Origin of the sequence: Streptomyces sp. NRRL WC-3742, from assembly GCF_000720635.1 — a bacterium.
In the GTDB taxonomy this organism is placed as follows: domain Bacteria; phylum Actinomycetota; class Actinomycetes; order Streptomycetales; family Streptomycetaceae; genus Kitasatospora.
Genome location: NZ_JOCF01000006.1, coordinates 114,099 through 156,303, shown reverse-complemented (window position 1 = coordinate 156,303; position 42,205 = coordinate 114,099). Strand labels below are relative to the sequence as shown.

Genomic DNA, 42,205 nt, shown 5'->3' with positions numbered 1-42,205 from the left:
ACCCCCACCCCGCCCGACACCCCCTCCCCAGGCCCGGGACCCCACCACGGACAGCACGACCACCCGTGATCCCACGTAACTCACACGCCACTGTCGGATCTTCCTACTATCCTCCCGGCATGGCCCTTGCTGATCCGACACAGGAAGACGTACCGCCGACCATCTGGAAGCACGGCCTCTCCGCCCCGGACGCCGAGGAGAACGACCAGGTTGGCGAGCGGCCGCAGCTGATCCTCCAGCCCCGAGGCACCAGGGACGGGGGACCGCAGCACTTCGCCAAGTCCATGCGACAGGGCGTCCGGATCTCCGACCTTCAGAACGCGATCGGCTCCGAAGCTGACGCACTCGTCGGCCTGTACCCGGACGGGGTCGCCCGGCTGTGGGGCTCGACCCCGACGTCACAGGCCAACAACGAGAAGGTGCGGGCCTTGCGCGGCCGCAGGGTCGGCGACGATGTCCTCTTCTACACGGGGAACTGCTTCATCGCCCGCGCGACGGTCGTTCGGCTCTTCACCAGTCCGGTCGTGGCCGAAGCGGTCTGGGGTCGCGACGAGAACGGCAGCACCTGGTCGCACGTCATGGCCCTCGACGACTTCGAGGAGTTCCCCCAGCCGCTCCCCGCGCTGGACATCCTGGCCGAACTCGAGGTGCCGCGTCCCCTTCGCATGCTCACGCTCCGGTCGGCCAACGACTACGCGCGCATCGCGCACCGGCTTCCGGCCACCCGCCGCCCGACGTCGCCCGACGGGTCCGGGCGGCCTCAGGCGGCCGCCACCCCTCGGATGACCAGGCCCGAGTTGCTCACCCGGCTCGAGACGCTCCGGACCCACCGCGGCTCCGCCGGCGGGGAGCCGAGCCGCCACCAGCCCCTCGCGCTGCTCTGGGCGCTCGCTCGCGTCGCGGCGGGCGGGCCCCGGCTCGCGCCCTGGTCGGACTTCCGTTCCGGCGTCGGACCGCTGCTCTCCGAGTACGGCCTGCCCGGCTCCAAGGTCACGCCGGAGTACCCGTTCTGGCACCTCCGGGGAAGCGGCCTGTGGGAGGTACACGGAGTGGGCGCGGACGCGGACTCCATGCCCTCGCTGGGAACCCTCAACGCCACCCAGCCGGAGGCCGGCCTGCGCGAGGACGCCGCCAGGCTGCTGCAGGATCCGGCCACCCGCCTGGAAGCGCTGCTCCTCCTGCGAAGCCGCTATCTCCACGACGTCGACCCTCAGGCCCTGCTCGACCGCCTGGGACTGACCGGGTACACGACGGCGGAGGGCATCGACGAGGACCCGGACGACGCCTCGGAGGACGAACCCATGCCGACCGGCGCCGCCCCCGCCCCTGAGCGCGCGGCCGGGGCCACCCGGCGGCGGGATGTCCAGTCCTCCCGCCCCGTCCGGAACTCCGCCATCGTGAACCGGGTGAAGGAGATCCACGGCTCCAGGTGCCAGGTCTGCCGGACCCGGCTTCGCTACAACCGGAAGCCCTACAGCGAAGCGGCCCACATCCGTGGCCTGGGAAAGCCCCACCACGGTCCCGACGAACTGCACAACCTGCTGTGCCTGTGCGCGAACCACCACGTGCTCTTCGACGGCCTGGAGATCTACATCGACACCGAGGGCGTCGTCCGGGAGACCCACGGGGACCAGGTCGTGGGCCCGCTGCAGCAGCACCCCGACCACCCGGTCGACGAGACGTACGTGGAGTACCACCGCACCCTGTGCATGCTGAACCGCCTGCCGGCGAGCGGCTGAACCGGGTCCCGGTACGACGGTGGGGCGGCGGTCCGCAGAAGCGGGCCGCCGCCCCACCGTGGGGGGCCGGGCGGGTCAGACCGCCGGGACCGGGTAGGTCGGGTATTCGACGCCCGAGATGTAGCGGACGACGCGGACGACCTGGCAGGAGTAGCCGAACTCGTTGTCGTACCAGAGGTAGAGGATGGCGTTGTCGCCCTCGACCTTGGTGGCGCCGGCGTCGACGATGGACGCGTGGCGGGAGCCGATGAAGTCGCTGGAGACGGCGTCCGGCGAGTCGGTGAAGTCGATCTGGCGCTTCAGCGGGGAGGTCAGGGAGACCTCGCGCAGGTACTCCAGGACCTCGTCGCGGTTGGTCTCGCGCTTGAGCTGGAGGTTGAGGATGGCGATCGAGACGTCCGGGACGGGCACGCGGATCGAGCTGCCGGTGATCTTCGCCTGGAGGTCCGGGAGGGCCTTGGCGACGGCGGAGGCGGCGCCGGTCTCGGTGATCACCATGTTGAGCGGTGCCGAGCGGCCGCGGCGGTCGGCCTTGTGGTAGTTGTCCAGCAGGTTCTGGTCGTTGGTGAACGAGTGGACGGTCTCGACGTGGCCGCGCACGACGCCGTACTCGTCCTCCATCGCCTTGAGCGGCGGGACGATGGCGTTGGTGGTGCAGGAGGCGCAGGAGATGATCTGCTCGTCCGGCTTGATGGTGTCGTGGTTGACGCCGTGGACGATGTTCGGCACGTCGCCCTTGCCGGGGGCGGTGAGGACGACCTTGGCGATGCCGGGGCGCAGGTGCTTGGACAGGCCCTCGCGGTCGCGCCAGCGGCCGGTGTTGTCGATGAGGATGGCGTCCTTGATGCCGTACTCCGTGTAGTCGACCTCGCTGGGGTCGTTGGAGTAGATCACCGTGATCTCGTTGCCGTTGGCGATGATCTTGTTGTTCGCCTCGTCGACGACGATGGTGCCCTGGAACTGGCCGTGGATGGAGTCGCGGCGCAGCAGGGAGGCGCGCTTGACCAGGTCGTCGCCGCCGCTGTTGCGGACGACGATCGCCTTGAGGCGCAGGCCGTTGCCGGACGCCTTCTCGATCAGCAGGCGGGCGACGAGGCGGCCGATGCGGCCGAACCCGTAGAGGACGACGTCCTGTCCGCAGTCCCGGCGCTCCAGCTTGTCCGCGCCCGTGGCGCCGGCGACGGCGCGGGCGGTGAACTCCTCGACGCTCAGGCCGTGGTCGTCGGCCTTGTAGGTCGCGGCCAGCATGCCGATGTCGATCTGGGAGGGGCCGAGGTCCAGGGTGGTGAGCGCGCTCAGGAACGGCATGGTCTCGGTGACCGAGAGCTCCTCGCCGGCTATCTGCCGGGCGAAGCGGTGCGTCTTGAGGATGCTGACCACCGACTTGTTCACCAGGGACCGGCTGTGCAGGAGGACGGTGACGTCCTTCTCGCGGTGCAGGCGCCCGATGATCGGGATCATCGACTCCGCGATCTCCTCGCGGTTCTTCCAGTCCGTGAACACGTCGTCGTTGACAGTCACAAGTCCATCTTTCGAGCTGAGGGTGTTGCGCACATGGTAGCTTCGCCCGCCCGCCGCCCTTCGGCCGGTCCCCGTCCCGCCGCCTCCGGACCCCGCCGCCCGCACGTCTCCGACCTGCGCATTCGCCCCGGAGTGGGCACGCGGGCAGCGGGGGGAAGGTGATCACCGCCACCCCGTCAGCCCCGACCGGCGACGGGTTCGGCCCCACGGACCGCGCCCGGGCACGACGTCACAACCGTGTCCGGACGCGGCCCGGCGGCCTCGGGTCGCGGATCAGCCGGCCTGCTCCGAGAGCACAGCCATGACCGCTTCCTTCTCATGAGCGGGCGCCTTCTTGTCGCGAAGGTTGTTGGCGATGATCGTGGGGATCAGCGAGGTGTCGAGTTCGAGCGACCTCAAGGTGTAGACGTCGCTCCCGCCCTCACGGCTGGTGGCGATGTCGAGACCCAGTTCCCGCAGCTCGCGGGTACGGCGCTCAGTGTGGACGGAGTCCCTGGTGACCACGCGCAGGAGGGCCGCGCTCAACGGCTCCCCGAGCCTCTGCAGGAGCATCGAGAACAGCTCCTCGTGGGTACGGCTGCCGTAGGGCACGGTCAGATAGCGCTCCGGGATGCGCTCCCCGTACTCGTCCGCCATCCGGGCGGCAAGCTGCGCGCGGAGGTCCCTGAAGGTGTCGCACTCTGCGGGCAGGCCAGTCCGCACAGCGGCCTGCATGGACTCCGCCAGCAGGCGCTTCGCGTAGAGGTAGGCGTCGAGGAGGTTCTGGGTGTCCGTCCCAGTGTCGCCGTTCTTCAGCAGGTCGAGGACACCCTCGACCGCGATGGCGGCATCCGGCTTGAGCCGGTGCCAGTCGGCGGTGGGGTCGGAGTACTGGTCGGTCATGTTCAGAGAGTCCTATCGTTTCGCCGCAGCCGTGATCGAGCTGTCGGGCGGGTAGCGGAGGATATGCACGTCCTCCCCGGCGTCCTCGACCGCTTCGAGGTCGTCTAGCCATTCGCGGAGGAACTGCTCGCCCTCCTGATCCATGCGGTTGGCCCGCATGAACCTGACCTCGCTGCCGATCTTCACTCTGGGGTCGCGGGCAGCGCCGCCCCGCGCGCCGAGCGACTCCTGCAGGCTCAGTCCTGCGGCGAACCGGCGGATGTCGGAGACGAAGTCGAGGACGACCACCTTCTCCTTGCCCGGAGCCAGACGGAGCCCGCGACCGAGTTGCTGGACGAAGATCCGGCGACTGTGGGTGACCCGCTGGAAGACCACGATGTTGACGTCCGGGACGTCCACGCCCTCGTTGAGGACGTCTACAGCGCACAGGATTCCGGTGCGGCCGTCCGCGAAGTCCCACAGGATGCGGTTCCTGGTGGCAGCGTCCACCGCTTTGCCCTGCGCGGTACGCGAGGCGATCACCTCGGCACCGGTGAATCCGAGCGCGTTGATCCGCCCCGCCATCCGCTCGGCGTGGTCGATGGTCCCGCAGAACACGATGCCCCGCGGATTCCTCTGCTCGGCCCACGCCTCAGCGAGGCGGTCGACGACCGCATCGTCCCACTCGTCGATGAAGACGGTGCGATTGATCCCCCGCGGGGTGAGCGCTGGTGCCGTCTCGGCGAGCCCGGCCGCCAGCGCGTCCCAGTCGATGTTGTCGGTGAACATCCGGTAGTCGACATTGGCGAGGTAGCCCTCTCGGAGGCCGCGCACCATGTCGATGTCGACGACTGGGAAGTCGAACCAGGTCTGCAGGGACTTCCCGTCGGGCCGCCAGGGCGTCGCCGTCATCCCGAGGAGGAACGCACCGCCGTCGGCAGCGGACAGTTCGCCGAGCACGGCATCGTAGGCCGTGGTTCCGAGGTGGTGGCACTCATCGACCACAACCAGCCCGAACTCCGGCAGCTCGCGCCCGGCCTTGACGGCGGTGGCGACGCTGTCCACGCAGGCGAACACGACGTCCAGGTCGTTGAGCGCCTCCGTGTCGGGCCGCTCGTAGCCGTTCCACACCCCGGTCGCCGCAGAAGCCGGCAGCAGCGGCCAGAACGCACGCTCAAGCTGGTACACGAGCTCGTTCCGGTGCGCGAGGACCAGGGTTTTCGTCCCGGACCGTAGGGAGCGGGCCCGGCGGTGGAACTCTGCGGCCACGAAGGTCTTGCCGAGTCCGGTCGCGAGAACGATGAGCGCGCTCCGGGCGCCGTTCACGAGCTCGTTCATCAGACCGTCTACGGCCCGCTCCTGGTAGGAGCGCAGCTGGAAGCGGTCCGGGTCCCGCAGCGCAGGCGGCGCGTCCGCAACACGCTCCGCCTGCTTCTGGAGCGTGCGCCGGTCCCACAGCTGCAGGGGGATCCCCTTCGCCGCGAGCTGCTCCTGCTGGGCGCGGACCGATGCCTCGAACCCGTTCAGGCTGACGACGACCGGGATCTCCGCGTCGTAGCGCCGACAGGCATCGACGGTCTGCGCGATGACTTCAGGCCCCACCGGAGACCGCCACCGCTTCATCTGGAACAGCCAGCGGCGCCCGTTGAGGCTGCCGATGACGTCTGCTCCACCGTCGCCGCTGGCCCCTGCGAGCTGCACACCGGAGTACCCGAGGGCCATGATGAGGCGCTGCACGGTCCGCTCGAAGGACTGCCAGCCCGTCCCGGCCAGGTTGAGGTCGGTAACGATGCGCTGGGTCATGCGAGCTTTCCGACCAGGAAGTCGACGGCAGCCCGCGCACGGACGACGATGAGCCGCTCGGGCTGGTCGTAGCGGAGGTACGACGCGCAGTCCTCAAGGCAGCGCAGGTACTTGACCCGGAGGTCCTCTTGCAGCTTCCGCGCGATCACGGGACTCGCCTCGTTCTCGCTGGGCCACGGGTCCTCCCAGACCAAGCCGTTGAACCAGCCCTCGGCATGGCGGCCGAAGAAGGCACTGACCGTGTCGCGGTCGCAGTACCGGAGGTAGCCTCCAGTGGCCTTGAGCCGCCCGAGCTCCGCGAGATCCGCACCGGACTTGATCATCGACTCCGCGAGAGCGAGCTGCTGCTGCTCGTCGAGCTCGTCGTAGAAGAGGTCCGCGTGGGGCGCCCTGAGGATCCGTTCCGTGATCTGGTCGAACAGGGACTTGATGTCGCTCCGGACACTGTCGGCACTGTCCGTCACCACGTCTCCCCAGCCCTTCTTGAGGACCTCCGCAGTCAGCACGGCAGCAGTGTGCCCGGGCCGGCTCTGGAGGTTGCGGTGCAGGGAGTGGAGGAAGTGGGCGACCTCGGTCGCGATCAGGAACTCCGGCCGCAGCCCCATCGCGGTGAACACCGCGTGGGTCGGGTCGATGTAGACGGTGATCTGCCGAGTATCCGCACTGGTAACGAGTGGGACCGCCTCCTGCCCGAAAGCCGGAAGGATCGGCCGGTGCGTGGTACGCACCCGAATGTCCAGCGGGCTGCTCGTCTTCCCGTCCGCCAGCACTACAGCGAGCTGCTTCGCACTGAGCTCCTCGACGTCTGCGGATGCAGAGCTCAGCGCCTCGGAGCTGGCCGGGTGGGGCGCGTCCTTGACGTGCCCGCACCTCTCGCAGCGCTCTGCTCCGGCCTTGTTCTCCTGGATGCAGAAGGTGCACTTCCAAGGCAGCTGGACCTTGACCACCTGGGACGTGCCGCAGTTCGGGCACGCTGTCGCGGAGCGCAGGATCTGCCTGCCGCATTCGGCGTTCAGGCACGGCTTCCCGTCGAGCACCTCACCACAGCCCCCGCACTCCTCGGCCGTCGGCGTGTTCTGGAAAGCGCACCCGGGGCACTCGGGGAGCACCTGGATCGGCGGCTCCGCAGCCGTCTCGACGAGCTCCCACCACTTCGCATCGTCGTAGAAGCCGGGCTCGCGGTTGAGGAAGCGCTGGTAGTACTCCTCCTCGACGCTCCGGGGGATTCGGTCGGCCTTGCCCTTGGCAGGGTTGTACTTTCCCATGTACAGGTCGCCACGGCCGAAGTTGCGGACCTTCCGGTACCCCTGGAAGAGCAGGGACACAGGTGTGTCGTTCACCTCGCCGTCGGTCCAGTTGTTCGGCAGCAACGAGCCCCCGCGCAGGAATCCGATGGCCTCCTGCCACTCGTCGGAGGCCAGCTGGAAATGCTGCTTCTGGAAGTCGACCGGCACCTGGTCGAGGTGGACCTCCCCGACGATCCGGCCGTACTGCTGGTCCACCGGGTACTCGCGCTCGGCACGCCCGGTGCTCTCGTCGGAGAACTCGAAGAACACCGCCTTCTCGGCCTGGCGGATGGCCCGTCCGTTGCGGATCAGGTCGATCCCGAAGTCGTTCTGGTCGTCGAAGCGCTGGATGCCCACCCAGCCGTGCACGCGGTGGCTTATCTCACGGCTCTCCGTCGCGCCGCATCGGGGGCAGGCGTCGTACTCGCCGAAGTCGGTGCCGTCGTGGAGGCAGCGCCGCGCGCTGCTGATCACCTGGTCGAAGCTGATCCGGGCAGGGATCTTGCCATGGGCCTTCCGCTCCACGAAGCGCTCCTGCGACCACACGCAGTGCTCGAATGCCTGGCAGCGCTCGTTGTTGACAGTGATGACCACCGGATTGGCTGCCCCCGGGCGCAGCAGGGTCGCGTACCGCCTCCCCAGACGGCTGCGCAGAGTCTTCTTCGGCATCCTCGCGAGCTCGCGGATGAAGCCGCTGTTCGCGTCGCCGTCAGGCCACCAGTCCCGGATCTCCACGACTGTTCCGTGGCGCAGGCCCGGCGGCTTCTCGATCTGCTCAGCCCGCGCGGTGAAGGTCTGGGACTGCATGAGCTCAGGTAGGTCAAGCGTGACCTGGACCGCGTGGTCGTCCTCTTCTCGGGCGGAGACCACCCGGGTGATGCGCCCCAGCTTTCCGGTAGCGATGTTGAACCCCATGCCGAAGAGGCCCAGGGTGTCGAAGTGGTTCTTGGAGGTGTAGCCGGCCCGCATCGAATCGCCGATCTGCTCCTCTGTGAGGCCCGGCCCGGTGTCGCGAACGCGGATCATCCCCTCGCCGCGCGCGACCTCGGCAGGCCCCGGAACGTCGATGATCACCTGGCGGACCGCTGAGGGGGCCCCCGAGGTCGCAGCGGTCCGGAAGGAGTCGACCGCGTTGTCGATGAGCTCGCTCAGCGCGTCGATCGGCAGGATCGGGGTGCGGGTGAGAGCGACGAGCACCTTCGGGTCGGGGGTGATGTCGATCGGCCTGTGCGCCATGTTCTGGTCGGCTCCATGTCTGAATTCGAATAGTGGGTCCGCAACGCGGGCGCATCCACCCCGTGATGAACCGTCCGCACGAGCACGGGCGGCTATGCCCTCGGTTGCATCTGGCGCGCAGCGAGCCTCTGCAGCGGTCGGCGATCCGTCTCACCGGCTTCTCGCACCAGCTGGACGAACCAGGGCGCTACCCAGCTATCGCTGCGGTACGGCCACTCGCCCTGGGCGAGCACGGTTCCGGGATACCACTCCGGAGCGGGCCTGACCTCCGACCGAACTGCTGCAAAAAGTTCCACGAGGGGCTCGTCGTCGGCGGGCACCCGGTGCCCGAGTTCGGCCGTCACCCCGATCAGCCACCACTGGAAGTGCCGGTGGCGCTCCGACTGCGCGAACTGCCTCACGGTACGGGTCGTAAGGTCGGCCGCACGGTACGCCTCCAGGGCCAGGCCGTCCGGCGGCGTGACCACGTGGGCGTTGTCGTCCGTCACTGCGGGCGCCGTCCCCACGCTGCGCTGCGCCACAGCCTCGAACGCGCGGTCGATCTCGTCGTAGGTGGCGGTGGTGAGCTCCATGGACGGTGCGAGGAACTCCTCGATCCCCTGGAAGAACTGCCCCGGTTGTTCGATCCGGAGTTCGGCTCCCGTCCGCTGACGCATCTCTTCGAAGAGCTGCGGCCACGGGCGCTTCCCGCCCCTGCCGTCGAGATCCTCGTACCAGTCCTTCTTCGAATCAGCGGATACGAGCAGAACCCGCTTCACTCCGGGGTCAGCCGCCTTGTCCAGGATTTCAGCCCAGACGAGATAGTCGCCGACCTGGTCCAGGGGTTTCCCCTTCTTCCCCGCATCCGCGAATCCCGGGGGAATCTCGTTCGGGAACCGGAAGGTCAGCGCTTCCTCCAGCCTGCGGTGCACCACCGGATAGTCCGTCGGCGGGGCAAGGCGGTCCTCGAATAGCGCCGCCACCTCCGGCAGCACGGGATCGTCCGACTCCACAGCAGCGGGAAGGAGGTCATGGCCCGACTTCAGCTGCTTGGCGTGCTTCTTCAGGACTTCTTGCCACTCAGCCAGCAGTTCCTTGACCGTCGCCTGATTGATCGCCTCGTCCAGGCTGCTCTGCGCAGCGTCGTCATTGGCGTACTTCCCCAGAAGCCGCTTGACGTGCGCGCTGGCATCCAGCACTGCCTTGGACGCCTGTTGCAGATGGCGGTCAATGATGACCGGCGCGTCTCCGAGCTCCTTGCTCCGCTCGATGATCACCCGTCGGCGGCCCCTCACGAATTCCTGCCCGACCTGGTACGGCAGCCAGAGGCGCTTGGAAATCTGCGCCAGGGCCGACAGGACTTGGTTCCGCACAGCCGGGTTGTACTCGTACAGACTGAGGAGCACGTTGGTGTCGAGCACGACAAGCGCGTCCTCGAAGAACGCCCTCCGGTCGTCCGCCCCCGCACCGCCGCCGGGGAGGATCCAGGATCGGAACTGCTCCACCAGCGGAAGATCTGCCTGGCCCACGCTTCCGTGCTCCCTCCCTGCCTGCTGGCCCACCATCCTGTCGACGCGGGCGGGACCCGTCAAGGCGCGATTACGGAGCGGAGTCACCCTGGTAGTTCCGGCACGTCCAACCCCCTGCCCTGCGGGTGCTTCGTCGCCGTGGCGGGAGTCGCCCCGGGGCCACCGGGCTGAATCGCGCGGCGCCCCGACGGTCGGCAGACAGGAATCCGGGCCGCTGAGTGCGGCGTTTTGGGCTGTGTCAGTGGTGTCGCCTAGGCTTCTGGTTCTGCTGGTGGCACCTGTTGCCAGGCAGCCCGCAAGCGCCTCCGCCCGGAATGCCGGACAAGTGCTGACGGGACTGGCACCAGCAGCGGCAGCGAGCAGAGGGCTGTCACTGGCAGTGGAACACGTCGGCGTCCGCCCGCAGTGCGGCGCCACCGAGAGGAGGTCTCATGGCACCTGAGCGCCTTGAGGTGGTCGAGATCTGCGCCGGCGCGGGCGGGCAGTCCCTTGGCCTGCACAACGCCGGGTTCACGCACGTGCTCGCCCTGGAGCTCGACCAGAACGCCGCAACGACCCTCCGCCACAACCTCGCCCGTCTCATGAAGGCCGAAGGCATCGCCCCCGAGGACGCCGAGCGCAAGGCAGCGGCCACCGTCAAGGTGGGGGACGTCGCCGACCCTTCGCTCTGGGATCCCACCGCGTACAAGGACGTCGACCTCCTCGCGGGAGGAGTGCCCTGCCCGCCGTTCAGCATCGCCGGGAACCAGCTCGGCGCGACGGACGAGCGGGACCTGTTCGCCTGGGCCGTACACCTGTGCAGGGAGATCCAGCCGAAGGCGCTGCTCCTGGAGAACGTCAAGGGCCTTAGCGGCAACCGGTTCTCCGCATACCGCCAGCACATTCTCGAACTCCTCCACGAGGCCGGGTACGTCGGCGAGTGGCGCCTGCTGGAGGCCCACCAGTTCGGTGTCTCCCAGCTCCGGCCGCGGTTCGTCCTGGTCGCCTTGCAGAAGGAGTTCGCCGAGTACTTCCACTGGCCTGAGCCCGCCGACAACTCGGCCCCGACCGTGGGCGAGCTGCTCAAGGACCTCATGGGAGCCAACGGCTGGGCTGCCGAGCACGTGGCTGCCTGGGTCGAGAAGGCATCGGCCATCGCGCCCACCATCGTCGGCGGCTCCAAGAAGCACGGCGGCGCCGACCTCGGCCCGACCCGGGCCAAGGCCGCCTGGCGGGAGCTGGGGGTCGACGCTATGGGCGTCGCCAACGAGGCTCCCGGACCCGGCGAGGACGGCGATCACCTTCCGAAGCTGACCACCGCCATGGTCGCCCGGATCCAGGGCTGGTACGGCGATGACTACTACTGGGAGTTCCAGGGCCGTAAGACCACCGTCTACCGCCAGATCGGCAACGCCTTCCCGCCGCCTGTCGCGGAAGCACTCGGCAAGGCGATCGCCAGCGCGCTCCGCAAGGAGAGGAAGCGCGAAGACTCCGTGGAGTGGGTCCGGCCGGAGCTCGACCCTGTCTATGTGCTGCTCCGCCACCACCCGGACAAGGCCCTCACTGCCCAGAAGATGGCCGACCTCATCGCCAGGTCCGGCGGGAAGAAGCTCCCCCCGCCGGAGATCGAGCGACGCATCGCCCACATCGAGCGCGACTTCCACGTGGAGAAGACGCCTCGAAGCAACGGCGAGCTGGCGTACCAGCTCGGCGAGTTCAAGGCATTCATCGGCCAGCAAGACCACGCCCGCCACGACTACTTCGCCCAGCACCGGGGGAAGGTCAGCTGACGTCCCCGCCTGCGCGCCGCTGCCGGACGCTGTCCACCACTGTCGGCGCGCAGGCTTCCGCCGAATCGTGCTCCCAGAACCGCAGGACGAGCCAGCCCTCGGCCGCGAGCCGGGCATCAGTGTCCCGGTCCCGCTGGACGTTGCGGCCGATCTTCTCCCGCCAGTAGTCCGGGTTCGTTTTGGGCGGGACGAAGTGGTCCGGGCATCCGTGCCAGAAGCAGCCGTCGACAAAGACAGCCACCCTTGCCGGGCGGAAGACGAGGTCGGCGCTGCGCCGCATGCCCTGCAGCGGCTTCGCCGCCACCCGGTACCGCAGCCCCGCCGCATGCACAAGCCTCCGAAGCGCGAGCTCCGGCTGGGTGTCCCTGCTGCGGTTGCCCACCATGCTCCGGCGGTTGGCCGCCGACGACGCCCATGACCCCGGAGGCGGGGCCCAGGTCTCCGAGGCGTTGTCCGGTGTGCTCCTGGCCACGGCATCTACTCCTGTCACTCGGGAGGGACCGGGCGTCCGGCAGTCGATACGCGCTGCCCAAGGCACACGGCTCCGGCCCGCTCACGGCGCAGTAGCCAGCCTAGTGCTGCTTGGCAGCTCGGTCAGACGCCTTCACGCTCGGGCCCCGCCACCCCGTCAGGGCTTGGAGGCCCGGCCCCGCAGCAGCACCAGGACGGTCGCGAGCAGCGCCAGGCAGATCGCGCCGAGCACTCCGGTGACGGTGTGGAAGGCCCCGTCGTACGCGTCGACGAGCAGTGTGCTCAGGCCGTCGCGGCGCTCCGCCGGGACGGAGGCGAGCGGGCCGGCGAGGTCTCCGGCTGCGACGGTGCCGGCCACCGATGCCGGATCGACGGGGTACCCCGCGAGCGAGTCGTGCGTACGGGCGGTGACGACGGTGGCCAGCAGCGCCCCGTACACCGCGACGGCGATGGCCTCGCTGCCGAGCCGCATGGTGTTGAGGAATCCGGCGGCCATGCCCGCCCGCTCGGGGGCGACGAGGGCGAGCGCCTGGCCGTCGACGAGTCCGGCGGCGAGGGCGTACCCGGCGCCGGTGATCAGCATGGGGAGGGCGACGAGGGCGAGGTTCACGTCGGGCGAGAACAGTTCCAGGCCGAGGACGCCGACCACCAGTAGCACCAGGCTGAGCCGGATGACGCCCAGCGCGGAGGCCCCCCTCGCGACGAGCTTCGCGGCGGCCATCGGCAGGACCAGCATCGGCACGGTGAGCAGCAGCATCACGGCCCCGGCGGCGCCGCTGGAGTACCCGCCGGCGCCGGTGAGGTACCCGGGCAGGTAGGTGAGCATGGTGACGAACCCGAAGGAGCCGGCCACCGGCACCAGGCACAGCGCGAGGAAGCGGCGGTCGGCGACCACGCCGAGGTCCAGCATCGGGTGGGCCGCCCGTCGTTCCACCCACACGAAGCCGAACAGCGCGAGGACCGTCCCGGCGAACAGGCCGAGCACCCCCGCACTGCTCCAACCCCACTGGGAGCCCTGGGCGATGGCGGTGGTGAGCAGCAGCATCGCGAGCACGAACAGCGCCGAGCCGGACAGGTCGACGCGGGCCTCGGGGTTGCGGGTGTGGCCGACGGCGCGGCTCATGGCGGGCACCGCCGGGAGCACCAGCGCCAGCACGGCCACGTGGACGGCGAACACCCAGCGCCAGCCGGCGCCGTCGATCAGCAGGCCGGACAGGGACGGCCCGAAGGAGACGCCGATCCCGGCGACGGTGCCGAACAGCGCGAACGCCCGTCCCCTCGCCGGGCCTTCGAAGACGGTGGACAGCAGTGCGGCCCCGCCCGAGAAGATCGCCGCGCCGCCGACCCCGGCCAGGGCGCGGGCGGCGTCGAGCAGCAGGACGTCCGTGGCGAGGACGCTGACCAGCGAGGCGGCGGCGTAGATCACGGCGCCGAGGGCGAAGGCGCGGACCCGCCCGATGATGTCCGCGATCGAGCCCCAGACGAGGGTGAAGCAGGCGAACGCCACGTTGAAGGCGTTGACGACCCACTGCAGCGGCACCAGGTCGGCGTGCAGGTCGGCGCCGATGTACGGCAGGGCGACGCCCGTCCCGGAGATGGAGGTGGGCACGACGAACACGGCGACCAGCACCGCGCCCAGGACCAGGGCACCGCTGCGCCCCAACTCCCCTTCCGTCACCTGTTCTTGAGCTTTCACGGGCACGGGCATGGCGAAGCGACCCCCTGGACCTAAGGATGCGGCGGCGGAGACCTCACATCGAGGTTCGCCTGATGTCGAACCTGAGACTGGCACGCCCGGAAGGTACGATGCAAGTGAAACCTTGAGGAAGGGACACGCCGCCATGGTCGACACCGAGGGCCACCCCACCCCGGAGGAGATGGACCTCCGAACGATCCTCACCGCCCTCTCCGACCCCCTGCGCTACCAGATCGTGCAGGAACTCCTCGACCTCCCCGAGGCCACCGAACGCACCTGCCTCTCCTTCGGCTTCGCCATCTCCAAATCCACCCTCAGCCACCACTTCCGCACCCTGCGCGAAGCCGGCCTCGTCCAACAGGTCAACCGCGGCAACAGCCGCAAGGCCCACCTCCGCCGCGCCGACCTCGACGCCCGCTTCCCCGGCCTCCTCGACCTCATCCGCCACAACCCGGCCCCCTTCGCCCCGGGCTCCACCGCCGCCCTCACCCAGGAGCAGTAAGGGCCACTGCCAGATCGGGCGGAACCCGGTCTTCGCGGCGGTCGACGCGACCGGGCGGCTGATGGGCTTCTACGCCCTGCTGGTGGACGAGGCCGAACTGGACCTGGCCTTCGTGGCGGACGAGGCGCAGGGCACGGGCATCGGCCGCCTCCTCATGGAGCACATGCTCGACCAGGCCGCGGTAGCGGGCCTGACCCGGGTACGCGTGGTGTCCAACCCGCCCGCCGAACGGTTCTACCGGCGGCTGGGGGCCGAGCGGGTGGGGACGGTTCTCCCCTCCTCGGCGAACGTGACCTGGGAACGCCCGGAGTTGATGTTCACCGTCGCCCGCGCCGCCGGGCCGAGCCGGTGACACGGCTCGGCCCGGCGGTCGATCAGGCCCCCGCCACCGGCTGGTCGAGGAACGGGAGCACCGCGGCCGTGAGCGTCGGCGCCGTCAGGATGTCGTAGTGCGTCGCCCCGGGCAGGACGGCCAGCCGGGCCGCCGGGAGCCCCGAGCCGTCCCAGCCCGGGTCCCGCAGACCGCCGCCCAGCAGACCGAAGAACTCCACCACGTGCGCGGGGCGCACCGCGTCGGCGTCGCCGAAGACCAGCATGGTGGGAGCGGTGACGGCGGCCACCTCGGCCGTCCAGTCGTAGTCCAGCTTCAGCAGATCGGCGGTCTTGCCGACCAGCACCGGCCAGTCCTGCGGCCTCGGCGCCGACCTGGCGTAGGACTCGTAGGCCGGGGACTGCTTCATCATCTCGGCAGCCTCCGCCCCCATCCGGCCCATCGCCGCCACGACCTCCGGGTACCACCCCTCGCGCTTGGCGGGCGTGGACACCACCACGAGCCGCCGCACCGCCCCGGGGTGCTGGATCGCGGTGCGCAGGGCGACCGCCGCCCCGAACGAGTAGCCCATCAGGTCCGCCTGCGGCAGATCCAGGTGCTCGATCAGGGCGGCGACGTCGTCGGCCAGCAGTTCGGTACGCAGCGGCCGGTCGATGTCCTCCGTCCGGCCGTGCCCCTGGAGGTCCACGAGCACCACCCTGCGCCCCTCGGCCAGCGCCGGCAGGAGCGGCGCGAACATCTCACCGGAACCGAGGCCGCCGTGCAGCAGGAGGAGCGGCTCACCCGAGCCGTGCTCCTCGTAGTACAGGGACAGTCCGTTGATCTTCGCGTAGCCCATGCCGGTCGCCCTTCTCATCGGGTCATCTTCGAGGCCGTACCGGCCGCACCGTAGTGCCGGTCACTGACAACCACGAGCGCGCCACTCAGAGAAGCTGGAAGGACCACTCCTGCTTCCAGCCGTCCTTGCAGGTCCAGACGCCCAGCTGCTTGAAGTCGCTGTCGTGGGCGAGGCAGTTGTCGTCGTCGATCTGGATGCGGTACTTGCCGTTGCCGAGGCTGACGAACTGCCACTTCTGGTTGTCGGTGCCGCCCCACGCCTGCTGTTCGGCGAGGTAGGTGTCGGGATTCTCGGTGAGGTTGTACCCGAGGTCGTTGACGATCCGGTAGCGGTCGCCGCCCAGGGGCTTGATCGTCCACCTGGAGCCCTTGTAGCCCAGGACTCCGCCCACGATCGGCGAACCCCAGCTCGCGGTCTCGGTCGGTGCCGACGCGCCCAGGCCGTTGTCGAGCTTCAGGAACAGCGGCCGCTCGGTCGGGACTGCGGCGGAGCCACCCCCGTTCGGGTCAGGCTTCGGCTTCGGGTTCGGGTCCGGCTTCGACGGGTTGGTCGGGTTGGTCGGGTCGGTCGGCGTGATCACGCCGCCGGAGGTGGACTCGAGGACCCACCCCTGGTGCCAGTCCTGCTTGCAGGTCCAGACGCCGAGCTGCTTGAAGTCGGAGTCGTGCGCGAGGCAGTCGTCGCCGGAGATCCGGATCTGGTAGTGACCGTTGCCGATCGAGGCGAGCTCCCACTTCTGCTTCGAGGAGTTGCTCCACGGCTGGAGTTCGGCCATGTAGCCGCCGCTCTCGGTGAGTTCCAGCCCGTACGAGCTGGTGATGCGGTAGCGGCCGCCGCCCACCGAGGTGAGCTTCCACTTGGACTCGTTGCCGCCCCGGATCCCGGCGACGACCGACGCGCCGGCGGAGCCGTTGAGCGGGACGGCGCCCAGGCCGTCGTCGAGCTTGAGGTAGACGTCGGCGCCGTTGCCGCCGGGCGTGGGCGGGTTGGTGGTCGGCGGGGTGCCGCCCCAGGCCCAGTTCTGGTTGGGGGCGTCCCGACGGTCCTCGGAGCCGCAGGCCCAGGCCGCGACCGTACTGCCGTTGGTGGTCTGGCCGTTGAAGTCGTCGATGCAGACGTCCTTGGACCGGTCGTCCAGGTCCGTCATGTGCCGGAAGCCGCCGCTGGCCGACATGCTCCAGCGCTGGCCGGGGATCTCGAGGCAGTCCCAGACCTGGAGTTTGGCCCCGTTCGCGGTGTTGTTGTCCGCCAGGTCGAGGCACTTGCCGTTGGCCGCCTGGAGCTTGTAGCCGTTGTACGTCCACCGCTGGGCGTCGCCGCCGTTGCACTCCCACATCTGCACGGGGGTGCCGTTGGCGCTGCCGTTGCCGCTGACGTCCAGGCAGGCGTGGTTGCCGGGGCTGGAGTCGGGGGTCAGGCTGCCGGTCCTGGTGCCGTAGCCGGAGCGCCCGGGGAAGTGGATGGTGCGCACGTCACCGTCGCACTTGTACGGCCGCGCGGTGCCCGAGCGGCAGGTCCACGAGTCCTTCTTGACGCTGTCGCCGTCGTTGCCGACGAACGCCCAGTTCATGAAGCCGCCGTCGGTGCGGTTGCGGAAGGTCGAGTCCCCCTGGAAGACCCAGATCCGGAACACGTCGTAGCCGGAAGGGTCCTTCTTCTCCTTGTCCAGGAAATGGTTGAGCTTGTAGGTGGTGTCGATCACCACCCCCTTCATGTCGGACTTGTACTCGCCCTTGAACCATTCGGTTTCATAAAGGTCCGTGCCCACGGTCTTGTACACCATGACGTTGAACCCGGGGAACTTCGCACTCAGCTTGGAGGCGGTGCTCTGGGTGAACTCCGCGTTGTCCACCTTGTTGACATTGGCGGCGTTGCGCATCGCCCTCATCATGTCGAAGGCGGAGCCGATCAACGCGGTCATGCAGTTGCCGCCACCCACCGAGGCCGGGGTACCGCAGGTCTTGTCCACGGGGGCAGCAGCGGGAGCGGCGTGGGCCTGCGCGGTGAGACCGGAGACCATGGCGACTGCGGCGAGCCCGCAGGCCAGTGCGCGTTTCAGGCGGGACAGGGATTTCAACTCGGAACCATCTTTCTACGAGGCGAACGAAGATGGATCGTAGGCCCCGGATTCCTTCATTCTGCCGCTCCATACGAAACCCATATGGCACGGCCGGAAACCTTTGCACATTTCACTGAATTCTCGATTGAACCCGACCGCCGATTTATCCGTTGCCCTCCGTCCACAGGGGCCCGCTCCTCGCGGTCCCCAGAAACCACACCGCTTGCAAGCAACGCGTCCGTAGCGCGTGCGCCCGGTTCGACGGGAGGAACCCGGTCGATACTCATCCGTGAATTGGTGCAGGCAGGATCACCCCTCACCGTCCATCACCCAGCTGTCCAGCCCAGGAAGCAGCAGGTCACCGGTTCGGAGACCATGCGCCGACAACGCATGACGACCCCTCGGGGATGGAACCGACCTCTCGGGCCTCCAAGGGGCTCTTGGGAGCGCTTTCCGGCGGTCACGCCCACATACCTTGCCGCCGAGCCGAGTTGGGGGACTCGGCCCGGCTGTGGCGGTGTGGTTTCAGCTGGACGGGTGGTCGGGTTCGGGCTGGTCTTCGGGGTGGGGCATGCGGAGGGCGGTGATGACGCCGAGGGCGACAGTGGCGAAGGCGAGCACGATGAGGACGGTGAAGGCTGCGCCGATGAGGAAGTTCATCAGTCCCGCTACTCGTTCCGGTCCAGGTCGCGGGGGAGGTGGAGGAGGTTGATCAGGGTGCTCACGGGCGCGGGGCCGAAGTCGACCAGGAGGCGACCGTCGACGACGGCCTTCGAGGCGCCGGCGGATCCCCAGAGGAGTCCGAACTGGAGCCCCCGGCGGTGCAGTTCGCCAAGGAGGGCGGTGATCTGGGGCCGGGTGCAGTCGCCCGTGCGGGGGTCGTCCGGGGCGACCGGTTCGCAGGTCACGCGGCGGAGTCCAACTCGAACCACACGAGTTTGCCCTTCTGCTGCGGGTCGACGCCCCAGCGGTGGGTGAGACCCTCGACGAGCTGGAGGCCACGGCCGGACTCGGCGAACTCGCCCGGCGTGCGCTGCTCAGGGAGGACGTCGCTCTCGTCCGAGACGGTGACCCGGAGGGTGGAGCCGAGGAGGGAGAAGAAGACCACGGGACAGGCGGTGCCGCCGTGCCGCCACGCGTTGACGATCAGTTCCATGAGGGCGAGTTCGGCGTTGAAGACGGTCTCGGGGTCCCAGCCGCAGCGGAGCATCGAGTGCCGGAGGGACTGCCGCGAGAGGGCGAGGGAGGGGGTGTTACGGGTGCACACGGGAGCCTCCGTGAGAGGTGGTGGTGTTGGAGAGGAGCCGGCGGATACGTCGCCGTGAGCCAGGCCAGAGTGGGGCTGGGTGCTCTGCGGTGCGAGGGCAGGAGGCGCCTACCGCCCTTGAAGACAGCCATTACTGACGATCCGTCTGATCGGCTTTACCGACCGTATCGCAGAGGCATGAAAAATTTTCCATGGATCTGGAACATTCCCTCTAACGTGGTACTGCCAGCCCCGAGATGGACCGCCGCTCCGGCAGCGCGGCACACTGGGATCAACCCTCTCCCGGAAGGAACCAATGGCTCGCGCGAACCCAACACTCCGTCAGCGTCGGCTCGGTGCAGAGCTGCGCAGGATGCGGGAACAGGCCGGCTTCGGCGGCAGCGAACTCGGCCGCCTCGTCGGCATGAACCCGGCGCAGGTGACGCAGATGGAGGCCGGGAAGATCGGCATCAGCGTGGAGCGTCTGCGCACGGTCGCCGCCACGTGCATGTGCGTCAACGAGCCGTTGATCGATGCCCTCTCCGAGATCATCACGGAGCGCGAGAGGCCGGGCTGGTGGGAGGAGTATCGCGGAGTCCTGTCCGATGACTTCGTTGACGTCGCTGAGTTCGAAAGCCAGGCTCGACATCTCACCGCATACACAATGGCGTTCGTTCCTGGCCAGCTCCAGACCGGGCCGTACGCGAGTGCTGTCTTCGCCCAGACCTTCCCTCCCCTGCCGCGCCATGAGGTTGACCTGAGGACTGCCTTTCGCATGCAGCGGCAGCGCCCCATCCGCTCCGGCGCGACGCCATACGCTGCATTCATCCATGAAGCAGCGTTGCGCATGCGGTTCAGTGGACCGGCCGTCCTTGCAGAGCAACTCGGCGCCCTCATCGAGGACTCCAGGCAGCCGAACATCTCGATCCGAGTCGTTCCGTTCGACATCGGCGCCATGCCGAGCTCCAACGAGAACTTCACCTATGCCGAAGGACCCACCCCCGAGCTCGACGCGGCTCAGATGGATACGAGTCTGGGTTGCCGAATCTTCGATGCCCCGGCCCACATGGCAAGGTTCCGTTCTCTGCTCGCGCGACTCGACTCTGGTGCACTCTCCGACGAGCAGTCCCGGGACTTCATCGGAACCATCAAGAAGGAATTGGAAAGCAATGAATAGCTCTGTGTGGCAGAAGTCCAGCTACTCCAGCTCGAACGACGAGTGCGTGGAGGTGCGGACGCTTGGTGGGGCGATCGAACTCCGCGAGTCCGACGACGGCGACATAGTCGTCCGCACCACCCCCACCAGGTTCGCCAACCTCCTCCGAGCCACCAAGACCGGCGAGTTCGACCACCACGCCAACTAACCAAGTTCCCCTGGCCCGGCCCGACCCTCACGGGACGGGCCGGGCCTTCCGCTCGGCCGGCGGTGGACCGAGAGTGACCTAGGTTCGGCGTCAGGCCACGTCGCTGGGCAGGACGTAGGCCCGTGCGAACCAGTGGCCGATCTGTGCGCGGTGGAGGTGTCCGGCCACGCCCTTGTCGCCTTCCACCGCCATAGTGGCGTGGAGATGGAGGACTCCGCCCACGATGTCACCGACAACGCCAACGATCTCGGCGGGCTGATCGTAGTCGGTCACGATATCCGCCGACGGGTCGTCGGCAGGCATCGTGCTGAGCGTGAACGAGTCCGCCGCGCCGATCAGGGAGACGATCACGCCATCCGTGACCCCGGCAGCCTTGGCCTGTTCGGTGATGCTTTCGACCAGCTCAGCGTTCTTCACTTCGAACACGTGCACGTTCAGTTCTCCCAACTGAGAAGCGGCGTGAGGTCACGGAGCATAGCGGCGGCGCACCAACGCGCCCCGGCATCCCGGGGGTTCAAGGCTTCCGCTGCGAGCCGTGCGGCAACGAACCCAGCTCGGGGCCCGGCGGTGGTGAGATCGACCGCCAAAGACCCCGCTACGTCCCAGTCCAACTTCCCGGCGCGTGCCAGCACCGCCGTTGAGTAGAGGTGCCTCACCTCCGAGTCATGAGCGAGCACACTGGCCACTGCGGCGGCCGAGCCACGCCCCGGCCGCTTGGCGAGGATTCCCGCAGCATTCACCCGGAGAAGGGGGCTCCCACCGTCGCTCATCCACTTGTGCAGGCGTGCGGTGGTAGGGATATCCGCCAGCGAGGCAATGACCAAGTCCGTGGCGTGCGTGGTCTGGACCGTCGTCAACGGGCCGCAGTCGCCCCCGGCCATGCTTGCCGTGAGTTCTCCCGCGATCTTCCCGTGAGTGGCGACCAGCGTGGACAAGCTGAGGAACGCACGTCTGTTCACCCTTGAGAGGCTAGCCTCGCCCGTCAGTGCCGTCAGCTCGCAGCCCAGTACGTGAGACAGGGCGGACAACCAACGAGGGCCTGGGATGCCCTTGTTGGTCTCCCAGCGCTTCAACTGGCCGAGGACCGTGTCATGGTCCTCCGGCGGTTTTCCTTCGTGCCGGCAGAGCGCCGCTGCCATCTGGGGGCGAGTCATGGGCTTTGCCTCGCGCAGGTCCCGGAGTAGATCACCGAATGCCACCCCTTCAGTTTGCCCCCAGTTCTGCCCCTTTCGTGGCCAATTCCTGTGAGCGCACTCTGGTCCTCCCGGGTCTTCACCTGCCCAACCCCAACGGAGGCGAATAGCGCCATGACCATGAGCGGACCGAGCCCGAAGGGCGCGGAGAAGGTCGCTCAGTCCCCCGGACGATCCGGGCGGCTGATCGGCGTTCCCCCTACCGCGCCGACGAAGCCCCTCACCCCGCCTGGGCCCCAGCCGGCGGCCGAGACTACCCCCGGCCTCCGGACTGCCAGTGCCCGGACCCCCGCTGCCGGGCCGAGCGTGCCCGCCTGGTGCGGGGCGCCGAGGCGGACGATGAAGCCGCCTGACTCCAAGGTCGCCCCCGGGACCAGCCGCGAGCCTACCCATCGTCAGGACTGCTCTGAGTGTCGCGACTTGGATGCAAGGGAGTGCGGTGCGTTGCGGGTGCGCGACCCCCACACCGGGCAGTGCTTTCGGGACTATTCGGAGCTGACGGACGTGGCCGTTCTTCGCGAGCGTCACGCGTCGTACTGCAAGTTCCCCCGGGCGGTGAGAGTGAGTGAACTCATTCCGGCATCGCCGGAGGCAGAGGCGGAGGCAGAGGCGGAGGGCGCCAACCGGGCCGAACCCCTGCCCGGCCCTAGAACCCGCTGAATCGGAATCCATGCGACCCCTCCGGGCCCGTACCCGGGAGCTGCAGCAACACGGCGCGCCGGAGTGGCGCGCGTTCTTCGAATAGGGACCCATGGTCAACCACAACCGCCCCCAGTCCGGCATGTTCGACTCCAGAGGCACTGGCCACCCGCCGCGTGAGGTGTTCTTGCCCGCGCACCGGGAGTGCGCCCCGACGATGAACCAGGCCGAGGTCGGCAACGCTCCGGACGTGCCGGTGCGGCAAGCCACCGACGATCTCCCCACCCCGATTGAGAGGGTGAGCGAGTAGTGGCCCGTGGCAGCATCGAAACGGTCATCCGGCTCTGCGACTTCACCGTGAACTCCAACCCGGCCGAGGACGTCATCGGTTGGGCCGAGTGCCGGGGTGACAACGGCACGTGCACATGGAAGAGCGGTAAGCCGGTGGCCGTCAAGGTGCTCGGGATCGACATGGCCAAGCACAACCGCGACATCGGCCACACGGCGTTTGTCCGACACCTCACGGACCACGTGACCGTCACCCCGGAGAGCCCGTCCCGCAGCTAGGCGCGGCACGCCTCGGGAAGCCGCACAGACACCCGCAGAGGGCCACGGACATGGGTCTCCGGCCGTCTGCGGGCCCGGCCCTACCCCCCCGTCATCCCTCCATGGGACGGGCAGGGCCCTCCCACAGACCCCCGTCCTTCTGGGCGGGTCATGCAAGGCAGTGCGCCACCGAGAAGAGAGGAACGAACCATGACCGTTGCGCTGGAAGCGCCTACGGAGACCGGGTTCCGTGACCCCCGCGCGCTCCTCAACGCGGTCCGACCGCACGTCAAGGAGCTGACGTACAACGTGTTCGAGGGGCCCGGCAACTCCGGCGACCTGTACGACCGGGAGATCGCGCTCCTGCTCCGCGACAACACCATGGTCCGCAACATGGCTGAGCGGATCTTGGACAACGCCATCGCGTACACGATCACCGCCATGGAACACCCGGGAGTGCACCTGGGCGTCGGGAAGGTCGTCGACATCGGGGTGCATCAGCTCCTGCTGGACACGCCCGTGTACTTCGCCATCTGCGAGGTGTACAACGCCGGGAAGTACAAGCACCACGCACCGTTGATCCAGCGACGCGGCGACGGGATCGTGATCCGCACCGCCGAGTTCCTGCGCGGCAACGGGTTCGACGCCGACGAGGAGCTGTGGGCGATCGACGGGGCGGACTGCTCCCCGTGCGACAACAAGGTGCCCGACAGTCACTGATCGAACGCTAGGGTGCCTCCGCCCCTCCCTGGGGGCGGAGGCACCCGCCTGCCAACTCTTCTTCAAGGGAAGCCCGTTGCCTGCACAGCACAACATCGAATCCGAGCGCGAACTCTGGGACACGTACGCCGCCGGCATCAAGGACGACGTGTTCGACACCGGGCCCGTCTTCCGCTGGACCCAGTACGCCGACCACGGGCCCGGGCCCGAACTGCTCGGGTCACCGACCAGCGCGCTGGAAATCGGATGCGGCACCGGCCGCGCGCTGGCCGCTCTGGCCGAACAGGGCGTGAAGGTCACAGGCGTGGATCTCTCGCCGGTCATGGTCGAGAAGGTCTCCGGGCGCTGGGGGCCGTCCGGCGTCCAGATCCACTGCGCCGAGGTCCTCGACTACCTGAGCAGCACTGACGAGACATGGGACGCGGTCTACTCGGTGTTCGGAGCGGTCTGGTTCACGGACCCACTGAAACTGTTCCCCCTCATCGCCTCCCGCCTGAACCCCGGTGGCATCCTGGCCTTCTCGCAACCCCCCGCCATCCCCGGTGCCTACGGCCCGCAGGGCATGTACAAGGGTGGTTTCGCCGGGAGGGCGCTCTACACGTACCGCTATTCCTACACGCCGCGCAGGTGGGCCGGCCTGCTCCTGCGGAGCGGGTTCGAGTCGGCGGAAGCCCGCGTGCTCGACGCCCCGACCGACGGACACATCGGGACTCTCCTCGTCACGGCGAGAACTCCGCGTGACTGACCGGCGAGTTCGACCAGCACGCCAACTGACTTGGTGGCGCCTCGCTACGTGTAGCGAGGCGCCACCGTATCGGGGGCGGAGTTGCCGGGGGTCGGATGCAGTGGGGTAATGGAAACGGCCTGTCCGCAAGCGACTTGGGAGTCGGACATGAGCGGTGGCCCCGAACCGATCAGTGCCGAGGGCCTGCGTGTGGCGCAGGAGGAGCTGGCGCGGTTGCGCGCCGAGCGAGGGAGGGTTTCCGGGACGCTGCGTGGGGAGGACGATGCGGTGGGCGACCGGGCGGACCAAGCGGACGAACTTCAGCGGGCCGACGATGTGGCCCGGCTGGAGGACCGGATCGCCGAGGTCGAGGGCCGTTTGAAGGAGGCCGCGGTGGCCGGAGCTCCGTCCACGACCGTCGTGGGCGTGGGCTCCACCGTCACTCTGCGCTTCGACGACGGCGAGGAGGAAGTCATCGAGGTCACGGAGCTGGCCGAGATCGGCGAGCGGACCCTCGTGACCTGGGACAGCCCGCTCGGCAAGGCCCTCCTCGGCCGCCACGCGGGCGAGACCGTCGCCTATGACACCCCGGCCGGTGCAGCCAGTGCCACCGTGCTGTCGATCGGCGGCTAGAGCGCGAGCTTGAAGCCTTCGTGGCTGCGCGCGTAGCCCAGCGACGCGTAGAAGCGGTGCGCGTCCTCGCGCTGCTTGTTGCTGGTCAGCTGGACGAGCGCGCACCCCCGGTCGCGGGCCCGAGCGGCCGCGAGTTCCATCAGCGTCCGGCCGAGCCCGCCACCCCGCCGGTCCGCGCGAATCCGTACGGCCTCGATCAGCGCGCGTTCGGCGCCACCCTTCCCGAGCCCGGGAATGTATGTCGCCTGGAGGCAGCCGATCACCGTTTCGTCGGCTTCGACCAGCACCAGCATCTCGTTGCGCGGGTCCGCCTCGATATCCGCGAAGGCCCGCTCGTGCGCCTCCCCGACGACGATGCCCGCCGGGTCGACCACCCGGTCCTCGTCCGCCAGCAGGGCCAGTACCGCCGGCAGGTCGGCGCGGGTCGCGGGTCGCAGTATCGGGAGAGGCGTGATCGGGAGAGGCATGGCGCACACCCTACCGGCCGCCTGATAAGCGCCGCCTATCAGGTCACAGGAATTCCCTCTTTGACCCTCGCTTCCGAATTCACCGAAACTGAATTCGGAAGCGAAAGTCCCCCCACCGAGACGAGATCCGATGCAGGCCCCCCGCTGGCTCCCCGCAGCCGCCGCCGTGGCCGTCGCCGCCTGGGGTGCCAACCAGTTCACCGCCCTCGCCACCGTCTACCGGGCGCGCACCGACTGGTCGGCCCTCGCGCTGGCCGCGATGTTCTCGGTCTATCTGCTCGGCCTCGCCCCCGGCCTCCTGCTCGCCGGGCCCGCCGCCGACCGGTTCGGCCGCCGCCGTACCGTACGGGCGGGCCTGGCGCTGTCCGCCGCCGCCAGTCTGCTGCTGGCCACCGGCCACGAGGGCGCGGGCTACGCCAGCCGCCTCGCGACGGGCTTCGCCGCCGGGCTGGTGTTCCTCGCGGGCGCGACCTGGATGCGTGAGCTGTCGACCGCGCCCCCGCAGGTCTCGTCCCGCCGGGCGATGTACGCCACCGGTACGGGCTTCGCCGCCGGAGCGCTGGCCTCCGGGGTGCTCGCCGAGTGGCTGCCCGACCCGATGACGGTGCCCGCGCTCGCCCACGCCGCCGCCTGCCTGCTCGTCCTGCGCGCCACCCGCGACGTGCCCGACACGGCCGCCGTCCGTCCTCCGCCGAGCAGCCACGTCGAGGCGCACCGGGCGGCCGTCACCCACCCCCGCTTCCGTTTCGTGGTGCTGCCCGCCGCCCCCGCCGTCCTCGGCGCCGCCACCGTCGCGTACGTGGTCCTGCCGCCCCTGGTGGCCGACCGGACGCCCGGCTACGCGCCGCTGTTCGGCGGTCTGGTCGCCGCCCTGACGCTGACCGCCGGTGTGGTCGCCCAGCCCTTCGCCGCCCGCCTGGACGACGCCCACAGCGCCCGGGCGACCCTCGGCGCGATGGCCGTGGTGATCGCCGGACTGCTGGTGGGCGCCCTGGCCGCCGCCCGGGACTCGGTCGCGCTGGTGGTCGTGGCCGCCGTCGTCCTCGGTACCGGGTACGGGCTGACGCTCGGCGCGGGCCTGCACGAGGTGGAGCGCCTCCACTGCGGCCCGTCCTCCGCCTCGCTCTACCAAACCACCGTTTCCGGTGGTTTCCTCACCCCGCTGCTGCTCACCGGCACCGCCGACCACGCCTCCTACCCGGCACTGCTCGTCGCCATGGCCGTCATCGGCCTGCTCTGCCTGGGCGTCACCGCCGCGCACAGCCGCCGTCACCTGCCGGAGCCTCCGAAGCGAGAGGATGCCTCTGTACAGAGCACACCAGCACAGGCCACACAGGCCACACCGACAGCGAGGAGCCATCACCGATGGGCCGAGTGACCGTCCCCCGCAGGGTGCTGCGGCTGCGCGAGGGCGTGCCCTCGCACCGCCCCGACACCCTGGCCGCCGAGGAGCCGATGGAGATCCGCGTCAACGGCCGCCCGCTGACCGTCACCATGCGCACCCCCGGCGGGGACTTCGACCTGGCCGCCGGTTTCCTGGTCAGCGAGGGCGTCCTGCACGCCGCCGACCACCTCGCCGCCATCCGCTACTGCGCGGGCGCCACGGCCGACGGCTCCAACACCTACAACGTGGTCGACGTCGCCCTCGCCCCCGGCGTCCCCGCCCCCGACGCCTCCCTGGAGCGCAACTTCTACACCACCTCCTCCTGCGGCCTCTGCGGAAAGGCCAGCCTGGACGCGGTGCGCACCACCGCCGCATGGAGCGTCGCCGAGGACAACCTGCGCGTCACCCCGCAGCTGCTCTCCGCCCTCCCCGACCGCCTGCGCGCCGCCCAGAAGGTGTTCGACAGCACCGGGGGCCTGCACGCGGCGGGCCTGTTCGACGCGGACGGGCGGCTGCTCTGCCTGCGCGAGGACGTCGGGCGGCACAACGCGGTGGACAAGGTGGTCGGCCACGCCCTGCGCGAGGGCCTGCTGCCCGCGCGCGGCACGGTGCTGATGGTCAGCGGCCGGGCCTCCTTCGAGCTGGTGCAGAAGGCGGTGATGGCGGGCATCCCCCTGCTCGCCGCCGTCTCCGCGCCCTCCTCCCTGGCCGTGGACCTCGCCGAGGAGAGCGGCCTGACGCTGGTCGGCTTCCTGCGCGGCGAGTCGATGAACGTCTACACCCGCACCGACCGCATCGAGACCGAGACCGGGACCGAGTAACCGGCATGCTTCTGCGCCAGCTGGAGTACCTCGTCGCCCTCGCCCGCGAGCGCCACTTCGCCCGCGCCGCCGAAGCCTGCCACGTCTCCCAGCCCGCCCTGTCCGAGGGCCTGCGCAAGCTCGAGGACGAGCTCAAGGTGCTGCTCGTGCGGCGCGGCCGCGCGTACGAGGGCCTCACCCCCGAGGGCGAGCGGATCCTGCGCCGCGCCCAACGCCTGCTCGCCGACCGGGACGCGCTGCGCGAGGAGGCCACGGCCCTGCGCACCGGCCTGAGCGGCACCCTGCGGATCGGCTCGGTGCCCACCGCCTCGGGCGCCGTCTCGCTGCTCACCGACCCGTTCTGCGCGGCCCACCCGCTGGCCTCCGTCGAGCTGCGCACCGACCTGCGCGCCGAGGAAGTCCTGCGTCGCGTACGGGACTTCGAGATCGACGCGGGCATCACCTACGCGCCGGAGAGCACCGAAGGCGTCCGCACCCACCCCCTGTACGAGGAGCGCTACGTCCTGCTGACGGGCGGCCCCGAGGAACCCGCCGCCCGCCCGAGCGCCACCTGGGCGGAGGCCGCGGAACTGCCCCTGTGCCTGCTGGAGCCGGGCATGCAGGGCCGACGGACCCTCGACGAGGTGTTCACGGGCCTCGGCCTGGCCCCGCGGCCCCGCGTGGAGACGGACTCCGTGGCCTCCCTCTTCGCCCATGTGCGCACCGGCCGCTGGGCGAGCGTGGTCCCGTACGCCTGGCTGCACGTGTTCGGCGTGCCGCCGGGGATGCGGGCGCTGCCGCTGGTCGAGCCGGTGCACGGCGCCCCGATCGTCCTGGTCGTGGCGGACCGCCGACCGGGCCCGGTGATGGCCCGCGCCCTGCTGGAGGCGGCCCTGCGCACCGACACCGCCACGGTCCTGGAACACCTGCCCTGAACACCTGCCCTGAACACCTGCTCCGAACATCTGCCCTGAGTCGCCGAACCCCACCCCCCGACGTAGCCTCGACCCCCGGGGGCCCTTCCGGAAGGCTGAGCACCGTGACCAAGCCCGATGACGAACAGGTCGGCCCCTCCCCCGACGGCGAGCCGCACGTCGCCCCGTACCACCACCCCGCCGCCGGCTGGGGCGCCGCGAAGAGCGTCACCCGCTTCCTGGCCCGCGAGGGCACGTACGTGGACGGGCCGCGCGCGGTGATGAAGATGAACCACGAGAACGGCGGCTTCGACTGCCCCGGATGCGCCTGGCCGGACGACACCAAGGGCCTGCACCTGGACATCTGCGAGAACGGCATCAAGCACGTCACCTGGGAGATGACCCGCAAGCGCGTGGGCCGGGAGTTCTTCGCCGCGCACTCGGTGTCGGAGCTGTCCGAGTGGAGCGACTTCGCGCTGGAGGACCAGGGCCGCCTGACCGAGCCGATGGTCTACGACGCGGCCACCGACCACTACGTGCCGATCAGTTGGAAGGACGCCTTCGAACTCGTCGGCTCCACCCTGCGCGGACTGGACGACCCCGGCAGGGCCGCGTACTACACCTCCGGCCGGCTCGGCAACGAGGCGACGTTCCTGTACCAGCTGATGGCCCGCGAACTGGGCACCAACAACCTGCCCGACTGCTCCAACATGTGCCACGAGGCCAGCGGCCGGGCGCTGCAGGCGTCCCTCGGCACGGGGAAGGGCACGGTCGACCTGGAGGACTGGGAGGTCACCGACGCGCTGTTCATCCTGGGCGTCAACGCGGCCTCCAACGCACCCCGGATGCTGACCTCGCTGGCCGAGGCGTACAAGCGCGGCGCGCAGATCGTGCACGTCAACCCGCTGGTCGAGGCGGCCGCGACCCGCACGATCATCCCCCACGACTTCACCGACATGGCGCTCAACCGGGCGACGCGCACCAGCACCCTCAACCTCCAGCCGCGCATCGGCGGGGACATGGCGCTGCTGCGCGGCATGGCGAAGGCCCTCCTGGAGCAGGCCGCGACGGACGACAAGGCGCTGGACCGGCTGTTCGTCGAGCGCCACACCTCCGGGTTCGAGGAGTACCGCAGGACCTGCGAGGAGACGCCCTGGGAGGAGATCGAGCGCCAGAGCGGCCTGGGGCGCGCCGAGATCCTCAAGGCGGCGCGGGTCTACCGGGAGGCGGACCGCTCGATCTTCAGCTGGTGCCTGGGCGTCACCCAGCACGAGCACGGCGTGGACACCGTGCGCGAGATCGTCAACCTCCTTCTGCTGCGCGGGAATCTGGGCCGCGAGGGCGCCGGACCCTCCCCGGTGCGCGGGCACAGCAACGTGCAGGGCAACCGCACCTGCGGCATCGACCACCGCCCGGCGCCCGCCTTCCTGGAGCGCCTCGGCGAGGTCTGCGGATTCACTCCGCCGACCGCCCATGGCCTGGACACGGTGGGCACCATCGAGGCGATGCGGCGCGGGGACGTGACGGTCTTCGTCGGCATGGGCGGCAACTTCGCGCTCGCCGCGCCGGACACGCCCTACACCTACGAGGCCCTGCGTGCCTGCGAGTTGACGGTACAGGTGAGCACCAAGCTGAACCGCAGCCACCTGGTGCACGGCAAGGCGGCGCTGATCCTGCCGTGCCTGGGCCGCACCGAGAAGGACCACCAGCGCGCGGGCCTGCAGTCCACCTCCGTCGAGGACTCGATGAGCATGGTGCACCTGTCGGTCGGCATGAAGCGCCCGGCCTCCCCGCAGCTGCTCTCCGAGCCCGCGATCGTCGCCGGGATGGCCCGCGCGGCGCTGCCGGACAGCTCGACGCCCTGGGAGTGGTACGTCGAGGACTACGACCGCATCCGCGACACGATGGCCGAAGTCCTGGACGGCTTCGAGGACTTCAACCGCCGGGTACGGTTGCCGCTGGGCTTCCGGATCAAGCAGCCGGCCCGCGAACTGGTCTTCCTCACCCCCTCCGGCAAGGCCGAGTTCTCCGCCGCCCCGCTGCCCGACGTCGTCCCCGCCCCCGGCACCCTGGCGCTGGGCACCATGCGCTCGCACGACCAGTGGAACACCACCATCTACTCGGACAACGACCGCTACCGGGGCGTGAAGAACCTGCGCACGCTGGTGTTCCTCAACCGGGACGACATGCGCGAGCGGGGCATCGCCGAGTTCGACCCGGTGGACGTGACCAGCACCGCCAGGGACGGCAGCAGCCGCTCGGTGCACGGCTACCTGGCCGTCCCGTACGACATCCCGCGCGGCTGCGCGGCCGGGTACATGCCGGAGATGAACGTGCTGTGCGCGATCGGCGACTTCAGCACGCAGAGCGACCAGCCGATCATGAAGCACCTCAAGGTGACCGTGACGAGCAGCCGGGCCGCCGGGAGCCGGTAGTACTTGGTCAGGTCAGGTCCGGACTAGTCGGTCGGCTGCGGCGTCCAGCGGTGCAGTCCCTTGCGGTCGTAGTACCGGGTCATCGCGAAGCCGAAGACGAGGGCCAGCACCAGGCCGACCGCGATCATCGCCCAGCCCCGGGCCAGGCCGGCGTCGCCCCGGGCGTCGAAGAAGAGGATCGCCCGGATGCCGTCGCTCAGTTGGCGCATCGGCTCGAACGCGCCGAGGAAGCGGTAGAAGCCGGGCACCGCCTGGAGCGGCACGGTCGCGCCCGAGGAGGGCAGGGCGAGCGCGATGAAGACGAACATCGACACCAGCTGCCCGATCCCGCCGAAGGCCGCGTTGATCGCCTGGACGCCGAGGCCCACGGCCAGGCTGGCGCAGTACGCGAAGAGCCAGAGCATCGCCGTGTGCGGGGCGTCCATGCCGAGGATGCCGACCGTGCAGAGCAGCACCAGGCTGGTGGTGACCAGCATGATCCCGGCCGTCATGACCATCTTGAGCAGCAGGGTCTGGGTGCGGCTGATCGGGACGGTCGGGCGTCGGGTGTGCCAGGGGCCGATCTCGCTGTCGGCGTAGCCGAGCGCGCCGTCGACGCCGCTGTGGATGATGTTGCCGCCGATGAAGGCGGTCAGCACGGCCAGCAGCGTGTAGTAGAAGGCGCTCAGGCCGAGGCCGCTGTGGCTGCCGATCGGGTGGCCGATCCGGGTGGTGACGGCGAACGGGTCGGCGAGCACCAGCCGGGCGACGGCACCGGTGTCCGGGCCGGTGGCCGTGGCGCCGGACGCGGGCGGGACGGCGGCGAGCAGGTCCTTGCCGGTGGCGAGCGATGCCTGATGGGCGGCGTTCTGGGCGATCTGAGCGGCGATCGAGGAACCGAGGCTGCCGAGACCGGGGTTGGTGAGGACGGTCAGGGTGGGCCGGTCGGTGGCCTGACCGGTCACCAGCGCGGTGACGGCGGTGGTGAAGTCCTTCGGGACGACCAGGGCGCCGTAGACCTTGCCGGAGGCGAGTTGCCGGTCGAGTTCGGCGCCGTCGATCCGCTTCCAGTCGACGGTCGTCCCGGGGCTCGCGGCCACCACGGCCTTGGTCAGCAGCGTGCCGACGTTCTCGGTGCGGCCGGGCGGAGGCGGGCCCTGGTCCTCGTTCACCAGGGCGACCGGCAGCCGGTGCAGGTGCCCGGTCGGATTGACGATGCCACCCATGTAGAGCAGCGAGAGGACGACGGCCAGCAGGCCGCACAGGATGCCCGGGAAGAGCCACAGTTTGGGCCGGCGCGCGAGCTGGAACGCCCGCGCCTGCCGGGCGGGCCCCTGGGAGTCCGTGGTAGCCATGCCATCCCTCGGGGTCGGGCACGCCTGGGCGCCGTGCCGATGCGGGTACGGCGGGAAGTCGTTCCGTGGCCGCCGCGTCGCCAAACCCGCCGTCACCCGGCCGGCCCCCCGGCCGGGCCCTGGCGGGCCGATCCTCCGGGCCTTCTCAGGAGGTGGCGGCCGCCGGGCAGAACTCGGCCTCCAGCTCGTGGGTGAAGACCCCGATCGGGGAGCCCATGGGGCCCTTGGCCCAGTCGCCGTTCACCTCGGTGGAGAGCAGGTGGCGGCCGTCGCGGCTGCCGAAGGTGTAGGACCAGGATCCGTTGATCGCGCCGCCCATGCCCCAGACCGTGGTGCAGGACAGCTTCTGCGAGGCGACGCCCAGGCCGTACTGCGAGTCCTTGATCCAGTTGACCCCCGGGTCCAGCATCGTGAACATCTCGTTCTGCTGGGCCTGCGGCAGCAGCCGCCCCTCGAGCAGGGCGCGGAAGAAGGTGTTGAGGTCGCCGCTGGTGGAGATCATGTCGCCGGAGGCGTACCCCCAGGAGGGGTTGAGGTCGGTCACGTCGTAGCTCGGGGCGGTGTCGACGTCCGTCGCCATCAGCTGGGAGTAGTGGCGGGCGTGCGGGCCGTGGATGCGCATGTCCCCGGCGGCCGGGACGTACGTGCTCCTCAGGTGCAGCGGGCCGGTGATCCGCGCGGTGATCTCCTGGGCCAGGCTGCGCCCGGTGACCTGCTCGACGATCATCCCGGCGAGCGCGTAGTTGGTGTCGGAGTACGCGAACCCGGTGCCCGGGGCGAACACCGGACCGTTGGCCACGGCGACCTCGACGAGCTGACGCGGTGTGAAGTCGTCGAAGCGGTGCTGCAGGAACGGCGTGCCGACGAACTCCTTCCCGAGCTCCGGGTCGCCGACGTAGTTGAAGACACCGCTGGTGTGGTTGAGCAGCTGGCGGACGGTGATCCCGGAGCCGTCGTAGCCGTTGCCGTCCAGCAGGCCAGGGAGCCACCGCTCGACGCTGTCGTCCAGGCTCAGCCGCTGCTCGGCGGCGAGCTGGAGGACGACGGTGGAGACGAAGGTCTTGGTGGTGCTGCCGATCCGGAAGCGGTCCTGGGGCTTCATCACGCGGCCGGTGGCCCGGTCGGCGGTGCCGGCCGTCCCGAACCAGGTGGAGTCGCCGTCGCGGACCTCGGCCCGGGCCCCCGGCAGGCCCGCCTCGGTCACCGCGCGGTCGAGCACGGCCTGGACCCCGGCGTGGCCGTTGCCCTTCGGCTGCTCGCCGACGGCGAAGGCGGCCGGTGCCGAGGCCAGCAGGGCGGCGGTGACGGTGGCGGTGACGGTCGCGCTGATCGCGGTGCGGACGGTGGTCTTCATGGTGGGCTCCCCGTGTGGTCGTTCGGTGTTTCGCTACGAGGAAAACCTTAGGCTTCCGTTCGCAGGTCCATCAATGCCATGCCTGCCCGTCAGACATGAACTTCCTGCTCAGAGCCACTGGTTCCTTGCAATGACCCTGTCGGCTAATGCAATCGGCTCGACGTCCGACTGTTGCAATGGAATACTCGGCGGCGACGAGAGGAGCCGCCCGTGCCAGGCGCCAGACTGACCCAGGAAGAGCGTCGCCTGATCGCCGCGGGGCTCACCGCGCGGCTGGGCTACGGGGAGATCGCCCGGCAGCTCGACCGCCCGACCTCCACGATCACCCGCGAGATCGCCCGCAACGGCGGCCCCTCCGGCTACCGCGCGGACAACGCGCAGCGCGCGACCGTACGGCGCTCCCGGCGGAGCAAGGCCCCCGCTCCCCGCGTACCGGAAGGGAGCGCGGGCGGCGCGGGCCACGCGCGCGGCGCGGGCACGGGTGACGGGCGCGACCAGGCGGCGGTGGAGGCGTACGCGACGCAGCTCGCCGAGCTGTTGGCGCAGCTCGGCATGCCGCGGATGGTGGGCCGGGTGCTCGCCTGCCTCTACGTCACCGACTGCGGCAGCCTGACCGCCGCCGATCTGGTGCAGCGGCTCGGGGTGAGCCCGGCCTCGGTCTCGAAGGCGATCGGCTACCTGGAGGCGCAGGAGCTGGTGCGGCGCGAGCGGCCCGAGGGCGAGAGCCGCGAGCGGTACGTCGTCGACGACGACATCTGGTACCGGGCGATGCTCGCGAGCGCCCAACGCAACACCGCGCTGGCCGAGTTCGCCCGCAACGGCGCGGACCTGCTCGGCGTGCGGACCCCGGCCGGGGCGAGGATGACCGAGGCGTCCGTCTTCCTGGAGCTGGCGGGGACGGACATCGTCCGCGCCGTCCAGCGCAGGCGGCGCGGACACTCCGGCTGACGGAACGCGAACCGCCCGCCGGCAGGGCCGACGGGCGGTCACAGGTACCGGAATCAGAAAGCGTTCCGCCACTGATCGGTCCGGCTGCTCGTCCAGACCGTCCAGTTCTGGTCGCACCGGCGGCGAAGCATCGGCCCTTCCCCCTCTTCTCGGATCACCGGAACACCTCGGCGTCGAGCGCGAACGACACCGGTATGACACCGGATGGAACCCTCCCCCTCGCGGGGTTCCATCCGGCCCTCCGACGCTTCTCGAACATCCGCGTCAGGCTTCCCCCGTACGCCCCCCACGGTAGGCCGTGGGCGGGTCCGGCAATCCGCATCGCGTCCTCGCCTCTGCGCACTCCGTCTCATGTCCGCTGTGCCCGCTCAGCGCCTGGCGGCGGTGCTCGCGCGGCGTGAGCCCGTAGGCGGCCTTGAAGGAGCGGCCGAAGTCGGAGGCGCGCAGGATCCCGCAGCGTGCGGCGATGACGTGGATGGGCACGGCGTGCAGCGCGGGGTCGGCGAGGTCGCGGTGCGCCCTGCCCATCCGCTGGCTGCGGATGAAGGCGGCGACGGTCTCGCCGTGGGAGTGCTCGCTGAACAGGCGGTGCAGGTGGCTGACGGAGATGTGGTGGGCGGCGGCGACCGCCGCAGGGGTCAGGTCGGGGTCGTGGAGGTTGTGCCGGATGAACGACCTGGCGCCCTCCACGGTGACCCGGTCCCGGGCGGTGGGCGACAGTTCGCCCAGGGCGTCCAGCTCCCGGATGACCCAGGCCGACACCAGGTCGACCAGGACCGTGCCGAGCCGCGCCGACTCCAGGGGCCGCAGCCGGGCCGCCTGCCGGTCGAGCCCGAGGAGGAACTCCGCCAGCAGCGCGCCCGTCCCCTGCCGTCCGCACCTGCCGCGCCCGAGCAGGCCGCGCAGGCGGTCCGGGGGCACCGGCATGAGCGAGGCGGGCAGGTCGATGCCGACACCGGCGACCGTTCCCCCTTCCCGGCCCGGCCCGTCGGCCCCGAAGTAGCGCAGGTCGTAGGAGTGCCAGCTGTCGATCATGACGAGGTCGCCCACCCTGACCTCGGCCTGGTCCCGGCCTCGGGACAGGATCTGGAAGCCGTCCGTGAGCACCGTCAGGTGGTACTGCTCCTCGTCCGCGCGTCGGATCATGCGCTCGGTGCGCCGGAACCGGGCCGGGGGGAACGACGTGCCCAGCAGGGCCGCCGGCCCCAGCTCGAACCGCCGCACCTCCGCCGTGAAATCCTCGATGGAGGCGACGGTCGCATCGCACACCCGTGTTCTGAGCAGCAGTTCCCGCCAGTTCTCGAAGCGCTCCCGCGCCGACAGGCCCCCGGCCTCGTTCCCCGCCACCACGGACCCCTCCTTCCGATTCGCCCCCGCCGGGTGGGCGGGGTTCTCTCCCCCGTGCGACAACGGTATGCCGGTACACCGCCAAGCCGCTGACACCTCGGAATCGGCTCTGGAAGGGGCGAGCCGTCCGGTGGCAAACGACCTCACGACCTCACGACCTCACGACCTCACGACCTCACGGCCCCACGGGCCCCGCGACCTCACGGCCTTCGGCGGGCGAGGCTGCGCAGGGCCCGTACGTACGGGCTCCAGCGGGCGGGGGTGGGAACGGTGGCGCCGCAGGCGCGGACGGCCTGGTCGAGGCAGTCCTCCAGCAGGGCGTCGTGCAGGTGGCGGAAGGCGAGCGGCCAGGTCAGGCGGCCGGGGCCGTGCAGGCGCATGGCGACGGTGTGGCGCAGGAGGGTGCCGTCCCCCTCGGGCGCGGGGTGGACGGTGAACTCGTGGAAGCCGTCGAAGCCGCGCGGGCCGGTGAACCGGAACCGGACCCAGAGGCCCGGCTGATGACCGACGACGCGGTAACGGACCGGCCCGTGGCCGCCGGAGGCGCCGACGGCGAGCGGGCCGTCCAGGCACATCCGGGGCCAGGCGGGCCCGGGCCACAGCCGGTCGTCCGGGCCGGCGAGGCCGTCGAGGAGGGCGCCGACCGTCGACTCCGATGCGGGGATGGTGCGTTCGTGGATGTTGAGCACGGGCACGGTGGGTGAGCCCCTCTTGTTTTGGATGCTTCTCTCCAATTGAAGTGGAGAGTACTCTCCACTTCATGCCCAGGCCACCCCTCCACGACGAAGCCTCGCTCCTCGACGCCGCCGTCCGCCTCGCCGCCGCCGGCGGGCCGCCCGCCGTCACCATGTCCGCCGTCGCACGCGAGAGCGGTGCGCCCAACGGGTCCGTGTACCACCGCTTCCCCCAACGCTTCGCCCTGCTGGCCGAGTTGTGGCTACGGACGGTGGGCGAGTTCCACGCCGCCTACCTGCCCGTCCTCGAGGAGCACACCGACCCCCACCTCGCCGCCGGAGCCGCCGCCCGCCAGGTCGTCACCTGGTCCCGCGCCCACCGCGAACGGGCACTCGTCCTGCTGCACGGCCCGGAAGCCTTCGGCAAGGCCGAGTGGTCCGAGGAGCACCTGCGCCGCGAACGGCAGGACGGGCGGCGGGTACGGCAGGCCGCGGCGGCCCTGGCCGAACGCCTCGGGACGTCCACCCCGCTGGACCACGACCGCCTCACCCTCGCCCTCGTCGGCCTCCCCCTCGCCGTCGTCCGCCCCCACCTCCACGCGGGCTCCGAACTGCCCGCCCACGCGGAGGAGTTGGCCGAGCGCGGGGCGATCGACCTGCTGCGGGGCGGCGCCTAGCGAACGCCCGGGGAAAGCCCCTGGGCCGGATGGCCCCCGGGACCGCCCCGGCCTACTCCGAGGGGCTCAGCGCGGCCAGGTCCTCCTCGGAGAGGCGCAGCGCACCGGCCGCCACGTTCTGGGCGAGGTGGTCGAGGTCGCCCGTCCCGGGGATGGCGAGGACGTGCTGGCCCCGGTGCAGCGTCCACGCCAGCCGCACCTGGGCGGCGCTCACCCCGTGGCGGTCGGCGACGGCCTGCACCCCGCCCTCCTCGGACGCGACCGCGCCCGTCTCGCGCCCCTTTCCGGCGATCGCGTAGAACGGCACGAAGGCGATGCCCTGCTCGCCGCACAGGCGCAGCACCTCCTCCTGCTCGGGCGCGGCGCCGAGCCCGTACATGTTCTGCACGCAGACCACCGGCGCGATGGCCTGCGCCTCGGCCAGGTGGTGCGGGCGGATGTTGGACAGGCCCAGGTGGCGGATGAGCCCCGCCTCGCGCAGGTCGGCGAGCGCGCCGAAGCGCTCGGCTATGGAGTCGGTGCCGAGGATGCGCAGGTTCACCACGTCGAGGTGGTCGCGGCCCAGCTGCCGCAGGTTCTCCTCGACCTGGCCGCGCAACTCCTCGGGGGTCCTGGCGTGCGCCTCCCAGTCGCCGGAGCGGCCGCGGGCCGGGCCGACCTTGGTGACGATGACGAGGTCGTCGGAGTAGGGCGCCAGGGCGCTGTTGATCAGTTCGTTGGCGGAGCGCAGCGAGGAGAAGTAGAAGGCGGCGGTGTCGAGGTGGTTCACCCCCAGCTCCACCGCCCGGCGCAGGACGCGGATCGCCTGCTCGCGGTCGCGCGGGACGGCATCGGGCGCGAAGGCCGCGCCGTACTGGGGCAGGCGCATCGTGCCGAAGCCGATGCGGTTGACGGTGAGGTCGCCGAGGTTCCAGGTGCCGGAGGCCGTGGCGGTGATCGTTTGCGTGGTCATGGCGGAATGATCGGTGAAAGATGGCCCCTCGGGCCAGCCCTGAGTTGCTGTTCGACGGGGTGCTGGAGGAGCCGGGGAAGAGGGACAAGGGGCGGAAAAGGGCGCACGCAGGGAGCGCGCCGTAACGCTGTGCGCGCGATAGATCGCTTTGCGGAACCAGCACGCGGAATGCGGAGGTACGGTAGCGACCAAATCGCCTGAGGGGAACTGAGATGTCACATCGGCGACTTGAGAACGGGACGACGAGGAGCCCGGCTGCGATGTTCGGAGAGGCGCTCCGCTTCGCACGCGAGCGGGCCGGTCTCAAGCAGGACGAGTTGGGCACGGTCCTGCACTGCCACCGAACACAGATCACCCGCTACGAGAGCGGAAAGCGCGCGATGGACCGAAGGATGGTGGAGCTCGCCGACGAAGAGCTGGACATGGGGGGCTTGCTGGTCCGCCTCTGGGAACGGGTGGACTGGCACGCGGATATCGAGCATCCGGATTGGTTCCAGAGTCACGTCGACAGGGAGTCCGAGGCGGTGGCCGTAAGGACCTTCCACATCGCCGTGGTGGACGGATTGCTGCAGTGCCGTGAGTACGCGGAGGCGGTGTTCGCTTCGAGCGATGCAGCTGGGAACCGCGACCTGATCAGGCAGCGGACGATGGCCCGACTGGCGCGGCAGGAGCGATTTCTCGATCCAGACGGGCCGCTCCTGCTCGCAATTCTGGACGAGAGTGCCATCCGGACCGTCTACGGCGGTCCAGGTGTGATGCGGCGCCAGATGGAGCATCTCCTGGCGATGGCCAAGCGCCCGAACATCGGCATCAGGATCACGCCGTTCGCGCCTCGAGGGGCAAGCCTCACCGTCTCAATGATGTTGCTGGACATGCCTGATGGTCGAACCTACACCTACTCGGAGAGTCTCGACCGAGGGCATGCGAGCGACTCTCCGGAAACAGTGGCGAGGCATCGGCGCAGCTATGATCTGCTCACCGGGGAGGCCCTGTCGGTGACCGAGTCGCTCACCCGGATGGCCGACGCGCTGGAGGAGTTCAGGAATGATGAGGAACGAGCTCGACGCGACCACATGGCGCAAGAGCAGCTACAGCGGCGGGAACGGCGGCGCCTGCATCGAGGTAGCCCCCGGATTCCCCGGTCTCGTCCCCGTACGTGATTCCAAGGACCCCCAGGGCCCGGCCCTCGTTTTCTCGGCTTCCGCCTGGGGAGCCTTCGTCGCGGCCGTCCGCTCGGGCGATCTTCCCTCCTGACCACATGTGGTCCCGGGGACGTCGGTCAGCGGCCAACATGCTCGTGCGCAGCAGCGACTCGGTTGCTGGCTATGCTGCCGATCATGACCAGCGACCCGACGACGACCACACCCGTCGTCCTCGACGCCGCGCAGGTGGCGTCCGATCCTGAACTGGCGGGCCGGCTCGCCGAATCCGCGCACCGGATCCTCGCCGACCTGGTACGCGGGGGCGCCGCGCTCGGCTGGGTCGAACCGCCCTCCCCGGGCGAGGTGGGGGACCTGCTCGACCACGTCCTCGCCGCCGTACGGGCCGGGGACGGCTCCCTGCGTCTGGCGTACCTGGACCGTCGGCTCGTCGGGCTCGGGTACTGGCTCCGCTACGCCCGGCCGACCCATCGGCCGAACGCGGACCTGGAGAAGCTCGCGGTCGATGCCGCCGTCCACGGCCGGGGCGTTGGGCGGGCGTTGACCGCCGCCCTGATCGAGGACGCCCGAGCGGCGGGAATCGAGGTCCTCACCCTGGACGCCCGTGGCGACAACGCCAACGCCCTGCACCTCTACCGGTCGTTGGGCTTCACCGAGTACGGCCGCCTGCCCGACTTCGTCGCGGTCGGCGAACGCCGCTACGACAAGGTCTTCTCCATGCTCGACTTCCGCCGTCGACCCTGACTTGGAGGGTCCGCCCGCAGGAGCCACCCCTCGCCGCAGGCGAACGTGACGCCCTGGAACGACGGGCCGGACGCCACCCGCTCGAACCCCAACTCCCGGTGCAGGTCCAGCGAGGCGCGGTTCTCGGCGGAGACGAAGCACCACACCGGCTCATGCCTCCCCCACACCCACTCCATCCGCCACTCGGTCAGCAGCCTCCCCAGGCCGCGACGCCGCCAGGCGGGATCGACGGTGACGCCGGTGAGGTAGTAGCCGGAGGGCTCATCTGCGGACAGGAAGGCCACGTTCGCGTACCCGGCGAGTTCGTCCGCCACCCTCGCGGTGACCACCAGGCTTCGCTCACCGCCGAGCCCCCGACGGATTCGCTGCGCCCACTCCCCCGCCGACCCGCCGCGCGCCCGGGCCTGCAACGCGGCCAGGACTGGCACGTCCGCCTCGACCGTCTCCGCCACCATGGCCGCCACCGGCGCCTGCCGTTCGACGGGGTCGGGATCGTACGCGGCGAACCGCGGGTCGTCACTGGCGATGTCGCTGGTCATGCCGCTCCTCTCACCGGTACCGGTTCTCAAGGATCCCGGACCAGATCTGCCGTGCCGAGGGCCCGTCGAAGACGGGCGGGTCGACGGCGTGGTGGTGGGCGGTCAGCCGATGGAACCACCGCCCGTCACCCGTGCCGAGCTGGGGCACCGCCTCGACCCGCAGCGCCGCGTACTCGATCGGCTGCGGCGCCGCCGGGACTCGGCGAGGCCGGCATGTGCCGACCCGACCCACGGACGTAGTGCCACTACTTGCGTAGTGGCACTACGCAAGTAGTGCTCTGCCTCAGCCGGCCAGGGTGGCGGTGCGCAGGCGGGCTGCGGAGCGGGAGAGGCGCAGGGCCGCGACGAGGGTGGGGCAGAAGCCGATGGCGCAGGCGGTGAGGACGCCGGCCGGGCTCAGGCCCGAGGTCGACGCGACGGCGACGACGGCGGCAGCCACCGGGGTGAGGAGGATCGGACTGAGCAGGAGCAGGGCCGCCTGCCTCTTCTCCCGGCGCGTCCACTGCACGGACTTCGCGACCCGGATCGCGGCGACGACGGCGGTGATCAGCGCGAGGACCGGCCCGATCGCGGGGACGAGGAGCAGCGGCATCGGCAGCACCGCGAGGAGCAGGGTGAGGTTGGTGCGGCGGCCGGTCTCCGGTTCGGGCCGGGTGCCGCCCTCCTCGGCCAGCGCGGCGTCGGCGATCCGCCGGGGGCTGCCGAGCCGGTCGAGGACCTGCCGGACGGCGTTCTCGTCGGCGGGGTCGCACTCGGCGAGGGCGATCTCGACGTGCTCGCGCAGGTCCGCGAGGAGTTCACGGCGGCGTTCGGCGGGCAGCGGGGCGGTGTACCGGTCGACGGCGTCGAGGTGGGCGCGGACCAGGGGGTGCTCGGTGGGGTTGTTCACGGGGTGTCTCCCGGGGAGAGGACGTGGTCGACGGTTTCGCGGAAGGCCGGCCACAGCGCGGCGAACTCCTCCAGAGCGCTGCGGCCGGCATCGGTGAGGGTGTAGTAGCGACGGGAGGGACCGCTCGGCGAGTCGCGTAGGAACGTGTCGGCGAGCCCGCTGCGGCGCAGCCGGGACAGCAGGGGGTAGATCGTCCCCTGACTGGTCGCCAGCATCGGGAACCGCTCCAGCGCCTGCAGCAGCTCGACGCCGTAGCACGGCCCGTCCCGCAGCAGCGCCAGGACGCAGTACTCGAGCACGCCCTTGCGCAGCTGGGTCGCCACGGGCCCGTCGGCCGGGTCCGCTGCGCGCTCGTTGTGTGCGATGCCAGGTACCATGCAATGCAAGCTAGCATGCGAAACATGGTTCCCGGAAGCGGCAGGGCCGGGCATCACCCGTCCGGCCCCACCGCCACCGCCTCCGGCTCCGGCTCCGGCTCCGGCTCCGAAGGGGAGGGCCTACGGGCGGGGGTCGGTGCGCAGCAGGCTGTAGAGCACCACGTCCCGCCATTCGCCATCCCGGAAGGTGTGCGCCCGCTTCACTCCCTCACGGACGAATCCGACCTTCTCCAGGGTCCGCTGCTCGGCCCGGTTCCCGGCCTCGGTCTCCGCCTCCAGGCGCATCACCGGCGAATGGGCGAACAGATAGTCGACGAAAAGCCGGTGGGCCCGGGTGCCGATACCCCGACCACGCGCCTCGGGGAGGAGTTGGGCCCCCAGGCTCCAGTGCCAGGACGTCGGCGCCGCGCGCTCCCGCATGGCGGCGGCATAGCCGCAGAACTCCCCGTCCACGGTGACCGCGAGGGTCCACTGCTCGTCGGTGAGCAGGCCGTTCTCGGCCCAGACGCGGCGGATGCGGTCGGG

43 protein-coding genes (1 of these 43 running past the window's edge) are annotated in these 42,205 nt (G+C 70.2%); 19 read left to right on the top strand and 24 right to left on the bottom strand.

What is annotated here, in order from left to right; genetic code table 11:
- Positions 1 to 119: 119 nt before the first annotated feature.
- Positions 120 to 1,739: an HNH endonuclease gene (locus IH61_RS48220; protein WP_234327047.1), complete on the top strand. Its 1,620-nt coding sequence runs from the start codon at positions 120 to 122 to the stop codon at positions 1,737 to 1,739.
- A gap of 75 nt (positions 1,740 to 1,814) precedes the next feature.
- Here IH61_RS48220 and IH61_RS0106080 read toward each other — a convergent pair whose 3' ends face one another.
- The 5 genes from IH61_RS0106080 to IH61_RS0106060 all read right to left on the bottom strand — a co-directional run bounded on the left by IH61_RS0106080 (position 1,815) and on the right by IH61_RS0106060 (position 9,954).
- Complete coding sequence (locus tag IH61_RS0106080) at positions 1,815 to 3,260, bottom strand: glyceraldehyde-3-phosphate dehydrogenase (RefSeq protein WP_031066058.1); 1,446 nt, start codon at positions 3,258 to 3,260, stop codon at positions 1,815 to 1,817.
- A 273-nt stretch (positions 3,261 to 3,533) separates the two neighbouring features.
- A complete protein-coding gene (locus IH61_RS0106075) occupies positions 3,534 to 4,142 on the bottom strand; it encodes a hypothetical protein (RefSeq protein WP_031066052.1) in 609 nt (202 codons plus the stop codon).
- Positions 4,143 to 4,154: 12 nt separating this feature from the next.
- Entirely contained in the window at positions 4,155 to 5,924 is a 1,770-nt protein-coding gene (locus IH61_RS0106070) for a DEAD/DEAH box helicase family protein (RefSeq protein WP_031066050.1), read from the bottom strand.
- On the bottom strand, positions 5,921 to 8,446 hold the full coding sequence (locus tag IH61_RS0106065) for an ATP-binding protein (protein WP_031066046.1): 2,526 nt from the start codon (positions 8,444 to 8,446) through the stop codon (positions 5,921 to 5,923). The genes IH61_RS0106070 and IH61_RS0106065 overlap by 4 nt, the downstream gene beginning before the upstream one ends.
- Positions 8,447 to 8,538: 92 nt before the next feature.
- Positions 8,539 to 9,954, bottom strand: a complete 1,416-nt coding sequence (locus IH61_RS0106060) for a PIN-like domain-containing protein (RefSeq protein ID WP_158844681.1) — start codon at positions 9,952 to 9,954, stop codon at positions 8,539 to 8,541.
- 431 nt (positions 9,955 to 10,385) lie between these two features.
- On the opposite strand from IH61_RS0106060, the gene IH61_RS0106055 reads away from it, so the two are divergent.
- Positions 10,386 to 11,723, top strand: a complete 1,338-nt coding sequence (locus tag IH61_RS0106055) for a DNA cytosine methyltransferase (protein WP_031066041.1) — start codon at positions 10,386 to 10,388, stop codon at positions 11,721 to 11,723.
- Here IH61_RS0106055 and IH61_RS0106050 read toward each other — a convergent pair.
- The gene (locus tag IH61_RS0106050; protein WP_031066039.1) at positions 11,716 to 12,195 is read right to left on the bottom strand and encodes a very short patch repair endonuclease; all 480 of its coding nucleotides are present in this window, start codon (positions 12,193 to 12,195) and stop codon (positions 11,716 to 11,718) included. The genes IH61_RS0106055 and IH61_RS0106050 overlap by 8 nt on opposite strands.
- Positions 12,196 to 12,351: 156 nt before the next feature.
- Positions 12,352 to 13,890 carry an MFS transporter gene (locus IH61_RS0106045; protein WP_234327046.1) on the bottom strand — a complete coding sequence of 513 codons (1,539 nt, stop codon included), beginning with the start codon at positions 13,888 to 13,890 and terminating at the stop codon, positions 12,352 to 12,354.
- 145 nt (positions 13,891 to 14,035) lie between these two features.
- Between IH61_RS0106045 and IH61_RS0106040 the strand changes: the two genes are divergently transcribed.
- The gene (locus tag IH61_RS0106040) at positions 14,036 to 14,392 is read left to right on the top strand and encodes an ArsR/SmtB family transcription factor (RefSeq protein ID WP_031066033.1); all 357 of its coding nucleotides are present in this window, start codon (positions 14,036 to 14,038) and stop codon (positions 14,390 to 14,392) included.
- Positions 14,393 to 14,405: 13 nt separating this feature from the next.
- Positions 14,406 to 14,744 (top strand): GNAT family N-acetyltransferase, encoded by a 339-nt coding sequence (locus tag IH61_RS0106035; RefSeq protein WP_420713843.1) that lies wholly within the window; start codon positions 14,406 to 14,408, stop codon positions 14,742 to 14,744.
- Positions 14,745 to 14,766: 22 nt separating this feature from the next.
- On the opposite strand, the gene IH61_RS0106030 is transcribed toward IH61_RS0106035, so the two are convergent.
- The 5 genes from IH61_RS0106030 to IH61_RS0106010 all read right to left on the bottom strand — a co-directional run bounded on the left by IH61_RS0106030 (position 14,767) and on the right by IH61_RS0106010 (position 18,887).
- Positions 14,767 to 15,579 carry an alpha/beta fold hydrolase gene (locus IH61_RS0106030; RefSeq protein WP_199823275.1) on the bottom strand — a complete coding sequence of 271 codons (813 nt, stop codon included), beginning with the start codon at positions 15,577 to 15,579 and terminating at the stop codon, positions 14,767 to 14,769.
- 67 nt (positions 15,580 to 15,646) lie between these two features.
- On the bottom strand, positions 15,647 to 17,638 hold the full coding sequence (locus IH61_RS0106025; RefSeq protein ID WP_158844678.1) for an RICIN domain-containing protein: 1,992 nt from the start codon (positions 17,636 to 17,638) through the stop codon (positions 15,647 to 15,649).
- A gap of 507 nt (positions 17,639 to 18,145) precedes the next feature.
- A complete protein-coding gene (locus IH61_RS49485; protein WP_267883990.1) occupies positions 18,146 to 18,280 on the bottom strand; it encodes a hypothetical protein in 135 nt (44 codons plus the stop codon).
- A gap of 8 nt (positions 18,281 to 18,288) precedes the next feature.
- On the bottom strand, positions 18,289 to 18,528 hold the full coding sequence (locus tag IH61_RS0106015) for a hypothetical protein (RefSeq protein WP_031066024.1): 240 nt from the start codon (positions 18,526 to 18,528) through the stop codon (positions 18,289 to 18,291).
- Positions 18,525 to 18,887, bottom strand: a complete 363-nt coding sequence (locus tag IH61_RS0106010; protein ID WP_051836366.1) for an ATP-binding protein — start codon at positions 18,885 to 18,887, stop codon at positions 18,525 to 18,527. Before IH61_RS0106010 ends, IH61_RS0106015 begins: the two co-directional genes overlap by 4 nt.
- Before the next feature lie 295 nt (positions 18,888 to 19,182).
- On the opposite strand from IH61_RS0106010, the gene IH61_RS0106005 reads away from it, so the two are divergent.
- Together IH61_RS0106005 and IH61_RS0106000 are read left to right on the top strand one after the other, a co-directional pair.
- Positions 19,183 to 20,043, top strand: coding sequence for a helix-turn-helix domain-containing protein (locus IH61_RS0106005; protein WP_031066017.1), 861 nt, complete (start codon positions 19,183 to 19,185; stop codon positions 20,041 to 20,043).
- Complete coding sequence (locus IH61_RS0106000) at positions 20,036 to 20,230, top strand: DUF397 domain-containing protein (RefSeq protein ID WP_031066014.1); 195 nt, start codon at positions 20,036 to 20,038, stop codon at positions 20,228 to 20,230. The genes IH61_RS0106005 and IH61_RS0106000 overlap by 8 nt, the downstream gene beginning before the upstream one ends.
- Positions 20,231 to 20,320: 90 nt before the next feature.
- Here the strand turns inward: IH61_RS0106000 and IH61_RS44215 are convergent, their stop codons facing one another.
- Both IH61_RS44215 and IH61_RS42570 read right to left on the bottom strand, forming a co-directional pair.
- Positions 20,321 to 20,662: a PCC domain-containing protein gene (locus IH61_RS44215; RefSeq protein ID WP_051836364.1), complete on the bottom strand. Its 342-nt coding sequence runs from the start codon at positions 20,660 to 20,662 to the stop codon at positions 20,321 to 20,323.
- 2 nt (positions 20,663 to 20,664) lie between these two features.
- Positions 20,665 to 21,189 (bottom strand): hypothetical protein, encoded by a 525-nt coding sequence (locus IH61_RS42570; protein WP_158844675.1) that lies wholly within the window; start codon positions 21,187 to 21,189, stop codon positions 20,665 to 20,667.
- A 1,182-nt stretch (positions 21,190 to 22,371) separates the two neighbouring features.
- Here IH61_RS42570 and IH61_RS0105980 point away from each other — a divergent pair.
- The 4 genes from IH61_RS0105980 (at position 22,372) to IH61_RS0105965 (ending at position 24,685) form a co-directional block, all read left to right on the top strand.
- A complete protein-coding gene (locus IH61_RS0105980; RefSeq protein WP_031066000.1) occupies positions 22,372 to 22,629 on the top strand; it encodes a hypothetical protein in 258 nt (85 codons plus the stop codon).
- 189 nt (positions 22,630 to 22,818) lie between these two features.
- Positions 22,819 to 23,328, top strand: coding sequence for a hypothetical protein (locus tag IH61_RS0105975; RefSeq protein ID WP_031065998.1), 510 nt, complete (start codon positions 22,819 to 22,821; stop codon positions 23,326 to 23,328).
- Between the two features lie 76 nt (positions 23,329 to 23,404).
- A complete protein-coding gene (locus IH61_RS0105970) occupies positions 23,405 to 24,073 on the top strand; it encodes a class I SAM-dependent DNA methyltransferase (protein ID WP_031065996.1) in 669 nt (222 codons plus the stop codon).
- A 147-nt stretch (positions 24,074 to 24,220) separates the two neighbouring features.
- Positions 24,221 to 24,685, top strand: a complete 465-nt coding sequence (locus IH61_RS0105965) for a GreA/GreB family elongation factor (RefSeq protein ID WP_031065993.1) — start codon at positions 24,221 to 24,223, stop codon at positions 24,683 to 24,685.
- On the opposite strand, the gene IH61_RS0105960 is transcribed toward IH61_RS0105965, so the two are convergent.
- Positions 24,682 to 25,152 (bottom strand): GNAT family N-acetyltransferase, encoded by a 471-nt coding sequence (locus IH61_RS0105960; RefSeq protein WP_031065990.1) that lies wholly within the window; start codon positions 25,150 to 25,152, stop codon positions 24,682 to 24,684. The two genes, IH61_RS0105965 and IH61_RS0105960, sit on opposite strands and share 4 nt — an antisense overlap.
- Before the next feature lie 130 nt (positions 25,153 to 25,282).
- On the opposite strand from IH61_RS0105960, the gene IH61_RS0105955 reads away from it, so the two are divergent.
- The 4 genes from IH61_RS0105955 (at position 25,283) to IH61_RS0105940 (ending at position 30,685) form a co-directional block, all read left to right on the top strand.
- Entirely contained in the window at positions 25,283 to 26,530 is a 1,248-nt protein-coding gene (locus IH61_RS0105955; RefSeq protein ID WP_063763142.1) for an MFS transporter, read from the top strand.
- Complete coding sequence (gene fdhD, locus IH61_RS0105950) at positions 26,518 to 27,357, top strand: formate dehydrogenase accessory sulfurtransferase FdhD (RefSeq protein WP_031065984.1); 840 nt, start codon at positions 26,518 to 26,520, stop codon at positions 27,355 to 27,357. The genes IH61_RS0105955 and fdhD overlap by 13 nt, the downstream gene beginning before the upstream one ends.
- 5 nt (positions 27,358 to 27,362) lie before the next feature.
- Positions 27,363 to 28,271, top strand: a complete 909-nt coding sequence (locus IH61_RS0105945) for a LysR family transcriptional regulator (RefSeq protein ID WP_031065981.1) — start codon at positions 27,363 to 27,365, stop codon at positions 28,269 to 28,271.
- A gap of 104 nt (positions 28,272 to 28,375) precedes the next feature.
- Positions 28,376 to 30,685 (top strand): FdhF/YdeP family oxidoreductase, encoded by a 2,310-nt coding sequence (locus IH61_RS0105940; protein WP_234327045.1) that lies wholly within the window; start codon positions 28,376 to 28,378, stop codon positions 30,683 to 30,685.
- Positions 30,686 to 30,708: 23 nt separating this feature from the next.
- Here the strand turns inward: IH61_RS0105940 and IH61_RS0105935 are convergent, their stop codons facing one another.
- Both IH61_RS0105935 and IH61_RS0105930 read right to left on the bottom strand, forming a co-directional pair.
- Positions 30,709 to 32,019 (bottom strand): YhgE/Pip domain-containing protein, encoded by a 1,311-nt coding sequence (locus tag IH61_RS0105935; protein WP_031065975.1) that lies wholly within the window; start codon positions 32,017 to 32,019, stop codon positions 30,709 to 30,711.
- 145 nt (positions 32,020 to 32,164) lie between these two features.
- Entirely contained in the window at positions 32,165 to 33,373 is a 1,209-nt protein-coding gene (locus IH61_RS0105930) for a serine hydrolase domain-containing protein (protein ID WP_031065973.1), read from the bottom strand.
- 210 nt (positions 33,374 to 33,583) lie between these two features.
- Between IH61_RS0105930 and IH61_RS0105925 the strand changes: the two genes are divergently transcribed.
- On the top strand, positions 33,584 to 34,321 hold the full coding sequence (locus IH61_RS0105925) for a GbsR/MarR family transcriptional regulator (RefSeq protein ID WP_031065970.1): 738 nt from the start codon (positions 33,584 to 33,586) through the stop codon (positions 34,319 to 34,321).
- A 264-nt stretch (positions 34,322 to 34,585) separates the two neighbouring features.
- Here the strand turns inward: IH61_RS0105925 and IH61_RS0105920 are convergent, their stop codons facing one another.
- Positions 34,586 to 35,671, bottom strand: coding sequence for an AraC family transcriptional regulator (locus IH61_RS0105920; protein ID WP_199823274.1), 1,086 nt, complete (start codon positions 35,669 to 35,671; stop codon positions 34,586 to 34,588).
- Positions 35,672 to 35,868: 197 nt separating this feature from the next.
- On the bottom strand, positions 35,869 to 36,363 hold the full coding sequence (locus IH61_RS0105915; RefSeq protein ID WP_031065965.1) for a hypothetical protein: 495 nt from the start codon (positions 36,361 to 36,363) through the stop codon (positions 35,869 to 35,871).
- A 65-nt stretch (positions 36,364 to 36,428) separates the two neighbouring features.
- On the opposite strand from IH61_RS0105915, the gene IH61_RS0105910 reads away from it, so the two are divergent.
- Positions 36,429 to 37,019 carry a TetR/AcrR family transcriptional regulator gene (locus IH61_RS0105910; protein WP_031065959.1) on the top strand — a complete coding sequence of 197 codons (591 nt, stop codon included), beginning with the start codon at positions 36,429 to 36,431 and terminating at the stop codon, positions 37,017 to 37,019.
- A 52-nt stretch (positions 37,020 to 37,071) separates the two neighbouring features.
- Here IH61_RS0105910 and IH61_RS0105905 read toward each other — a convergent pair whose 3' ends face one another.
- Positions 37,072 to 37,971 carry an aldo/keto reductase gene (locus IH61_RS0105905; protein ID WP_031065956.1) on the bottom strand — a complete coding sequence of 300 codons (900 nt, stop codon included), beginning with the start codon at positions 37,969 to 37,971 and terminating at the stop codon, positions 37,072 to 37,074.
- Between the two features lie 260 nt (positions 37,972 to 38,231).
- Between IH61_RS0105905 and IH61_RS48215 the strand changes: the two genes are divergently transcribed.
- From IH61_RS48215 to IH61_RS0105890, 3 genes are all read left to right on the top strand, one after another.
- Positions 38,232 to 39,131: a helix-turn-helix domain-containing protein gene (locus IH61_RS48215; RefSeq protein WP_158844672.1), complete on the top strand. Its 900-nt coding sequence runs from the start codon at positions 38,232 to 38,234 to the stop codon at positions 39,129 to 39,131.
- Positions 39,088 to 39,225: a DUF397 domain-containing protein gene (locus IH61_RS44210; protein ID WP_234327050.1), complete on the top strand. Its 138-nt coding sequence runs from the start codon at positions 39,088 to 39,090 to the stop codon at positions 39,223 to 39,225. The genes IH61_RS48215 and IH61_RS44210 overlap by 44 nt, the downstream gene beginning before the upstream one ends.
- A gap of 83 nt (positions 39,226 to 39,308) precedes the next feature.
- On the top strand, positions 39,309 to 39,875 hold the full coding sequence (locus IH61_RS0105890; protein ID WP_031065953.1) for a GNAT family N-acetyltransferase: 567 nt from the start codon (positions 39,309 to 39,311) through the stop codon (positions 39,873 to 39,875).
- On the opposite strand, the gene IH61_RS0105885 is transcribed toward IH61_RS0105890, so the two are convergent.
- The 4 genes from IH61_RS0105885 to IH61_RS0105865 all read right to left on the bottom strand — a co-directional run.
- Complete coding sequence (locus IH61_RS0105885; protein WP_234327044.1) at positions 39,830 to 40,414, bottom strand: GNAT family N-acetyltransferase; 585 nt, start codon at positions 40,412 to 40,414, stop codon at positions 39,830 to 39,832. The two genes, IH61_RS0105890 and IH61_RS0105885, sit on opposite strands and share 46 nt — an antisense overlap.
- Positions 40,415 to 40,697: 283 nt before the next feature.
- Positions 40,698 to 41,303 (bottom strand): DUF1700 domain-containing protein, encoded by a 606-nt coding sequence (locus tag IH61_RS42565; RefSeq protein ID WP_051836362.1) that lies wholly within the window; start codon positions 41,301 to 41,303, stop codon positions 40,698 to 40,700.
- Positions 41,300 to 41,680: a PadR family transcriptional regulator gene (locus IH61_RS0105870; RefSeq protein ID WP_031065944.1), complete on the bottom strand. Its 381-nt coding sequence runs from the start codon at positions 41,678 to 41,680 to the stop codon at positions 41,300 to 41,302. The genes IH61_RS42565 and IH61_RS0105870 overlap by 4 nt, the downstream gene beginning before the upstream one ends.
- 120 nt (positions 41,681 to 41,800) lie before the next feature.
- Positions 41,801 to 42,205: the 3' portion of a GNAT family N-acetyltransferase gene (locus IH61_RS0105865; protein ID WP_031065942.1), read on the bottom strand. Its footprint extends 117 nt past the window's final position; only the last 405 of its 522 coding nucleotides appear in the window; its start codon lies beyond the right edge, outside the window; the stop codon is at positions 41,801 to 41,803.

Bases quoted from the DNA above. Each gene is read 5' to 3' on its own strand.
- IH61_RS0105885 (WP_234327044.1), bottom strand. From the start codon at position 40,414: ATGACCAGCGACATCGCCAGTGACGACCCGCGGTTCGCCGCGTACGAT.
- IH61_RS0106000 (WP_031066014.1), top strand. From the start codon at position 20,036: ATGAATAGCTCTGTGTGGCAGAAGTCCAGCTACTCCAGCTCGAACGAC.
- IH61_RS0105955 (WP_063763142.1), top strand. From the start codon at position 25,283: ATGCAGGCCCCCCGCTGGCTCCCCGCAGCCGCCGCCGTGGCCGTCGCC.
- IH61_RS0106055 (WP_031066041.1), top strand. From the start codon at position 10,386: ATGGCACCTGAGCGCCTTGAGGTGGTCGAGATCTGCGCCGGCGCGGGC.
- IH61_RS0106030 (WP_199823275.1), bottom strand. From the start codon at position 15,579: ATGAGAAGGGCGACCGGCATGGGCTACGCGAAGATCAACGGACTGTCC.
- IH61_RS0106065 (WP_031066046.1), bottom strand. From the start codon at position 8,446: ATGGCGCACAGGCCGATCGACATCACCCCCGACCCGAAGGTGCTCGTC.
- IH61_RS0106005 (WP_031066017.1), top strand. From the start codon at position 19,183: ATGGCTCGCGCGAACCCAACACTCCGTCAGCGTCGGCTCGGTGCAGAG.
- IH61_RS0106040 (WP_031066033.1), top strand. From the start codon at position 14,036: ATGGTCGACACCGAGGGCCACCCCACCCCGGAGGAGATGGACCTCCGA.
- IH61_RS0105870 (WP_031065944.1), bottom strand. From the start codon at position 41,680: ATGGTACCTGGCATCGCACACAACGAGCGCGCAGCGGACCCGGCCGAC.
- IH61_RS0105910 (WP_031065959.1), top strand. From the start codon at position 36,429: ATGCCCAGGCCACCCCTCCACGACGAAGCCTCGCTCCTCGACGCCGCC.
- IH61_RS0105975 (WP_031065998.1), top strand. From the start codon at position 22,819: ATGACCGTTGCGCTGGAAGCGCCTACGGAGACCGGGTTCCGTGACCCC.
- IH61_RS0105960 (WP_031065990.1), bottom strand. From the start codon at position 25,152: ATGCCTCTCCCGATCACGCCTCTCCCGATACTGCGACCCGCGACCCGC.
- IH61_RS0106070 (WP_031066050.1), bottom strand. From the start codon at position 5,924: ATGACCCAGCGCATCGTTACCGACCTCAACCTGGCCGGGACGGGCTGG.
- IH61_RS0105965 (WP_031065993.1), top strand. From the start codon at position 24,221: ATGAGCGGTGGCCCCGAACCGATCAGTGCCGAGGGCCTGCGTGTGGCG.
- IH61_RS0106075 (WP_031066052.1), bottom strand. From the start codon at position 4,142: ATGACCGACCAGTACTCCGACCCCACCGCCGACTGGCACCGGCTCAAG.
- fdhD (WP_031065984.1), top strand. From the start codon at position 26,518: ATGGGCCGAGTGACCGTCCCCCGCAGGGTGCTGCGGCTGCGCGAGGGC.
- IH61_RS48215 (WP_158844672.1), top strand. From the start codon at position 38,232: ATGTTCGGAGAGGCGCTCCGCTTCGCACGCGAGCGGGCCGGTCTCAAG.
- IH61_RS0105905 (WP_031065956.1), bottom strand. From the start codon at position 37,971: ATGACCACGCAAACGATCACCGCCACGGCCTCCGGCACCTGGAACCTC.
- IH61_RS48220 (WP_234327047.1), top strand. From the start codon at position 120: ATGGCCCTTGCTGATCCGACACAGGAAGACGTACCGCCGACCATCTGG.
- IH61_RS0105935 (WP_031065975.1), bottom strand. From the start codon at position 32,019: ATGGCTACCACGGACTCCCAGGGGCCCGCCCGGCAGGCGCGGGCGTTC.
- IH61_RS0105945 (WP_031065981.1), top strand. From the start codon at position 27,363: ATGCTTCTGCGCCAGCTGGAGTACCTCGTCGCCCTCGCCCGCGAGCGC.
- IH61_RS0105930 (WP_031065973.1), bottom strand. From the start codon at position 33,373: ATGAAGACCACCGTCCGCACCGCGATCAGCGCGACCGTCACCGCCACC.
- IH61_RS49485 (WP_267883990.1), bottom strand. From the start codon at position 18,280: ATGAACTTCCTCATCGGCGCAGCCTTCACCGTCCTCATCGTGCTCGCC.
- IH61_RS0105890 (WP_031065953.1), top strand. From the start codon at position 39,309: ATGACCAGCGACCCGACGACGACCACACCCGTCGTCCTCGACGCCGCG.